Genomic DNA, 57,474 nt, shown 5'->3' with positions numbered 1-57,474 from the left:
CCGGTGGGCCTCCTGATCCGCGACCAGCCGACCTTGCGCGACTCGCTGAACGTGCTGCTGCGCTATTACCAGCCGCTGTTCAGCGGCGCGATGTCGCTGGGCATCGAGGAAAGCGCCGGCGTCGTCGTCATCCATGTGGACCTGGTCGTCGGCAAGGTGCAGCCGCTGCGCCAGGCGATCGAGCTGACCGTCGGCGTGATGCTGAGCGTGCTGCGCCAGTTCCTCGGCGCGCGCTGGCAGCCGCGCAGGATCTGTTTCACCCATGTGGCGCCGCAGGACATCGCCACCCATCTGCGCGTGTTCGGCCCCTGCGTCGAGTTCCGCCACGATTTCAACGGCATCGTCTGCGCGCGCCAGGACCTGGACACGCCCAACCCCTCGGCCGACCCGGCGATGGCCCGCTATGCGCAGCAGCTGCTGGAGCTGACCCTGCGCGAGCAGCACGATGCCTCGATGCTCGACGATGTGCGCCGCACCGCCCTGCTGCTGCTGCCCAGCGGCCGTTGCTCGATCGAGCAGGTGGCCCAGCATCTGGGCATCGTCTGCCGCACCGTGCAGCGCCGCCTGTCCGAGCAGGGCACCAGTTTTTCCGACGTGGTCAACGAGTTGCGCGTCGAGCTGGCCGAACGCCATGTGCTGGGCAGCGACCGGCCGCTGACCGAGGTGGCGGCCCTGCTCGGCTTCTCCGCGCCCAGCGGCTTCTCGCGCTGGTACACCGGCCAGTTCGGTCGCAGCCCCTCGCAGGCGCGCGCCGCGGGCCGCAGCGCGAAGGCCTGAGCGAGGCCTAGGCGAAAGCCACCGGCGCCGCGCCGGCCTGCATCAGCAGATCCAGCAGCTGCTCGGCCGGCTGCGCGCCGCTCAGCGCCAGGCGCTGGTCGACGACGAAGAAGGGCACGCCCCGCACCTGGTGCCGCGGCGCGGGCCGAGCCGCGCTGCGCACCACGCCGTGGCTGCGCGCGAGCTGGTCCAGCAGCGACTCGTCGCCCAGGTCCAGGCTGCGCTGGAAATGGGCCTCGAACAGCGCCTCGATCAGGGCGTCGACGGCGAGCGCCTCGCATTGCTCCTGCGCATCGGCGATCAGCGCATGGGCCGCCAGCGTGTTGGGCATGCGCGGGATGCGGCCGAAGTCGAAGCTGAGGCCGGCCGCGCGACCGGCCTGGCGCACCTGCTCCTGGCGTGCGGCAACCGCCGCGGCGCTGCCCAGGCGATGCAGATAGAAGGCCTCGAAAGGCAGGCCGCCGGTCGGGATGTCGGGCAGCAGCGCCTGCGAGCGCCATTGCAGCTCGACGCGCGTGCGCGGCTGCAGGCGCGCGAAGTCGGCCAGTGCCCGCTCGAGCTGGCGCTTGCCGATCAGGCACCAGGGGCAGATCAGGTCGAACCAGACCTCGACGCGGATGGCGGTGGCCGCCGTCATCGTCAAGGCTTCAGCACCGTCGCGCCGACGGTCTGGCGCGACTCGAGCGCGCGATGCGCGTCGGCCGCATCGGCCAGCGAGAACACCTGCTGCGGCTTGCTGACGATCTTGCCGGCCAGCACCAGGTCGAACAGCTCGTCGGCCATCTTCAGCATGTTCGGGCGCGGCAGCGCGTAGTCGACCATGGCCGGGCGCGTGACCCAGATCGAACCCTTGATGGCCAGCTGCATGGTGTCGATCACGACCGGGCCCGAGCTGGTGCCGTTGGAGACCAGGGTGCCGCGCTTTTGCAGGCAGTCCAGCGAGCCGGCCAGGGTGTCCTTGCCGACCGAGTCGTAGACGACCGGCACGCCCTTGCCGCCGGTGATCTCCTTGACGCGCTCGACGAAGTTCTCGGTCTTGTAATTGATCACATGGGTGCAGCCATGGGCCTTGGCGATCTCGGCCTTCTCATCCGAGCCGACCGTGCCGATCATGGTCACGCCCAGCGCGCGCGCCCATTGGCAGGCGATCAGGCCGACGCCACCGGCCGCCGCGTGGTAAAGGATGGTCTCGCCGCCCTTCAGCGGGAAGACCTGGCGGAACAGGTACTGCGCCGTCAGGCCCTTCATGATGATGGTCGAGGCCGTCTCGTCGTCGATGCCGTCGGGGATCTTGATCAGCACCTCGGCCGGCATCACGCGGCGCTCGGAATAGGCGCCCAGCGGGCCGAACATATAGCCGACGCGGTCGCCGACGGCCAGGAAGGACACGTCCGGGCCGACCGCCTCGACGACGCCGACGGCGTCGGATCCCAAACCGTTCGGCAGGGGCGCCGGATAGCGTCCGGTGCGGAAGTAGATGTCGATGAAGTTGACGGCGATGCCGGTGTGGCGCACGCGCACCTGGCCCGGACCGGGCTCGCCGACCTCGACCGTCTCGAACTTCAGGACCTCCGGACCGCCGGTTTCGTAGAAGCGGATTGCCTTGCTGCTCATGGAGTGATGCCTCGTGGTGATGTCAGGATTACGATCAGGCGCTGACGGCCTGCACGCGGATATTGGCGACGGCGCGCAGATCGGACTCGTAGCTGCGCATCGCATAGAGGAAGAAGCCGGCCGCCGCCAGGCCGAACAGCGGCACGACGGCCAGCGCCTGCGACAGGCCCCATTGGTCGGACAGCCAGCCGGTCAGCACCGGGCCGACGGCCAGGCCCAAGAGGTTCTGCGCCAGCGAGAGCACGGCGGCACCGGTCGAGCGCACGGCCGGGTGGATCACGTCGACGACGACGGCCGAGATCGGGCCGACCGTGCAGGTCATCGCGAAGCCGCCCAGCACGATCAGCGCGAACTGCGCGGAGCCCGCCAGCGAACCGGCAAAGGCGAACAGGAAGATCGTCATGCTGACCAGGCACAGCGCGGCCACCGTCAGCAGACGGAAGCGGGCGCGGTTCTTGGACATGCGGTCGACGACCAGGCCCCAGACGAAGCCGCCGATGGCGCCGGCCAGCACGACCAGGGCCGCCTGGCGCGAGGCCTGGTCGGCCGGCACGCCATGGACGCGGTTCAGGAAGCTGGGCAGCCAGGCCCAGATCGAGGAGACGACGATCAGTTGCATCGCCGCGCCCAGGCAGGCCCAGACCAGGGTCTTGGTGCCGGCCAGCGTGGCGGCCGTGCGGCGCAGCAGGGTGCCGACCGAGACATAGGAGCCGCTGGCGCTGGGGTTGACGATCTCCACCGTCTTGTAGTCGCGCACGAACAGGTACAGCAGGGCCATCACCAGGCCGGGGATGCCGACGACGCCGAAGGCCGTCTGCCAGCCCCAGCGCGCCGCAATGGCGCCGCCCAGCAGCACGCCCAGCACCGAGCCCAGGGAGGCGGCGGCGAAGAAGGCACCCAGCAGCGCACCGCGCAGGCGGCGCGGGAACAGGCTGGCGATCAGCGCCGCGCCGACCGAGCCATAGCCGGCCTCGCCGGCGCCGACCAGGGCGCGGGCGGCGAACAGCTGGGCGTAGTTGCGGCTGAACATGCAGGAGATCGTCGCCACGCTCCAGACGGTGGCCATCACGACGATGCTCTTGACTCGGCTGAAGCGGTCGGCCAGCAGGGCCACCGGCAGGCCGCCGATCGCGACCACGACCGAGATCACCGACACCAGGCCGCCGAGCTGCTTGTCGGAGAGGCCCCAGTCGGCCTTCATATAGGGGAACAGCGAGACGATGACCTGACGATCGATGTAATCGAACAGCATCAGGCCGAAGGTCATCGCGAAGGCAAACCAGGCCTGCGAGCGGCTGACCAGATAGTCGTCGCTGCCGCCGGCATCGTCATGGGGCATGTGCATGGGAAGTCTCGGTTCGTTCTTGGTCTTCGATTCTGGATCAGGCCGCGAAGCGCATCAGCAGCAGCACCAGGCCGGCCAGGAAGATCGTCTCGCCCAGCATCAGCGCGACCGGCTTGAAGCCGACCGTCACCAGGTCCTTCAGCTGCGTCTTCATGCCGATGCCGGCGATCGCCGCCACCAGGCACCAGCGCGAGATCTCGCTGCCCAGGCTCTGCACGCTCTTGGGCACCCAGCCGGTGCTGTTGATCAGCACCAGCAGCGCGAAGCCGACCGCGAACCAGGGCAGCAGCGGCGGACGCTCGCCGCCACCGCCATCGCCGCGCGCACGGGTCAGCGCCGCGGCGAACACGATCACCGGCAAGAGCATCGCGACGCGCATCAGCTTGACCAGGGTCGCGACGTCGCCGGTCTCGCGCGACAGGCTGTAGCCGGCGCCGACAACCTGGGCCACGTCGTGGATGGTGCCGCCGAGGAAGATGCCGGCCGCATTCGGCGACAGACCCAGCGCGTTGCAGATCATCGGGTAGGCGATCATCGCAAAGGTCGACAGCGCGCTGACGCCGATCACGGTGAACAGGGTCGCGCGCTCCTTCTGCGGATGCGCCGGCAGCGCCGCCGACAAGGCCAGCGCCGCCGAGGCGCCGCAGATCGCCGTCGCGCCGCCGGTCAGCAGGCCGAAGATGGACTGGAAGCCCAGGAGCTTGGCCACCAGCATCGAGACGGTGATGGTGATGACGACCGAGGCGACGACGATGCCGACCGGCCCCCAGCCGAGCGCGGCGACCTGCGCGATCGTGATGCGCAGGCCCAGCAGCGCGACGCCGATGCGCAGCACCTCGCGGGCGGTGAAGCCGATGCCGGCGGCGCAGGCGCCCTCGCCCGACAGGAAGTTCATCGCCATGCCCAGCAGCAGGGCGAACAGCATCACCGGCGCGCCGTAATGCTCGGACAGAAAGGTCGCGGCCGCGGCGACCACGCCGCAGGCCATGACGCCCGGGAACAGCGCGCGGGTGCGCGCCGGCCAGCGGCCGATCGCCAATGCCGTGCTCATCGCGGGCCTCAGGCCGTCGGCAGTTGGTGGTCGCGGAACTGCTCGCGCAGGCGGTGCTTGAGCATCTTGCCGGTGGCGCCCAGCGGGATCGCCTCGACGAAGACGACGTCGTCCGGCGTCCACCACTTGGCGATCTTGCCTTCGTAGAAGGTCAGCAGCGATTCGCGCGTCAGTTCGGCGCCGGGCTTCTTGACCACGACCAGCAGCGGGCGCTCGTCCCATTTCGGATGCTTGGCGGCGATGCAGGCAGCCATCGCCACGCCGGGATGGGCCATCGCGATGTTCTCGAGGTCGATCGAACCGATCCATTCGCCGCCGCTCTTGATCACGTCCTTGGCGCGGTCGGTGATGTGCATGAAGCCCTCGGCGTCGATGGTGCAGACGTCGCCGGTCGGGAACCAGCCGTCGACCAGCACCTCGCCGCCATCGCCGCGCAGGTACTGGGACACGATCCAGGGGCCGCGCACCAGCAGCTCGCCGCTCGTCTTGCCGTCCCAGGGCAGTTCCTCGCCCTGCTCGCCGACGATCTTCATGTCGACGCCGAACACCGCGCGGCCTTGCTTGGCCTGGATCGCATAGCGCTCGGCCTCGGGCAGCTCGAGCTGGTGGCGCTTGAGCACGCAGGAGGTGCCCAGCGGGCTGATCTCGGTCATGCCCCAGGCATGCAGCACCTCGACCGCGTACTTCTCCTGGAAGGCGCGCATCATCGCGGGCGGGCAGGCCGAGCCGCCGATGATGGTGCGGCGCATCGTCGAGAACTTCAGATTGTTGGCGTCCACATGGCTCAGCAAGCCCTGCCAGACGGTGGGCACGCCGGCCGAGACGGTGACGCCCTCGGTCTCGAACAGCTCGTGCAGGCTCTTGCCGTCAAGACCCGGCCCCGGCAGCACCAGCTTGGCGCCGACCATGCAGGCCGCGTAAGGCAGGCCCCAGGCGTTGACGTGGAACATCGGCACGACCGGCAGGATGGTGTCGCGGCCCGAGCAGTTGAGCGAATCGGGCAGCGCCACCGCATAGGTGTGCAGCAGGGTCGAGCGATGGCTGTAGAGCACGCCCTTCGGATTGCCGGTGGTGCCGCTGGTGTAGCACAGCGAGCTGGCACGGTTCTCGTCGAATTCGGGCCAGTCGTACTGGTCGCTGGCGGCCTCCAGCAGTTCCTCGTAGCAGAGCAGACCGTCGATCTTGCTCGCGGCCGGCATATGGGCGCGGTCGGTCAGCGCGACGAAGCGCTTGATCGTCTTGACCTTGGGCGCGATCGCCTCGATCAGCGGCAGGAAGCTGAGGTCGAAGAACAACACCTCGTCCTCGGCATGGTCGGCGATCCAGGCCATCTGGTCCGGATGCAGGCGCGGGTTCAAGGTGTGCAGCACATGGCCGGCGCCGGAGACACCGTAGTAGAGCTCCAGATGGCGGTAGCCGTTCCAGGCCAGGGTGCCGACGCGGGCGCCCTCGGAGAGGCCCATCGCGCCCAGCATATTGGCGACGCGGCGTGCCCGCGCAGCCATCGCGCGGAAGCTGTAGCGATGGATGTCGCCCTCGACGCGGCGCGACACGATCTGCTGCTCGCCATGGTGGCGCTCGGCGTGCACAAGCAGGGAGGAAACCAGCAGCGATCGCTGCATCATCAGGCCATTCATCGTCGTCGTCTCCGGGAGGCTCGTTGGATGGCACGCATTCTTCGAGCAGCGGCAAAAGTCTGATTGCCTGGGCACGACAGCGGCTTACCAATTGGCGCCAGCTTCCCTAGGGATATCGAGAGCCCGTCGACAAATGGGCTGGGGCGCCGCTGGCCAAGCGCATCGGGCGAGCCGAAATGGAGACGGCAATGAAAAACGGGTTGGCAGCTTTCGCTACCAACCCGTTGCCTCTCTTCTTGTTGTTTGGTCGGGACGGCGGGTTTCGAACTCGCGCCCCCCTTCACCCCGTCTATGTACAGTGCCAAGTGCATGGACTTGGCAGGTCAATGGATGATAAGTAAGTTCAATAAAATCAATCACTTATAGTCACATTGAACCAACGGTCCGGCCGGGACTCTGCCTCGCTTCAGGCATCGTCGGGAAGGCGAGTGCGGTGCCGGTGGAGCTGGCCGTGGAGAAGGTGCCGATGCGGCTGAATTTAGCAACGCGCAGCAAGGGGTTGGACCGCTCGCCGGTACACGAAGCATAAGCACTCCGACGCATGGTGCCGAGTTAACCGGGCCGAAGTTCGTATGGTACATTGCGCGGGCCGGGTGGAAGCCGCTCCAGGCGTCGGTAGCACTACTTGCCCTTGACTTCCGGCGCTCGCAGCCCCTCGACAGAACCTCCGTTGGAACGGCTTCAGCTGCGGCGGCGCCGCAGCAGGAAGCCGATCACAACAAGCCCGGCGATCATCAGCGCGTAGCTCGTCGGTTCAGGCACGACCGGAACTTGCGCGCTGATTGCGCCGTTGTAGATGCCGCCCGTCGTACCGTTGGCGATGCCGGTCACATTCAAATAGTAGTTCCCGGCCGGGTCGGGCGGGCCCGGACGAAGGATTACGGCATGCCAAGCTCCGGCTCTTTCTACGGCCGGTACTGCTGCGCCTGGCGATCCGCGAACGCTTCGACCTGTCGTCCATGACGCGCGCCTTTTTGCCATCGAAGGCCAGCTGACCTGTTCCACGCGGTGGACGGCGTTGCAGCGCCTGTTGAGCACGTCGGCACCAGCCTACAGGCATCCGCTTGCCGGTGCCAAACTTTGGATGGCGATCTTCTGAGTCACCGGCGGCGCAGCATGATGGGTTGAGCTGCCCGGAAGCTGCCGTTCGCCTACTACTGGTGATGGCCGAAAGGGCCGCGCCCGCTCAACGGAGGTCGTCAACACATCGACGACATCCTGTTCGACGGCGACGACAACGTCGACGGCTTCCAGCGCGCGATCGTTTTCGACCGCGGCTGAGGTCCCCTGCGCTCGGTTCTTGCCGCACCCACTGAATCGGCCTAACCTCACCGAATCACCGCTCGAGGCGAGGAGGGGCAGATGCGAAACATGCGTCCACTGAACCAGCCCTATGCCGCCGTGCGCCGCTGGCCGGTGCGGCTGGGTGCTGCTGTCGCGGCCATCCTGCTCTCCGGCACCAGCCAACAGGCGGCGGCGGATCTTCCGGACACACTCGGGCCGGCGCACATCTACGGCGAACTGGCCTTCAACTTCCCGCCCAAACTCGAAGCGACGATCGGCGAATGGGTGCTCATCTCGCCGGAAGGCCACAGCAAGCTGCGTCTCGACTCCGCGATTCTTCCGAGCCCGTACCTGGAGGCTTCGGCCGTGATCGCCCACGAGCCCTATACCGGGCGCGTCGTGGCAACAGCCGACTACGAGTTCATGGTCGTCGGTCCCGAGGCTAGCCCTCCGGTGCGGGTCGATATGACCGTAGCCGGTAGGGTCGTCGCGGACGCGGACATCCGGGGGGCCTTCTCGTTGAAGTCGACCTGGGCGCTGGATAGCTCGCTTGGCGGGCGGCTCCTTTCCGGCGGCATCGAGACCCCGACCTTGCAATCCCACTACAACGATGAGTATCACGAGACCGCCCACCTCGCCATAACCCCCAACAGTCGGATCAAGGTGAGCATGTTCGTCGACGTCTTCATTGCGGCCGGCGGTGGCCCCGGTGGCTCGGCCTATGCTCTCGTCGACCCCGTGTTCGCTTTCGGTCCCGGGGTCGGGCCCGAGTACTCGTTCGCCTTCAGCCCGGGGGTCGGAAACCTGCCGCTGGTTCCGGAGCCGCATTCCTTCATCCTCATGAGCGCCGGCCTGCTCGTGCTGGGATGGCGCATACGGCGCGCCTCGTTCGCGCCTCAGCGCGCAGTGGCCACGGCAAGCGATGCCGGGCCTTGCCAGTCGCCTCAAGCCTATGCTCAGTGGGCTGGCGCCAAGCTGCCGTTGTGAAGACCCGCTGATGGCCGATTCCAGCCGGCGCATCCGACCCGCTGCGGTCCATCACCTCGCCGATATTGCCATCGACAAGCGGTCGGTCAAAGCTCGGTTTTGCGGACACGGCGCATAGGTGGGCGCAGGGCCGCTTGAATGCAAGGTTCGACATCGACACGACTAGACACCCGCGACGGCTTCGGCGAGCTTCCGAGCGCTGCAGCATGGGTCGACGCCGTTCTGCCGCACCTCGCTGGCGCAACGCTAGCCCGCCGCCACGCGCACCGCATTGCGCCCCGCGTGCTTGGCGGCATAACACGCTTGATCGGCCGCATCCAAGACTTCCGCCAGCGAGCGGTGCTGCGCCGCAATCGCGACGACCCCGATGCTGGCCGTGACGCGCAGTGCCGGCTGGCTGGCACAGACGCCATCGCGCTCGATCTGGCCGCGCATCCTTTCGGCGATCTGCAGCGCATGATCCACCGGGCAGCCCACCAGCAGCACGGCAAACTCGTCGCCGCCCAGGCGTGCGACCGTATCTCCGGTCCGCACATGGGCTTGCAAGGCCTTGGCGACAGATTTGAGAATCGCGTCGCCAGCGGCATGACCGGCGCCATCGTTGACCTGCTTGAAGTGATCCAGGTCGATGAACAATGCGCAGTCGGCGTCGCGACGGCGGCGGTCGCCGACCACTTCGGCCAGTCGGGTCTCGAATTCACGGCGGTTGACCAGTTCCGTCAGCGGGTCGCGGGTGGCACTCCATGTCAAGGCCTCGCGCTGCCGGCGGGAGGCGGTCGCATCGGAGACGATCCATATTCTTCGACTTGGATTGCCCTGGACCGCTGCGCCGTGCACATGTGCCCACAGGCTCGAGCCATCCCGGCGGAGCAGCGGAACCTCCGCTTCGAAGCTGCGGCCCTCGCGGAAGGCTGTCTCGCCCCTTTCGTGCAATTCTTCCCGAGGTGCTTCTTCGGTCAACAAAGTGGCCCAGGGGCGGTCCAGTTCGCCAGGGCCGTAGCCCAGCAGATGTTCCAACTGCTTGCTGGCGAGTTCGATGCGGCCCTCGCTCGTGAAGGCAATGCCCACGGGCGCATGTGCCAGCATGGCCTCCATCTGCTGCAGCGTCTGCTGCATCGCCGCCCGGCTGCCCGCCAGCTGTTCGCCGACATGCTTCAGCACACGAGAGAGTTCACCGACCTCGCCGCCCGCTTCCGGCCAGCCCAGTTGAGGCGGATAAGCGGGCTCAAGGGCAAGCAAGGCGCGCCGCCTGAGCACACCCATCGGCCTCAGCAGCCAGGCCGTCAGGCCGAAGATGGCCAGTGCGCCTGCAGCAGCGACGCCGGCGGCGAGCATGATGGTCCGGTTCATCGCGCGACGGGCAGCGCCGAACACCGCCTCGCCATCCGCGACGCGGAAGACCATCCAATCCGTGCCCGGCACGGCGGCCATGGCCGCAAACTGCTTGCCGAATCGACCGGCCCAGGGTGCAGCTTCGAGCGGGCTTCCCATTGCACGCCACCGGAGCGCAAGCGGGCGCAGATCCGGATCCTCCTCGATCAGGGACAGCAGGCGGGTCTCATCCGCATGCGCGAGCACGTAGCCCCGCTGGTCCGCGACGATGGTCTGAAGGTGGGCGTCGTCGAGCAGCGCCGCATGCGGCAGCTTGGAGAGGAAATTGATCGTGTCCAGGCGCAGCACTCCGGCCAGCAACAGGCCCGCTTCATCGGACGCCAGCGGCATGACGATGGCCAGATCGAGCTTGTCAACGCCGGTCAGGCCGCGCAGCGGCGGCGACACATGGTTGCCCAGGGAGCGTCCGGGCGGCGCGAGCTCGGCTTGGCGGCCAACCGTCAGGCGATTGAACAGTGCAGCCAGGGCCGACTGCTGCGCAAGAAAAGTCTCGATCGCCGTGCGGCTCGCGTGCTGCCCGCGCGGCCACTGTCCGGCGGCCGCGGCCAGGGCGCGCTGACGCTCCGTCACGCTGGCCGACAGGACGGCGGCCAACTGGGCGACACCCAGATTGGTATCGGTGATCGCTTCCTCGGTGCGCCGCTCCACCTCGTGGACAGCGATCAGCACGGTGCCTGCGACGCTTGCGGCGATCAGAAGCGCGCTGGCCAGCGCAAGTCTCAGTTTTAAGGATCCCAGCAATCTCGACATCTCTAGGCCGCGGCCGATGAATCGGCCAAATCGACGGGGCATTCTGCCCCGACTCAATGCGGCTGCAAGCCCTAGTCACGCGCTTGCGCGTGTGGAACCCGCACGGATCGCGGCAATGATGGGACTGGGATCGTCCCGGTAAAGCTCCAGCAACTGCCTCTGTCGCTGTGCATCTGCCCCATCGAACCCACCGGCTTGCGCGACCGCCAGCGCCTGCAGCTCGAACAGCGTGGCGCCCTGCGCTTTTGCCGTGATGAGCGCCTGCCGCAAGGAGGCACCGGCTTGCTCCGTTGCTCCGCGCGCCAGCTCCATCTCGGCGCGCATCAGCAGCATCGGCGCGACCAGCATCGTCTCGCCCAGTTCGGCCGCCAGCGCCAGCCCGGCCTCGATGGACGCGGCGGCATCGGCCTCCCGGCCGGCCAGGCGGCAGGCCATCGCAAAGTGGTAGTGGAAGCCGCACAGACCGGTGCGCAGGCCCAGCTGCTGCGCGGCCTCGGCGGCAGCGCGCATCTCGGCCAGGCCCTCGTCCGCATGCTCGTAGGCCACCAGCGCATGGCCATGCAGCCAGCCAAAGCCGCTGCGCTTCTCCGGCAGCGCGTGATCGTCGACGAGGCCGTAGATGCGCTCGGTGAAGCGGTGCACGACATCGAATTCGCCGGCCAGCGCATGCAGGATGGCCGCGGCGTAGAGCGCCGTCACCTCGCTGAGCGGATTGCGGCTGGCCGCCGCCAGGGTCACCGCCCGCTCGGCCAGTTGGCGTGCGCGCCGCGGCTCACCGGCGATCCAGCAGACCAGGGCCAGGCCTTCCGCCGCCTCGACCCCCGGGTCCAGCACGAAGCTGGTCGGCGGCGGCTCGTCGTCGGACAGCCTGTCATGGACGTCCACCGCCTCACCTAGGCTGAGCCGGGCGGCCGCGAACTCGCCGCTCAGCATCTGGACCATGCCGCTCGCGTTCAGGCCGGCCAGGCGCAGGGCCGGACCGCCACGCCGCGCGGCCAGCTCCTGCATCTGCGCAGCCAGCGCACGCGCGCGCTCGATCTCGGCGCGCGAGTAGGCGACCCACCAGGCCCCCTGCAGCGCGCGCTGCCAGGCCGGGCTGTCCACTGCGTCGAGCGCGAGCGCCCGCTCGAAGGCGGACACCACCTGCGGGGCCGTGATGACCTCGAGCCGGGTCAGCGCCACCGCCTCGGCGACCCGCAGCTCGAGCTCCAAGCTCGGGGCCAGGCGGCCCTGCGCCAGCGCCAGCGCGTGGCGCGCCGCCTGCAGCGCGTCGCTGGGCGCACCACAGGCCAAGGCGCGCGCGGCGACGATGGCCAGCTGCGCGGCCGCTTCCAGCGGCATATCGCCGCGCTCGAAATGCAGGGCCAGTTCGGCGGCCACCTCGGGCAGCGTGGCGGCATGCGTGTCGGCGACCACCGCCGCCCATTGGCGATGCCATTGCAGGCGCTGCAGCGCCACCAGGCGCTCGTAGAGGACCTCGCGGTAGATCGCGTGGGTGAAGCGGTAACGCGCCGCCAGGCGGCCATCGTCCAATGAGGCCGTGCCATGTGCCTGCAACCAGGGCAGGCGGGTGGCGGCATCCTCCAGCCGTGCATGCAGCGCCTCGGCGTCAAGGCCGAGCAGGGTGGCGAGCGCCAGATGCGTGAACTCAAGACCGCCGACGCTGGCGGCTCCCAGCGCGCGCTGCTGCTCGGGCGCCAGGCGGTTGAGCTGGGTTTCGATGACGGCGGCGATGCTGCGCGGCACCGCCTGCTGCGCATCGGCGATCTGCCACCGGCCGGCTCCTCCGAGGGCCCCAGCGGCGATCAACTCGTCCACGACCGCGGCGACGAACAGTGGCAGCCCCGAGGTCTGGGCATGCAGCTGGCGGATGAACTCCTCCGGCGCCGGCTGGCCGACGCGTGCCGCGACGTAATCGCCGAGCTCCGCTTCGGACAGGTACTCGAGCTCGATGTCCTGGCACAAGCGGCGCAGGCGCAGTTCCTGGCGCAGCGCGGCCAGCGGGTGGTCCTTGAAGATCAGCTCGGTTGGCCGGATGGTGCCCAGCACCATCAGCGCGCCGGCGCCGCGCCGGCGCGCCAGATAGTCGAGCAGTTGGACCGTCGCGTGGTCGCTCCAGTGCAGGTCCTCGAGCACCAGCAGCAGCGGCCGCGCGGCGCTCAGCCGGTCGACCAGCTCGCCGAACTCGCGCAGCATCCGGTCCTGCGTGGCACCGGCGCTCTCGCGCTGCAGTTCGCGGCGGTCGGCGTCGCTGACGAACCAGGGCAGTTGCAGCAGCCAGCTTGGCGCGACGCTGCGCATCAAGGCAAGCGCACTGCCGCCCCCCTCATCCTCCCGGCAGAGGTTGTTGAGCGCCTCCAGCACCGGCATATAGGGCTCGGCCTCGCCGTAATGCTCGATGCAATGGCCGTAGGCCACGGCCAGCTCGGCGCGCTGGACCAGCCGTTCGACCAGGGTGCTCTTGCCGATGCCGGCCTCGCCAACCAGGAAGACGATCTGCCGCCGGCCGCTGCAAGCCGCAGCGGCGGCCTGGTGCAGGCGCAGCAGCACGCCGTCGCGCCCCACGATCGGGTGTCCCGTGGTGTCGCTTGCCAAGTCCGGTGGTGGCAGCGGCGACGCCGACGCCGGCGCGGCGCTGACCGGTGCAATGAAGCGATAGCCCCGGCGCGACACGGTCTCGATATAAACCGACTCGCGCGCGTCGTCACCCAGCGCATGGCGCAGTTGGCTGACGATGTTCTTGAGGGCGGCCTCGTTGATATGCCGATGCCCCCAGACCGCGTCGAGCAGCGCGTCCTTGGAAACCAGCTGGCCGGCGCGCCGCAGCAGCTCGCAAAGCACCTGAAAGGCCCGGGGCGCCAATTCGACCGGATGGCCCCGTTTTTGCAGCCGCGCCTCGGCCTCGTCGACCACGAATTCGCCGAAGCTGGCATGGACCTGCTGCTGGTTTTCCATTGCCCTCAAGTCTAGCCGGCGTGGCAGCAAGGTACGGATCCGAGACCGATCCGAGACGACTTGCCGGCGGCCCGCTTCGACACTGCCGGGCATGACACTGAACCCGCATCCGACCTATCCCGCGGCCGGCCACTACGTGTTGCGGCTGCACCAGGACGCGCTCCATGGAGCTCAGCGACTGGCCGGCCGCATCCAGCATGTCTCCAGTGGCGACAGCGCGGACTTCGCCAGCGGCGCAGACCTGCTGGCCTGGCTCGCCGGCCACGCGGCAGGGCGCCGGCCCGGCCCGGATGCGCAAGACCCGGGAGCGCCATGAAGACCTTCGTCACGGCCGTCTGCGCCGTTGCCGCCTCCTTTGTGCTGTCCTGGTTCGGCGAGATCTACAGCCATCCGGTCCCCCATCTGGCCCTGCCGTCGGGGGCGGACTGCGCGGCGCTGAGCCGCAGCGGACCACGGTCTCAGCCGCCCTGCAGGCGCCAGACCCCGAACGACACCACTTCCTCAAGTCATCCAGGAGAACATCAATGAAGATCCCCCGGGCTCTTGCCCCCTTGGCGGCCGCCCTGCTGCTGGGCGCCTGCCAACGCCATGAACCCAAAGCGTTCGAGGAGGTGCGCCCGGTGCGCACCGTCGTCGCCGGGCGCAGCGAAGGCTCGGTCGGCGTCGGCTACTCGGGCGAGATCGTCGCCCGCCATGAAAGCCAGCTGGGCTTTCGCACACCCGGCAAGGTCGCGGTGCGCCTGGTCGACGTGGGCAGCGTCGTCAGGCGCGGCCAGCCGCTGATGCGACTGAGCCCCGAGCAGGAGGCGCTGCAATTGAGCGCCGCCGGCGCCGATGTCGACGCCGCGAAGAGCCGGGCCGCCCAGGCCCGTGTCGATCTGCAGCGCACCGAAGCGCTGCTGAGCCGCCAGTTCGCCTCGCGTGCCGAACTCGACCAGCACCGCCTGGCGCTGGAGCAGGCCGAGGCGCAGCTGCGCGCGGCTGCCGCCCGGCGCGATGCGACGGCCAACCAGCAGGGCTATACCGTGCTGAGCGCCGACCGTGACGGGGTCGTGACCGCCATCATGGCGGAAGCCGGCCAGGTCGTCGCGGCCGGCCAGCCGGTCGTGACGGTCGCCGCCGAGGGCGAGCGCGAGGTGGCGATCAGCATTCCGGAATCGAGGGTCGACGAGCTGCGGCAGGCACGCTCCGTGCGCGTGTCGGTGTGGGCGCATCCGGGCCGCAGCTGGGACGGCGCGCTGCGCGAGCTGGCGCCCGCCAGCGACAACCTCACCCGCACCTACTCGGCACGCATCGCGATCCGCAATCCAGATCCGTCCGTGCTGCGCCTGGGCATGACGGCCTCGGTCCAGGTGCCGGATGCCGAGGGGCGCAGCGTGATCCGTCTGCCGCTGACGGCCATCGTCGACAAGCCCGGGCTGCGCCAGGTCTGGGTCGTCGACCCCAAGACCTCGCGCGTCGCGCTGCGCAGGGTCACGCTGGGCACCGCCCAGGACGACCGGGTCCAGGTGCTCGGCGGCCTGGCGGACGGTGAGACCGTGGTCAGCGCCGGCGTGCACATGCTGCAGGCCGGCCAGCGCGTGAAGCTGCCGCCCGCCACCACGGCGGATACCGCCGCGCCGCGCAGCGCGGCGGGCAGTGCGGGGGCCGCGACATGAAGGGCATCAATCTCTCCGAATGGGCGCTCAAGCATCAGCAGATGATCGCCTTCCTGCTGATGCTGCTGACCGTGGCCGGCCTGCTGGCCTATGGCAGCCTGGGTCAGAAGGAAGACCCGGAGTTCACGATCAAGACCATGGTCGTGCAGGCCTTCTGGCCCGGCAGCTCCTCGCAGCAGATGGCCGAGCAGGTCACCGACAAGCTCGAGAAGAAGCTGCAGGAAATCGCCGAGATCGACTACACGGCCACCTATGTGCGCCCAGGCGAAACGCTGATCAAGGTGAACCTGCGCGATGCGGTCTCGCCCAGGGAGGTGCCCGATGTCTGGTACCAGGTGCGCAAGAAGATCGGCGACATGCGCCACACGCTGCCGCGCGAGGTGCAGGGCCCCTTCTTCAACGACGAGTTCGGCGACACCTTCGGCAATCTCTACGCGCTCACCGGCGACGGCTTCAGCAACGCGGAGCTGCGCGAGTTCGCCGACGCGGCCCGCAATGAATTCCTGCGCGTGGGCGACGTCAACAAGGTCGACCTGGTCGGCAAGCAGGACGAGAAGATCTATGTGGAGATCTCCAACGCCAAGCTCGCCTCGCTGGGCATCGACCCCGCGCTGATCGCCGCGACGCTGGCCCAGACCAACGCGGTCGCGCCCGCCGGCACCGTGCAGACCGCGGGCGAGCAGGTGCGGCTGACGGTCAGCGGCGAATTCGACTCGGTCGATGGCATCCGCAACATCGGCATCCGCGCCGGCCAGCGCACGTTCCGGCTCGGTGACATCGCCAACGTCCGGCGTGGCTTCATCGACCCGGCCCAGATCAAGATGCGCTTCAACGGCGCCGAGTCCGTGGGCTTGGCCGTCAGCATGCGCAAGGGCGGCGACGTCATCCACCTGGGTGAGCAGCTCAACGCCACGGTCAAGCGCGTGCAGGCCAGCCTGCCGGTGGGCGTGCAGATCCATGCGGTCAGCGATCAGCCGCGCGTGGTCGAGGAATCGGTGCACGAGTTCAAGAAGAGCCTGGCCGAGGCCGTTGTCATCGTGCTGGCGGTCAGCTTTCTATCGCTGGGCATGCGCGCCGGCCTGGTGGTCGCGCTGTCGATCCCGCTGGTGCTGGCGCTGACCTTTCTCTCGATGTATCTGCTGGGCATCGATCTGCAGCGCATCTCGCTGGGGGCGCTGATCATCGCACTGGGCCTGCTGGTGGACGACGCAATCATCGCGGTCGAGATGATGCAGCTCAAGCTCGAGCAGGGCTGGGACAAGTTCCGCGCCGCGACCTTCGCCTACACCGCCACCGCCTTTCCGATGCTGACGGGTACGCTGATCACGGCGGCCGGCTTCCTGCCGGTCGGCTTTGCCAAGTCGGGAACTGGCGAGTATGTCTATTCGCTGTTCCAGGTGGTCGGCATCTCGCTGGTGCTGTCCTGGCTGGTCGCCGTCATCTTCACGCCCTACCTCGGCTTCAAGCTGTTGAAGGAGCACAAGGATGCGCACCACGACGAGGACGCGGTCTACCAGAAGGGCTTCTACCTCCGCTTCCGCCGCTTCGTCGACTTCTGCCTACAGCGTCGCGGCTGGGTCATCGCCATCACGCTGGCCGCCTTCGTCGGCTCGATCGCGCTGTTCAAGCTGGTGCCACAGCAGTTCTTCCCGGCGTCCGACCGGCCCGAGCTGATGGTCAATCTGTGGATGCCGCAGGCCTCCACCTTCGAGGCCAGCGAGCGCGAGGTGCAGCGCCTGGAGGCCGCCCTCAAGGACGACAAGGATGTGGAGGCCGTGACCAGCTACGTCGGCAACGGCAGCCCGCGCTTCTATCTGCCGCTGGACGCGCAGACGCCCAATCTGAACCTGGGCGAGATCATGGTCATGACCAAGGGCGGCGAGGCGCGCGAACGCGTGCTGGCCAAGATCCAGGGCCTGTTCGATCACGACCTGCCGAATGTGCGCGGCCGCGTCAACCGGCTGGAGAACGGTCCGCCGGTCGGCTATCCGGTGCAGTTCCGCGTCTACGGCAAGGACCTCGACCAGGTCGCCGAGATCGGCGCCCGCGTCGGGACCCTCATGCGCAGCAACCCCCATGTGCGCCAGGTCAACCAGGACTGGGGCGAGCGCATCAAGCGCGTGCGCATCGATGTCGACCAGGACAAGGCCCGGGCGCTGGGCGTCAGTTCGCACCAGATCAAGGCCGCCCTGGAAGCGTCGATCTCCGGCTCGCCCATTACCCAGTATCGCGAGGGTGACCAAACCGTCGACGTGGTCGCGCGCCTGGTGCAGACCGAGCGCAGCAACCTGGACAACCTGAAGGACGCCAAGATCTACCTGCGCGAGGGCAAGTTCGTGCCGGTGTCGCAGCTGGCACGACTGACCCTGGACAGCGAGGACAGCCAGCTGTGGCGTCGCAACCGCATACCCACGCTGACCGTGCGCGCCGACATCACCGGCGCGGAGGCGCCCGATGTGACCATGGCGCTGATGCCCAAGATCGAGGCGCTGGCCAAGGAATTGCCGCTGGGCTATGGCGTGGACGTCGGCGGGGCTCTCGAGTCGAGCCTGAAGGCACAGAAGTCGATCAACGCGGTGATGCCGGCGACCCTCATCGCGGTGCTCGTGCTGCTGATGATCCAGCTGCAGGACATGAAGAAGATGCTGCTGGTGCTGCTGACCGCGCCGCTGGGGCTGATCGGCGTCAGCGCCATCCTGGCGGCCTTCCGGATCCCGTTCGGCTTCGTCGCCATGCTGGGGGTGATCGCGCTGGCCGGCATGATCATCCGCAACTCGGTGATCCTGGTCGTGCAGATCGACCAGGACCTGGCCGCGGGGGCGCCGATGTGGACCGCCATCGTCGAATCGGCCGTGCGGCGCCTGCGCCCCATCGTGCTGACCGCGCTGGCCGCCATCCTGGCGATGGTGCCGCTGACGCGCTCGGTGTTCTGGGGCCCGATGGCCTGGGCCATCATGGGCGGGCTTGCCATTGCCACGCTGCTGACCCTGATCTTCCTGCCGGCCCTTTACGCCACCTTCTACCGGGCCAAGCGGCCTTCCATCCCCGACGCCGCCTAGGCGACGAAAGCACTGGCAACCATGAAACGGATTTACAAGACCGCCCGCTGGGCGGTGCTCACCACGCTGGTCCTGCAGACCTGCGCCGCCCAGGCCCTCGACCTCGTCGGTGCCTACGAGCAGGCCCTGCGCCACGACCCCGCCAAGCTGGCCGCCAATGAGGCGCTGGCGGCCGGCCGCGAAAAGGCGGTGCAGGGCGACTCGCTCCTCAAGCCGCGCGTCGGCCTGCAGGCCGGCTACGGCCGGCTCGACAACCACAGTTCCGGCGCTGTGCCGCCGGCCCTGTCGGCCGTGTTGCCGGAGCACAGCTCGGGCACGGTGAGACAGGCCGTCATCCAGTTGTCGCAGCCGATCTACGACGCCACGGCCCGGGCCGAGAAGCGGCAGCTGCAGCAGCAGGCCCGGCTCGCCGAGACCGAGTTCGACCAGGCCCAGCAGACGCTGGCCCAGCGCGTGGCCGAAGCCTATTTCGGCGTGCTGCAGGCGCAGGAGAACCTGCGCGTCACGCTGGCCGAGAAAGCGGCCATCGCGATGCAGCGTGAGCGCGCGCAGGCGCGCTTCGATGTCGGCCGCGGCAAGGCCACCGATCTGCAGGAGGCCCGCGCCCGCTACGATCAGATTCTCAGCAAGGAGATCAATGCGCGCAGCCTGCTGGAGCTGCGGCGCGCGCAGTTCGAGGAGACCACCGGCGCCGCGGCCGATGGCGTGGCCGCCCTCGCGCCTGGCCAGGCGCCGACCCCGCCCGAGCCCGACAACCTGCTGGCCTGGCAGCTGAAGGGCGAGGACCAGAGCACGGCGGTGCGGGTCCGGCGCTCGCAGCTGGAGATCGCCATCGCGGAGATCGAGAAGCACAAGATGTCCGGGCGCCCGAGCCTGAGCCTGGTCGCCAGCTATGCGGCCCGGGGCCAGAACGGCGGCCTGTCGCCGCTGGTGGCCGCCAGCAACGACCGCAATGCCTACGCCGGACTGCAGTTCAACCTGCCCCTGTACGCCGGCGGTGCGCTGGACTCGCGCGAGCGCGAAGCGCAGTCGCGCCGGCGCGAGGCCGAGCAGGAGCTGGCCGCCGCCAAGCGCGATGTGCGCCTGCAGGTGCAGGACGCCTATCTGAGCGTGCGCACGGGGGTGCCGCGGATTGCGGCCGCCGAGCAGTCGCTGCTCTCGGCGCGCACCGCGCTGGAGGCGACGACGCTGGGCCGCGATGTCGGCACCCGCACCGAGCTCGATGTGCTGGACGTGCAGCAGCGCGCCTTCGCGGCCGAGTTCGAACTGGTGCAGGCGCGGCTGGACTATCTGCTGGGGCGGGTGCGCCTGGCGGCGGCGGCCGGTGAACTCGGCGAACAGCAGCTGCGCGAACTGAACAGTTGGCTGGCCAAGCCTTGACATCATGAAGAGAAGCCTGCTGCACCGGTGGCTGCCCCTCGCCACCGCCATCGTGCTGACCGCCTGCTCGACGGCGCGCCCCTGGATCAACAAGCCAATCACGGCGGCGGCCGCCGCTGCGGCACTGCCCATCTCGCCGGCGGCGACTGCAGCCTCGCCGTCTATCGTTGCGGCGATCACCTTGTCCGGCGGCGGCGCGCGTGCCGCGGCCTTCGGCCTGGGCGTGCTGGAGGAACTGAAGGCGACCCGCTTCGAATGGGAGGGCCGCAAGACCAGTCTGCTCGACGAGGTCGGGCTGATCAGCGGCGTCTCCGGCGGCAGCGTGCTGGCGACTTATTACGCGGCCTTCGGCGACGAGGTGTTCTCGCGCTTTCACGAGGACTTTCTGCAGGCCGACTTCCAGACCGGCCTGATCCTGGACGCGCTGTCGCCACCGACGCTGTACCGGCTCGGCTCGCCCTGGTGGGGTCGCAGCAATGCCTTCAACCGGCGCCTGGACCCGGTGTTCCGCGGCATGACCTTCGGTGAATTGCGCGCCCAACGCGCGCGGCCCCAGTTGCTGGTCACCGCCACCGACCTCACCACCGGCGGCCCCTTCGAATTCACGCCGGAGCAGTTCGGCCTGATCTGCTCGGAGCTGGACAGCGTGCCCCTGTCCTTCGCGGTGGCGGCATCGTCTTCGGTGCCGCTGCTGCTGAGCCCGATGACGCTGCGCAACTACGCCGACCGTTGCGCCGAAGCAGCGCCCTCCGCCGCGGCCGATCCAGCCGGGCGCAATCTATCGGCACGCCTGCTCGACCTCGTCGCCGACAGTTACCGGAATTCGCAGGAGCGGCCCTATATCCATCTCGTCGATGGCGGCGTTGTGGACAACCTCGGCGTCCGCGGCCTGCTGGAGCGCACGCTCGCGGGCGGCACTTTCGAGGCCAGCTTCAAGGGCCTGCAGCCGGGGTCAGTTCACCAGATCGTGCTGATCAGCGTCAACTCCGAGCGCGACACCGCCGAGCGGATCGACGGCAGCGATCGCGTGCCCGGCCATCTGCAGGTGCTGGATGCGCTGGTCTTCGGCGCGGGCTCGCGCCTGAGCAAGGAAACGACGATGATGATCGACGACGTGGCCCAGCGCATGAACGAGGCGCTGCGGTTCGAGCGGGGACGTCCCGGCAGCCCCTTCGCGGCCGACGCCGAGATCCATGTGATCAATGTCGGCCTGCGCCAGCTGAAGGACCCCGAGATGCGCCGCAACCTGATGCAGGTGCCGACCGCGCTGACGATCCTGCCCATCCAGGTCGAGCAGTTGCAGCGGGCCGGCCGCGAGGTGCTGCGCGAGTCGCCGGCCTTCCAGCGCTTGCGGCGCAGCCTGGGCGCCGATCCGCAGTCGTTGACCGCCGCCGCGGCGGACCCGACCCGCTGAGGCGGCTTCAACCCGGCCGCTGATCCGATGCTTGGTCAACTGCAACACTACTGGAGCGGCAGCTTCCTGGCCGCCAACGCCTTCATCGGCCTGAACCTGCTCGGGGCCCTGCTGCTCGGGGCGCTGGTGGGCTACGAGCGCTCGTTCAACGGCCGGGCCGCCGGCATGCGCATCTACGGCCTGGTCTGCATGGCATCGACGGCGCTGACCGTCTTCATCGGCCATGCGCCGCTTTGGTTTGGCGGCACGGCCCCGCATCTGCTGGCCGATCCGACGCGGGTGGTGCAGGGCATCGTCACCGGCATCGGCTTTCTGTGCGCCGGCGTGATCACCAAGGACGGCCTGAACATCAGCGGGCTGACCACGGCCGCTTCGATCTGGACCTCGGCGGCGATCGGCGTGCTGCTGGGCGTGGGCTTCTATGCGGCGGCGCTGCTGCTGGCCCTGCTGTGCATGTTGTCGATGTCGCTGCTGCAGCGGGTGGAGGCGATGCTGCCGGGCCGCACCACGCTGGATGTCACGCTGAGCTTCCGGCCGCCCCATCCACCGTCCTACGACACCGTGGCCGGCATCGCGGCCGCGCGCGGCTACCGGCTGCTGCGCGACAGCCTGAGCATCGGCCTTGCCGAGGGCCGCCCGGTCTGGCGCTTCAGCGTGGTCGCGCTCGATCGCAGCAGCGCGATGGCGCCGGCCCTGCTGGCCGACGAGATTGCCGCCCATCAAGGTATTGCCAGCTTCAGCATCACGCCGGTGCGCAACTGATCACGGTAGACAGAGCATGTTGGAACCAGCCATCGCGCAGCGGTCGGAGATCGTTGATGAGCTCGACGCGCTGCTGCAACGGGCCGCGCAGGCCATGGGCCGAGATATCGAAGAGCGCCTGCGCGAGCAGGGCTTGACCCAGGCGCAACGACGCGCCCTGGCGATCCTGAGCCGGCAGGCGCTCACGCCGACCGCCATCTCGCTGGCCCTGAATCTGGACCCAGGTGCCACGACACGGCTGCTGGATCGCCTCTTGGCCAAGCGACTGTGCCGGGGGCGCCACGACGGCGTCGATGGCCGCCCCTTGCAACTGCAGATCACGGCGCTCGGGCGGTCGGCGCTGGAGCGAACGGAGGGCACGATGGCGGCCGTCCTGCGCGACTGGTTCTCCGCTGTCGACGACAAGGAGCTGGACGTGGCGCGCAGCCTGCTGTCCGGGCTGCTGGCATCGCGGACATGAGGGACAGCGCGTCCGGATTTCGGTGCTGAACCGAGACCGATGCAAGACGACCCGCAAGCCGGCAATGCGGACACTGCAGACATGCCGAACGTTCGCGGTCCTTTGCCGCAGCGCTATGGCCCGCAAGCCCCGTCATCCCATGCTTCAGCACCTTCCCTACATCAAGCTCGCCATCGTCGCGGTCTTCGTCGCCAGCACCGTCCATGTCCATCGACGCGGCCGGGTGCGCCTGGGTTTCTGGCGCCAGCTGACCGATCACTCGACCTTCATGGCGCCGATCAACTGCCTGATGTATCTATGCTCGCGCCTGCCCAACCGGCCCTATCTGCCGGCGGACCCGTTCCCGGAGCTCAAGCTGCTGGACGAGCACTGGCGGGAGATCCGCGACGAGGCCTGCCGGCTGGCGGCCGCCGGCGAGATCAAGGCTTCGGACAAGTTCGACGACGCCGGCTTCAACAGCTTCTTCAAGACCGGCTGGACCCGCTTCTACCTGAAGTGGTACGAGCAGGTCCACCCGTCGGCCAAGGCGCTGTGCCCGCTGACGACCGGGCTGCTGCAGCGCATCCCCAGCGTGAAGGCGGCGATGTTCGCGGCCTTGCCGCCGGGCGCCCGTCTGGTGCGGCATCGCGACCCCTTTGCCGGCTCGCTGCGCTACCACCTGGGCCTGCTCACGCCCAACAGCGATGCCTGCTACATCTCGGTCGATGGCCAGGACTACAGCTGGCGCGACGGCCAGAGCGTCATCTTCGACGAAACCTATCTGCACCACGCCGAGAACCGCTCGGACCGCATGCGCATCATCCTGTTCTGCGACATCGAGCGGCCGCTGAACAACCCGCTGGCGCGCGCCTTCAACCGCTTCATCAGCCGCACGCTGATCCGCGCCGCCGCGGCACCCAATGCCGACACGGACCGCACAGGCCGGCTCAACAAGGCCTTTGCCCATGTGCAGCAGGCCCGGCTGGCCGGCAAGCGCATCAAGGCCCGCAGCCGCCTCGGCTATTACCTGCTGAAGTGGCTGCTATTTGGCGGCCCGCTGCTCTGGTGGTTCTGCGCCTGAGCGGCCGGGACCTGTCCATCACTGCAAGCAAGACACGCACCGCCACGCGGTGCTCACGCCGGCCAAGCCGGCATTCCAAGGAGGAACCCCAAGATGTTTTCCAAACGACGTTCTCTGCTGCTCGGACTGACTGCCCTGACCCTGGGCCTGGCCGCTTGTGCGTCCAAGCCCGAGCTGTCCCGCATCCAAGACCCGGATGCGGACTTCCATGCCTACCGCAGCTTTGCCGTCCTGCCGGGCCGGCCTGACGGCAGCAGCTCGCTGGTCGAGCGCCGCCTGATCGCGGCGGCGCGCCTGCAGATGGAGCGCCGCGGCTATGTGTTGGACGAGTCGGCGCCCGACCTGCTGGTGAACGTCGCCGCGGTCCTGGAAGACCGGCAGCGGCTGCGCCCGGCGGCCGCCGATGCTCCCGGCAAGGAGGCGGTGGTGACCGAGGAATACCGGCTCGGCCGTCTGGCGGTCGACCTGATCGATGCGCGCCGCCGCGACGTCGTCTGGCACAGCACGGCTGAGGGCCGGGTCAGCGCCGAGATGCTGCGCGACGCGGGCACGGCGGCCGAAAAGGCGGTTGCGGCGGTCTTCGAGAGCTTCCCCGTCAAGCCGAAGGCACGGGTCGCGGCGAGCGCGCCGGCATCCCGGTAGGTCGGAAGGCCGCCCTGACGGCGCTCAGCCCGCCTGCCTTGCCGGGTCCTGCCGGAAGGCAGCCACGGCGGCCAGTAGATGGCGCGCCTGCTGCCGCAGGCTGTCGGAAGCCGCCGCACTCTGCTCCACCAGCGCGGCATTCTGCTGCGTGGCCTGGTCCATCTGGCTCACCGCCATGCCGACCTGCGCCACACCGGCGCTCTGCTCGGCACTGGCACTGCTGATTTCTCCCATGACCGCCGTGACGCCGCGGATCGACCTGAGCGTCTCGCTCATCGTCGCGCCGGCCTGATTGACCAGGGCCGTTCCCTGCTCGACGCGCACGACGCTGTCCTCGATCAGCCGCTTGATGTCCTTCGCGGCTTCCGCCGCCCGGCCCGCGAGGCTGCGCACCTCGGCGGCCACGACGGCGAAGCCGCGCCCCTGCTCACCGGCGCGCGCCGCTTCAACCGCCGCGTTCAGCGCGAGGATGTTGGTCCTGAACGCGATGCCGTCGATCACGCCGATGATCTCGGCGATCTTGCTGGAGCTGTCGTGGATACCCTTCATCGTGTCGACAACCTGGCCGACCAGCTCGCCGCCCTTGGCGGCGATGCCTGAGGCTTCCAGGGCCAGCTGGTTGGCCTGCCGGGCGCTTTCGGCGTTCTGCCGGACTGTCGCCCCAAGCTGTTCCATCGAGGCCGCGGTCTGCTGCAGGCTGCTGGCGGTCTGCTCGGTCCTCGCGCTCAGCTCGTTGTTGCCGAAGGCCATATCCGCGATGCCCGCATGAACGCCGCTGGCCTGGCTGCTCACATCGTCGAGCAGAGAGCGCAGGTTCAGCGCGGATTGATTGACCGCGCGCAGCAGCATGCCGATTTCGTCCACGCGGTCGAGGCTGGCGCTGCGCTCCGGATTGCCCGCGGCCGCACTTTGCGCCACCCGCAGCACCGTCGCCAGTGGCCCGGCGATCTGCGCTTCCAGCCAGAGGTTGACGGCGCAGCCCGCCAGCGTCGCCGATGCAAGCACGATCCCGAGCGCACCGATGCCCAGCCCCGCCGCGGCGCAGCTGCCGAGCACAAAGGCGAAGCCGGCCAGCGAACCGCAGCGGATGCGCCACCGGACCGGCATCGTCTGGAGCGCCGACATCCACCCCAGCATGCCGGTGCGAACGAGCAGGCCCTTGTACAGCGCTCGGCCGCGCAGCCTGCCCTCGCGGAGGTCTCGATAAAGCGCATCGGCGGCAGCGACTTCGGCGCGGGTCGGCTTGGTCCGTACCGACATATAGCCCAGCAGCCGGCCGTCCCGGCGCACCGGCGTGGCGTTGGCGCGGACCCAGTAGTGATCGCCGTTCTTGCGCAGGTTCTTCACCAGCGCGGACCAGGCCTCGCCCTCCTTCAAGGTGGCCCACATATCGGCGAAGGCCTGCTTGGGCATGTCGGGATGGCGCACGATGTTGTGCGGCTGCCCGAGGATCTCGTCCTGCTCGAAACCGGAGACGGCAACAAACGCCGCGTTGGCGTAGCCGATGTGGCTTCGCGTGTCGGTGACCGACATCAGGGTCGCGTCGTCGGGATAGTCGAACTCTTTCTGCGTGACGGCTTGCGTGGTGCGCATGGTTTCCTTTCCTGCTATTTGCTTTCCTTGGCAGGGCGCGTCGCCCTGCCGCGGTTTGAACCGCCCCGGACCTCGCCGGTGGCCCTCATGGAACTTCATGCGGAGAAAGGCGTGCCAGCAGCGCGCTGCGGACCAACTCGCAGCGCCTGCGGTCGAGGCGCTTGATGCCCCCTTCGCTCTCCAGCGTGCGCAGGGCTCGCGCGATCGATTCGCGCCGGGTTCCCAACAGCTCCGCCAGGGCCGCGTGGCTCGGCAGCGCCACCACCGCTGACTTGTCCGCGTCGCCCAGCAACACCAGGACATAGGCCAGCTGGTTGGCCATGCCCGGCAGCCGCAGGGCTTCTGCCCAGGCGGCCACCGAGGCAAAGTTCTCCACCACCGCCCGGGTCATATGGACCATGAACTGCGGGACGCTCGCGCTCATTTCCCGCATGGCGAGGACGGGAAGCTCGCAGACGCGAACCGTCGTGTGGGCGAAGCAGGAGACCTGATTCGGGCTGCCGAACATACCGAGGAACCCGAATGCCTGGCCGCGGCCCATGACGCCGATCGGACGCGAACGACCGTCCAGCCCGCGGCGATGAACAAAGGCGGTGCCCAGCTTGATGACGCGCACGAAGGCCGTGTCCTTGCCCTCCTCGAGCAGGGCGTCGCCGCGATGGAAGATGCGCTCGCGTAGATGGGGTGCCACCAGGGCGCGCTCCGCCTCTTCAAGTCGTCCGAGCACGCAGCGCGGGCCGATTGCGCAATCGCCGCAGCTATTCGCAGACATAGGTGGCTTGGAGGCAATGTGGTGTCAGAGACTGTCGACAAGGGATGCCTTTCTGTGTCAGCCAGGCCTCGCATTGCGCGGCCGAGATCGGCGCACTGAACAGATAGCCCTGCAATTCGTCGCACCGCTGCTCACGCAGGAAGTCGCGCTGATCTGCGGTTTCGACGCCTTCGGCCGTGACCTCCAGGCCTAGGGCGTGCGCCAGCGCGATGATCGATGCGGCGATCACGCGATCGCTGCCCTCGACCTGCAGGCCCTGTACAAAGCTGCGGTCCACCTTCAGCCGATGCAGCGGAAAGGTCTTCAGGTAGGCCAGCGAGGAATAGCCGGTACCGAAATCGTCGATCGCGAAGCGCACGCCTAAAGCGTTGATGCGATGCAGCAGTACGGCCACCTCGCGTGGATCTTCCATCAGCGCGGTTTCCGTGATCTCGAGCTCGAGCTGCCGCGCCGGCCAGCCGGTCTCGAGCAGCACCTGTTGCACGCAGGCGGCGAAGCCGGCGTGGCGCAGCTGGTGGGGCGACACGTTGACGGCCATCGTCAGGTCCGCAGCGCCGGCCGCGCGCCAGCGGGCGGCCTGCGCGCAGGCCTCGCGCAGCACCCACTCGCCGATGGAGACGATCAGTCCGCTCTCCTCTGCCAGACTGATGAAGACATCCGGAGGCACGTTGCCGTGCAGCGGATGCCGCCAGCGCAACAGGGCCTCGTAGCCGCTCAGCGCCCCGTCGCTGGCGTGCACACGGGGCTGGAAGGCGAGCTCGAACTGGCCCCTCTTGGTCGCATGCGCGAGCTCGCGCTGCAGCGACGAGCGCTCGCGCAGGCGTTCCGTCATCCGCTGCTCGAAAAAGCACCAGGTGTTGCGCCCCCGATGCTTGGCCCGGTACATCGCCAGGTCGGCATTGCTCAGCAGCTCCTCGACGCTTCGTCCGTCGGTCGGGTACATCGTGATGCCGATGCTGGCTCCGACCTTGAAGGCCTGCCCGCCATGCGCGAAGTCGGGCTCCAGCACACGCAGGACCTTGCCTGCCACGGCCGCGGCGTCAGCCTGCTGGGCGCCGACCAGCAGCACGGCGAACTCGTCGCCCCCCATGCGGGCCAGCAGATCGCCGCCACGCAGAGTCTGGGCGAGCCGGCGCGCGACCTGGCACAGCAGGGCATCGCCTTCGCTATGGCCGAAGCTGTCGTTGACCTGCTTGAAGTTGTCGAGATCAATGAACACCAGGGCCAGCGTGCCGCCGTGACGCTCGGCGTGGGCCAACGCCTTGGTGACGCTGTCGCGAAAGTGGCGCCGGTTCGGCAGCTCGGTCAGCGCATCATGCAGGGCCTGCCGCATCAATGTTTCTTCAAGCTGGCGGCGCTCGGTCACGTCGCGCACGATGCACAGCGTGCTGTGCCCGTCACCGAACTCCTGCGGCACCAGCGCGATCTCGACGGGAAAGCTGCCGCCATCGCGCCGCGCCGCCGTGAGCGATCCGCCGCGCCCCATCTGGCGGGCCTGCGGACTGACATCAAAGCGCGTCCGTGCCCGCTCGTGTTCGTGCCGCAGCGCTGCAGGCAGCAGCACCTCGACCCGCTGTCCCGTCAGTTCGCCGCTCGCCCAGCCGAACATGGCCGCCGCCGCCGGGTTGGCGTGCAGAATGCGCCCGCTCCCATCGACCAGCAGGAGCCCATCCGGCGCACTCTCGAAAAGCTGTTTGTAGCGTCGGCGGTCCACCTCCACCGCGCGACCCGATTCGACCAGCTGGTGCCATGGCAGCAGCACGCCTTTGCGAAACAGCGCCAGGTACACAAGCAGGCCGGCGAGCACCTTGTAGCCATCGCTGAAGATCCCGCCCGCGTGCTGCAGCGGCGGCATGCCGGAGCCACCGGCCACGCCGATGGCAAGCAGCAGCGCCGCCATGGCCAGCAAGGCGAAGGCGGCCGCGCCGCGCAGATGGCGAAGGAACAGCAGGCCCGCGGCCACCAGGGCGGTCGCTGCGAGCGCCAGCTCCGCGTAGGCCGCGGCCTGCTCCGTCCCGGGGCCCCACTGCAGCGCAGCCCGGGCCAGGGCGATGCTGGCCGCGATCCAGATCCCCGTGACGGCGATGCCGGCGCGAAGCGCGCGCGGCGAGCCCGGGTGGGCAGGTCCCAGCGCGGCCGCCAGCAAGGCAGCGATGGCCGCGCCATCGGTGCTCAGCAGCATCACCGTTGCCGCGTTGGCATCATGTGCGGCCGCCAAGCCGGGCATGCCAGGCGCCATCACCAGCTGCATCGCCGCAAGCACCGCCACTGCGAAGAAGCCGAAGCCTGCGATCACGAAGTTGAGCGGCTGGGCCCTGCGGGTGTTCCAGGTCAGCAGCGAGATCGCCAGCGCGATGGCCGCGCCAACCATCTTGACCAGCACATGCAGGCTGGCCAGCAGCGGTGGTCGCAGCTCGGACAGCGGCAAGGACTGAGCAAAGGCCAGCAGCGCCGCCGTCGCGACGGTGAGCAGGGCCAGCCCGCTCGTGCGCGCTTCGCTGGACGGCTCGCTATACACCGCCGGCCGCGGCCCATTCGACCGCTCGGTTCGGCGGGCGGAAGTCGGCTCTTGCACGGGAAGATTCAGCATGGACCGATCCTGTCGCATGGCCGCTGAAGGATGTGTGCACCGGGCTCCAATTGAGCGATATCGCGCACGCCCTTGCAGTCCCCGCGCCACATCGGACGATCGGCGGGCAAGGCGTGCGCGGGCTGCGGCCCACATCAATCTGCCAAGGCCATGCGCAGCGGCTGCCGCGCGCGGAAGGCCCATTTGCCGCCGAGGCGGAACGAGTCGAGTGCCCCCGACGAGGCGACCGCGAAGAACATCGCTTCCTCCAGTCCCAGCGCGGCGAACAGGCGCCGCTGGTTCAGCGAACGGCGGCGCAGGTCGCCTTCCTGGCGGGCCGCCTCGGCACCCGCACGCGAGAAGCGCTCGGCCACCGCCCGCAGATGCTGCAGCGCCTGCGGCCGGAGTGCCGGTATCGCGCGCGGCGCCGACAAGCGGATCTTCGCGATGAAGGGGTTCTTCCCGACCACCAGGCCCCAGGGCCGCCGGCCCGATGAGGGATCGAAGCACAGGGCCTCGAGTTTGGTGAGGCCGAACTCACGCGCGATGCGCAGACGCGCGGCCAGCCATTGATCGTGATTCGCCACCGCGGCAATCGCCGCCTCGGCCGCGTCCTCATCGCCCTCCAGCGGCAACACCAGCGAGCGCAGCAGCAGGCGCGCATGCTCGTCGCCTTGTGCAGCGGCGCTATGCAGCCAGCCCAACGCCTGCTCCGACTCCGGCAGCGTGGAAGCGCCGCGCAGCAGCAGCGCGCCCAGGCGCCGCTGCGCCTCGGCCACGCCGCAGGCCGCCGCCTTCTCCAGAAAGAAGCGCGCCATCTGCGGATTGGCCACCGAGTGGTGGTGGTCGGCATGGAGCCGGTACAGCTGCAGCCATGCCGCCTCGCAGCCGGCATCCGCGGCACGCAGCAGCAAGGCAGCGCCCTTGCGCAGGTTCCGACCCTCGGCGATGGCCCAGGCCGGCAGGCGGCCGAGATCGATGCCGCACAGCGCGCGGCCCAGTGCGTGGGCCGCGACACGGTCGCCGGCGCAGGCGCGGGCTTCCAGCAGCGGCTCGATGACGCCGGCCGGCAGCGCTGCAAGCACCTCGCCCGCGCTTTCCGCGGCCTCGACCATGCGCACCAGCAGCGCCGGCAGTTCCTCAGACCCATGGCCGGCAAGTGCGATCGCAGCCGCGAGCGCCCCGGCCGCAGCCTGCAGTTCGCGGGCCGCGAGCGCCTGCTGCGCGGCCGCATGGGCCACGGCATGGGCATCGAGCAATCCATGCTGCGCGAGCGTCTGCAGCCGCGGCTTCAGCGCGCCGGCCAGGCCGGGATCGAGGGCCGCCTGTGCGGCAATGCAGCCCTGGCGGGCGGCCGCCTGCAGCAGCGTGGTCCCCGTCACCGCGGCCGGGTGGCGGGCCAGCCACCAGGCAGCCAGCTTGGCCTGCGCGATGCTGCAGCCGGCGTCGGCCGCACGCTCCAGCGCAAGCAGCATGCGCGCTTGCACGATCTCGTCCAGCCTCATGTGCTCGGCCACGATCCGGTCCGCCGCCGCCGACGCGGCCACCGCCGGATGGGCGAGGTACTCAAGGCCGCTGGCCAGGTGCCGGGTGAAGCCGTCGCTGCCTGCGAGAAAACGGCGGCCGACCTCGCAACGCGCCTGGGCGTCGCCGCTGCGTGCCAGCGCGAGCAATCTGATGTTCTGTCTTTGCATGTCCTCGAAAACCTGCTGTTCAAGCCGGTCGCCACCTTAAGGCTTGCTCAAGGGTTTTCCCTTGCCCAAACGGTGAACGGGGCATTGCGGAAATCGGAACCATCGCCGGCCGCGCGGGCCTGGCGGACCAAGGGTCGCACCGATCACGGGGGGGCGTGCGAGCACAAGGGAGGGCCTTGTGCTCATGCGCCTTCCGCTGCGGGTTCGGGCTTTCTAAGCTGACTCCGTCGTCGCAGCCTGTATCCACATGGCATGCGGCGCATTCGACATCCGAAACAACAAGAGGAAACCTATGAAGAAGATTGCTGCGCTGGCCCTGCTCGCCGGTGTGTCCGCATTGGCGCAGGCGCAGACCCAGATCACCCTGTTCGGCGTGGTCGACGTGGCCGCGCGCCATACCAAGAACGGCGACGAGAGCCAGACTTCGCTGGCCTCCGGTGGTGCGGAGAAGAGTCGCCTGGGCATCCGGGGCACCGAGCAACTGAGCGGCGGACTGAAGGCCAGCTTCTGGCTGGAGGGCGGCCTGAACGCCGACACGGGCAGCTCGTCGGACAGCTCGCGCTTCTGGAACCGCCGCTCGACCGTGAGCCTGCATGGCGGCTTCGGCGAAGTGCGGCTGGGACGAGACGCCACACCCACCTACAGCGGCTATGCCAGCTACGACGTCTTTGGCGCCAGCGGCGTCGGCGATGCCAGCAAGTTCGTCAGCAAGCTGGGCACCGATGTCGACACGCTCGAGCGTGCCGACAACCTGGTCAGCTACCTGCTGCCGGCCGATAGCGCTGGCTTCTACGGTCAGGTCTCGGCCGCTGCAGGGGAAGGCGCGGCCGGCAAGAAGTACTACGGCGGGCGCCTCGGATTTGCCCGCGGAGCGCTCGACGTATCGGCCTCCTATGGCGAGACCACGGTCAGCCCGCTTGCCGGCAGCAAGGACGACAAGTACAAGCTCGGCAGCCTCGCCGCCTCGTACGACCTGCGCGTGGCCAAGCTCAGCGGCTATGTCAGTCAGGCCAAGTACGCCGACACCAAGCTCAGCATCGCCAACCTCGGCGCCTCGGTGCCGGTCGGCCCGGGTTCGGCGCGCCTGTCCTATACCTACGTGGACGCTTCGGGCCGCACGGCCGCCGGCCTCAACACCGAAGACAACGACTCTGGCCAGTTGGCTGTGGGCTATGTCTACGACCTGTCCAAGCGCACCTCGCTGTACAGCACCGTGGCCTATATCGACAACAGGCACGGGGCGAGCTATGTGGTGGACAGCAAGCCCGCGCTGCTGAGCTCGAATACCGGCAAGAACTCCACCGGCTATGAGTTCGGCATCCGCCACAGCTTCTGATCGGTCGTGCCGAGCCGCCGACCCTCGCGTCGGCGGCTTCAAGCCGCCTGCAGCCGTTCGGCGTGCTCGATCAGGTGGTCGAGAAAGGCCCGGGTGCGCAGCGGCAGGTGGCGCCGGCTGGCAAAGGCCGCGACCAGGGTGAAGCGCTCGGAGATCCAGGGGGCGAGCACGCGACGCAGCTGGCCGCTGCGCAGCATCGGCGCCGCCACCTGCAAGGCCTGGCTGCTGATGCCCGCGCCGTCCAGCGTGCTTCGCAACACCGCCTCATGGTCATTGCAGCTGAGCACGGGCGGCGCGCAGACGAGCTCTTCGTGATCCGGGTCGGTCTCGTCGACCAGCCACAGCTCGTTGGCCGCAAGGTCGGGCAGGCCCAGGCGCAGCAGTGCGTGCTGCTGCAGATCCTGCGGTGATTGGGGCATGCCGTGGCGGTCGAGGTAGCCGGGCGAGGCACACAGGATCGAGCTGCCCTCGATTACGCGCCGCACGACCGTCTCGGCAGGCAGGGTGATCTGCGCGGTCAGCAGCGTGATGTCGTTGGCCTCGATGCCGTGCGAGGCCAGCATGTCCGAACGCAGTTCGATCGTAAGCTTGGGATGACGGCGCCGAAAGTCGGCCACCGCCGGCGCGACCAGATGGGTGGCCAGGCCGGGCAGCGACGCCACGCGGATGCAGCCGGACATCTCCCGCGCATGACTGCGCGCCAGTTCCTCCGCCTCGTCGACGTCGGCAAGAATGCTGCGCACACGATCGAGATAGACCTCGCCTGCCGGCGTCAGGGCCAGCCGGCGCGCGCTGCGCTGCAGCAGCCGCACGCCCAGATGGGCTTCCAGCTCGCCGATCAGGCGGGTGATGGCCGAGGGAGAGACCTTGAGCTTGCGGGCGCAGGCGGCGAAGCCGTTCTCGGCCACCACCTGATCGAACACCGCCATCGACCTCAGCCTGTCCACGACAGCTCGAAGCGGAAAGGGAAACGGCCCAGCACCGCGCGCGCAGCTTCGGCCTCGGTTTCGCTCACCAAGGTGACCTCGACCCGGATGCCCAGGCGCGGATCGTTGATCACCTCGATGGCTGCGGCCGGCGCGCCGGCTTCCTGCAGGGCCGTGCCCAGCGCATCGGCGATTTCGCGCTGCCGCAGCGCGGGCTTGAAGATCTTGCCGATGCCGGTCAGCGGCATGGCCGGCAGCAGCCGGATCGCCTTCGGCCACGCGGCGCGTTCGGCGATGTGTTGCCGGGCGAAGGCCAGCAGTTCGTCCTCGGTGGCACTGGCGCCGGGCCGCAGCTGCACATAGACCACCGGCAGTTCGCCGGCATGCGGTTCGGGCCGGCCGACCGCGGCGGCCAGCTGCACGGCCGGATGACGGTGCAGCGGCTCCTCGATGCTGGCCGGGTCGATGTTGTGCCCGCCGCGGATGATCAGCTCCTTCTTGCGGCCGGTCAGGTAGAAATAGCCCTCGGCATCCTGCCGGCCGAGGTCGCCGGTATTCAGCCAGCGCCGGCCGTCCCGCAGATCGAGCCACAGGCCCTGGTTGTGGCCCGCGTCGCGATAGCCGGCGAACACATTGGGGCCGCTGATCACCAGCAGGCCGACCTCGCCGACATCGCAGTCGCGCAGATAGCCGCCGGCCTCGTCGAGCACGACGGCCTTCATCGGCTGCAGCGGCAGGCGCAGGCCGATCGAGCCCTTGCGCCGTTCGCCGCGCGGCGGGTTGCAGCTGCTGACGCAAGTGCCTTCGGTGAGGCCATAGCCTTCGAGAATCTTCAGCCCGGTCTGCTGCTGGAACGATCGCATCAGCTCTACCGGCAGCGGCGCCGCGCCGCAGAGCCCGTACTCCAGCGAGCCGATGTCGCGACCATCGATCGGCTGCTGCAGCAGCGCCGCATAGACGGTCGGCACGCCGCTGAAGAAGTTGATCCGGTGCCGCTCGACCAGCTCCCAGAAGCGCGCGATCACGCCCTCGCCGCGGTAGCCCTGGGGCGTGCCGATGACCACATGGGCACCGCGCGAGAAGGGCAGCAGGCCGGTGACCAGCACGCCGTTGACGTGGAACAGCGGCAGTCCGCAGAACAGGGTCTTGCCGGGCGCAATGCCATCGCCGAGCATCTGGCCAGTGCTCCAGGCATTCGCCACCTCGTTGCCGTGCGTGCGCATCGCGATCTTCGGCGTGCCGGTCGTGCCGCCGGTGCAGAAATAGGAAGAGGGCTCCTCCGGCCCGATCACGCGGCCGCCGACGAGGTGGTTGGTCGGCTGGCGCTGCAGGCCCTGCGCGAAGTCGTGCACGGCGCAGCGGCCTGGCGCGCTGTGCGTCCGGCCGGACGGATCGATCAGCAGCACATGCTCGAGGCTGTTGATGCCGTCCAGCAGCGGCGCCAGCTTCGTCCACAGATCGATGCCCGGCAGCGGCGCCAGCGTGATCAGCACCTTAGCTCGCCCGGCCCCGAGCAGCTCGGCGATCGCCCCGGGCTCCAGCAGCGGGTTGATCGCGAAGGCGATGCCGGCCGCCTGGCCGCCCCAGATCGCCAGATGGGTCTGCGGCAGATTGGGCAGCACAAAGGCGACCACGTCGCCGCTGCCCACGCCCAGCTCGTGCAGCAGGTTGGCGGTGGCGGTGATGCGGGCGAACAGCGTCGCGTAGGTCCAGACCTCGGGCCGCGCATGATCCTCCACGCGGGCAAAGAAGGACAGCGCCGGTGCGTCGGGATGGGCGCGCGCCGTCGCGCCGATCATCTCGTAAGTGCTGGCGGGCAGCGGGCCGTCGAAGCCGGCTTCGAGCGCCAGCACATCGGCAAGGGAGGCAATTCCGTTCATGGCAGGGTCGGGATGAGAGAGCGTCATGGCAGCAGCACCGCGCGCCCGGAAAGGCCGGCGGCCACATGGGCGAAGGCGGCGTGGGCCTCGGTCAAGGGCACGGCGAGGCCGACCGGCAGCCGGAAGCGGCCGAGGTTGACGCCGAGGGCCAGCGCGTCCAGGGCCGCGCGATCGGGCTTGAACAGGGTCCAGCTGTAGCGGGCCCGTGGCGCGCGGGCCACCACGGCGGCCTGGACGCAGCGGCGGTCGCGGCGGGTAGCCAGCATCCCGCCCAGCCATCCCAGCCGGTCGAAGTTCGCCAGCAGCGGATGGACCGTGGTGGCCTGACCCAGCGCTTGCGGGCCGAGGCGGGAAGCGAGCACGTCGTCGTCGTCCCAGTTCGCGAAGTTCAGCACCACGTCGAAGTCGCTGGGCAGCGAGGCAATGGCCAGCGGGCCGCGCTCGACCGTCAGCTGCGCCCCGAGCGCCCGGGCCTCTTCCCGCCGGCCCTTCGCGCAGATCGCCGTCACCTGGCTGCCCCACAGGCGCAGCTGCTGCAGCGCCAGGCTGCCCAGGCCGCCGCTGGCGCCATGGACCAGCACCCGGGCGCCGCGCGCGTTGGCGGCCTTCAGGCCGGCCGAGCGCAGCGCCAGCCACATCGTCGTGAACGAATAGGGCAGCACCGCCAGCGCGGCCGGATCGGCTTCTTCCGGGGCGACCCGCAGCAGCTGCTCTGAAACCAGCACATGAGTGGCATGGGCGCCGCCCGCGCGGCCGGTGGGCAGCAGGCCGAACACGCGCTGCCCGGCAGCGATGCCGGTCACGTCGGCGCCAACCGCCACGACAAGGCCGGCGACATCGTTGCCCAGCGCCAGGGGGAAGCGCGCGGCGCCCTTCAGCCCCAGCAGGCGGCGGCCGTAGCCGGCCGCGCGCTTGACGTCGATCGGGTTGACCGAGCTCGCCTGCACGCGCACCAGCACCTCGCCGCTGCCGGGCTGCGGCAGCGGCGCGCTGCGCAGAGTCAGCCGCGCCGGTGTGGCGGGCTCGCTGCAAATCAGTTCATGCCGCATGGTGGGATTCCTGCAAATTCTGATTGACCGCTGGCGGTGTCGCCGCGGGCGGCGCGACGAGCGCCAGCGCCTTTCTCAACAGCGCCTCGACCTCGGCCACCGGCCCCTCGGCCAGCACGCAGCGGTCGGGCCTGACGATGGCCACCCAGCCCAGCGGCACCTTGCGCGGCAGCAGCGCCTCGTCGAGCGCCTCCAGGCGCCGCGCCGCCGGTGCTAGGTGCTGGCCCTGCGACCGCTGGCACCACTGCCATATCCAGCCGCCGGCCGCCTGCCAGCGCCGAATCAGCGCAGCCGGCAACGCGGTCGTCGGGTCGACGCCGAAGCCGATCAGCGCCCATTGCAGGCCCAGTGCATCGTCGCTGAGGACCGCCTGGTCTCCGTTGGCCGGGCGGACCCAGCCCTGCGGCAGCATGGCTCCGGCGCGCAGCCGCTCGTGGCCGCGATCGCGCCAGAACAGGCCCTCGTCGAAGGTGTTCTGCGGCTTGATCTTCAGGTCCTCGAGCTGTGCGCGTCCGGCCGGCAGCAGGCGCAGCAGGCTCATCAGCCCGTGCACGGCAAAGGCGGTGGCGCGGTTCTGCGGCATCACCAGGGCGCCGAGCAGCAGCGCCAGATTGATGATCTTCTTTGCATGGGGCCGCCGCTCGGTGTCGTAGCTGTCGAGCACCCGCTCGCTGGCCTGGCCGCGCAGGACCCAGGCCAGCTTCCAGGCCAGATTGGCCGCATCGCGCAGGCCGGCCACCAGGCCCTGGCCGGCAAACGGTGGCGTGATGTGCGCCGCATCGCCGGCGAGGAAGCAGCGACCCTTGGAGAACTGCTTCACCTCGCGCGCATGGAAGCGGTAGACCGCCGTGCGCTCGATGCGGATGCGCTCGCTGTCGCACCAGGGCGCGAGCAGCTTGCGCACCGATTCCGGCTTCTCCATCTCCTCGGGCTTTTCGCCCGGGCGCAGCATGAACTCCCAGCGTTGCCGTCCCCCCGGGGCCACCATGCGCGGCGTCGGGCGGCGCGGGTCGCAGACGAACTCGACATGGTCGATCGGCGCCGGCACATCGACGGCATCGACGATCAGCCAGTCCTGCTGGAAGGTCCGGCCCTCGAAGTCCAGCCCCAGCGAGCGTCGCACCAGCGAACTGGCGCCGTCGACGCCCACCATATAGCGGGCGCGCACCTGGCTTGTCTGGCCGGCGGCGTCCTTCAGCTTGGCCTTGACGACGTGGCCATCGTCGACGAAGTCCTCCAGCTCCATGCCAAGCCGCACCTCTACCTCGGGGTATTGCGCGAGCCTGTCGCGCAGCACGCGCTCGAGCTCCGGCTGGTAGAAGCTGACCAGCGTCGGGTGGCCGTCGATGATGCCGCCGCTGTTGATGCGGGCAAAATGGCCGAACAGCGGCGAGCGGTACTGCACCTGCGGAATCGCGATGGTCGCGAACTCGCCGTCGCGCAGGCCGGCCAGCTGAAGAATGCGCAGCGCCTCGTTGTCGAGCACGATGGCGCGCGGCTTCGGGAAGATGGCGGTCGCCTTGTCGATGGCCAGCACGCGCACGCCGTAGCGGCCGAGCAGGTTCGCCAGCGCCGCGCCGACCGGCCCCAGCCCGACCAGCAGCACATCGGTGTCAAGTTGCGCGGCGTTCATGGTGCGGTGATGCGGGTGGTTTGCTCTCCGAGGTCGATCAGGCCGTCGTCGGTCCGGATCGAGGCCTGGATGCGGTCACCGGGCCGCAGATAGGCGGGGTTGCTGGCTCCCTTGCCGATGAAGGCGCGCCACTTGCCCGCTTCGCTGAGCAGATGCTTGAGGACGAACATCACCAGCTTGCCCGGCGCGCGGGCGGCGCAGCCGGCCGGGGTGCCGGTCGCGATCAGGTCGCCGGCATGCAGGTCGTGCATCGCGGCGAGCTCGCTCAACGTGGCGGCCGGCCCGTGGATCATGTCGGCGCAATAGGCGTCCTGCCGCGGCTGGCCGTTGACCGACAGGCGCATGTGCAGCTCGGGCCAGCGCGCCCATTCCTGTGGCGTCAGCAGCACCAGGCCCGGACCCACCGGGCCGAAGCCGCGGTAGCTCTTGCCCTTGTAGAACTGGCCCTGCGGCAGCTGCACATCGCGGGCCGACAGGTCGTTGACGATGGTCACGCCGGCCAGCCATTGCGGCAGGTCGTCGGGGCCGACCCGGGTGCCGGCAGGCAGCGAGCGGCGCAGCACCAGGCCGAGCTCGATCTCGTAGTCCAGCAGCTGAACATGGGCGGGGCGCACCACCGGCGCGTCGGCCGCCGTGATGCAGGACGGGGCCTTGGTGAAGATCGTATTGAAGGGGAAGTGCTCGACGCGCAGCCCCGACTCGGCGATATGGCTGCGGTAGTTGACGCCCTGGCAGATGAACTGCTGCCGGTCGGTGACCGGGGCCAGCAGCTCGACCTCGTCAATCGGCAGCGTGGCGCTGGCGGCCTCGGCCGCCCAGATCGGCGCCCAGCAGCTTTGCAACAACTCGCCGGTGCTGAGAGCCCCGCTGGCAAGCGGGGCGATGCGGCGGCCGAACAGGACGCCCCAGTGGGGCCTGGCGTGGTGGGTGTAACGGACAACGGTGCGTGGCATGGTGATTCGGGAGTTAGAGCCAGGGGCGTGCGGGCGCATCGAGCGCTGCGCTGAGGAGCTTCAGGCGCTGCGGCGTGATGGCCTTGCGGCGGATCAGGCCGAGCAGGCGCAGCAGCGTGCGCAGGTTCTTCTGCGGCTTCATCGAGGCCGGCGCGTCGGCGCCCCAGGCCCAGATGCCGCCGAAGTCCAGCGGCGAGTACGCGGTCTCGGCGTCGGCGGTGAAGACGTCGCCATCGGTGTAGTGCTCGTACTCGAAGCCTTCCGGGTCGTACCAGTAGTCGAACAGCTGGCTGCCCAGCAGATGGCGACCGATGCCCCACATATGGCGGTGGCCCTGCGCGCGCAGCACCTGCTGGCCCTGGCCCAGCGCGTCGAGATCGAGCACTTCGTAGGCGCTGTGCTCGTACTTCTCCTCGATGCCGCCGACGATCACCAAGGTGTGGTGGTCGGCCGGCTGCGCGCCGAGGTCGAGCCGGCAGAAGGCCAGGTTCGGGCTGCCGTCCGGCAGGTATTGCACATCGGTCGGGATCAGGCCCAGCACCCGCAGGTACCAGCCGGCCATGCCGGCGAAGTCCAGCGTCTGCAGCACCACATGGCCGAGCCGGACAACGCGCGCCGCCTCGATCGGCGTGCGCACGGTGCGGTTGACGCGTGGCGTGTGGTCGGCCGTGTTGGTCGTCGCCGTCACCGAGGGCCGCAGCGGCAGCGGCTCGACGCGCGCCTGCCGCTGCAGCAGCCAGACGCTGCGGCCGCTGGGGTCGCTCAGCTCGATGCCGCGGCCGCCGGCGGGCAGCTCGGCCGGCAACAGCCAGCGCGCGCCCAGCTCCTGGACATAACGCTGCAGATCGGTGTCCTCGGACATCAGGAAGGCCGGGCCGACGAAGCGGTCCGCAGGACCCGCGCTCGCGATGGCGATGCAGGGGACGGTGCCGGTGCCGCGGGCCACCAGACGCTGCGGTGTGGCGGCGGCGATATGGAAGCCGAAGTCGCGCCAGAAGCGCTCGGTCGCGACCAGATCGCGCTTCTCCCAGCGCAGGAAGGCCAGCTCGGTGGCACGCCCCAGGGCCGCAGGCCGCATCAGCGGCTGAATGCCGGCCGGCAGCCGGCTCTCGGGGTAGGACTCGGGCTGCCGCAGTACGGCTTGTTGAGCGCTCACGTCAAACTCTCTTCAGAAGCGGTGGTGATAGCCGAGCAGGAGCATCTGCACCTTGCTCGTCAGCGAAGTGCCGGTGCTGGGGCCGGTGCCGTTCAGCGTCGAGCGGGGATTGAGCTCGTAGCCGAGATTGATCTCGCCCTGGGGATTGAGTTGCCAGCTGCTGCCCAGGGTGAAGGCGCGCTCATTGATCGAGGGCACCAGCAGGTTCTGCAGGGTCCGGGCGCTGTCGATCTGCCCCTTGTTGAGGCTGAGGCCCGTGCGCAAGCTCCAGCGCTCGTCCAGCTGCCAGGCCGCGCCGAGGCGCAGAACCGGCTGGTTGCGCCAGGCAAATCCGTTCGGATCCTGCATCGCCTTGATCTCGCCCCAGAGGATGCGCAAGTAATCGGCCGCCAGGCTCAGCCGCTCGCTGGGCCGCCAGGCGACGCCGATGCCGTACTGCGCCGGCACGTCCACGCGGCCGTCGCTGTAGGCCAGCAGGTCCTGCTCATAGCCCTCTAGCCTGCCCATGCGGGTGCGCGACTTGAGGCTGATGCCGAACGTCCAGTCCTCGGCCGCCTGCCACAGCAGGCCCGCGCGCAGGCCGACGCCGGTGGCCGATTGCCGGCCATGGCCGGGCACCGGATAGAGGCCGCCGGGCACCGGCGCCGGAACGATCACGCCCGCGGCCTCGAACTGCTGCGCCGCCATATTGAGGCCCAAGCCCAGCGAGAGCTGCGGGCTGGGCGTCCAGGCGACGGTCGGAATCAGCTCCAGCACGCGCAGCGTCGTCATGGCCGCGGCGGCACCGGTTACCGGCAGGGCCGGCTGGCCGTAGTCCGAGCCGGCGCCGCTGCCGGCGATGCTGAGCCCCATGGCCCAGCGCGGGTCCGGACGCCAGTTGATGCCGCCCTCCGGGGCGGCCTGCGTCTGCTCGTTGTGCAGCTGATTGCCCGGCAGCACGTAGTTCGCCGACGAACGCCCGTTGAACAGCTGGATGCCCAGCGTCGATGAGGAGGGCAGCACGCCCATACCCGCGGGATTGTTGGCGGCGGCCTCGGCGTCGAGTGGCAAGGCGATGGAGGCGCCGCCCATTGCTGCGTTCTTGACGCCGTAGCCACCGGGTTGTGCCCCGTTGATGGCCAGCACGGCGCCGTGAGAGGCCAGCGTGGCGGCCGCGACGGCAAGTAGCTTGAGCCTGCGGGTTGCTTGCATGTCGTCTCCTGGTGAGTGTCGCGAAACCGTTCTTCTTTTCGTGATCATAATGACAAATATGTCATCATGACAATAGTGTCGTTTTAACCAGACCTTGCTGGCACAATCGATCCATGCAGACCGAGGACCACCGACAACGGGTCGCCGCCGAGCGGCGTGAGCGCATGCGCGCCAGGCTGATGGCCAGCGCGATGAAACTCGTCGCGACCAAGGGCCCGGGGGCCCTGTCGATCGACGATGTGATCTCCGCCGCCCAGGTTTCCCGCGGCAGCTTCTACAAGTACTTCCCCTCAGCCGAGGCGCTGGTGCGCGAGCTGGCCGTGGACATCGCCAACGAGCTGATCAAGATGGCCGAGCCGGCCGTCCAGCGCTATGACGATCCGGCGGAGCGGGTGTCCTGCGGCATGCGCCTCGTGGCCCGACTGGCGCTCGAGCATCCGCTGGCGGCGAGTTTCCTGGTCCAGCTCGGATGGCCGGACGTACGCGGGCCCGCGGTCCTGCTGAACTTCGTCGAGCGTGACCTTTCGGAGGGGCTGCGGCGTGGACGGTTCACGACTATGCCCATTGCCCTGGCCTTGAACATCGTTGCCGGCACCGTCATCGGTGCGGCCAACTGCATGCTCAAGCCGGACTGCCAAAACGACTTTGCCGAGCAAAGCGCAGCCGCTGCATTGCGGGCGCTGGGCCTGGATGCCGCGGAAGCCAGGCGGATTTCGCGGCTACGTTTAAAGCCTGTAGAGATCGGGGCTCAGGGCTTGCTCTCGGACGTATTGACTGCCCAGCTTGATCCTTGACGATGCCGAGAAATCGCCGCTAGCGATCGCAGAACAGTGGCCCTGCTTTAGGGCCGCAAGGCAGCTGCCGTAAGCAGGGCCAAAGACCGGGCATGTCTGCATAGGTGTCGCGCCGCATGGCGAAGCACACAGATTAGCTAGCTGGCGTGCGGAACCCTCGTGCCGGTTGACGGCGTACGGCTGCAGGTCACCATACGGGGCCAATCAGGCAGCCCGCCGCTGTTGAAGCTGCATGGCAATGGCGGATCGGCGGACGAGATGATTTGAACGGTCTGATGAATACCGCAGCTGAGCGCTACAGCGTCTATCTGCGCGGGATCAATGCAGCGAAGGGGACGACTGGCTGCGCAACGGCACAGCGCATCCGTGCTGCGTCATCGGCTCGACGCGGACCGGCTAGCCTGCCCGTCAAGCTCCACCGCCAATGCGCCGCGCGTCACTCTAGGGTTAAGAGGACGCGGTCGGTCGGATTACCCGCGCAATGCTTTCGTGAACGCATGCCGAAACAGCATGAGTCCCAAGCAATTGCTGGTCGGATCTTCCGTAGAGGACCGTGGAACTCCGCATTCTGCTGCGAAAGAATGAAATTCATCGCAAGAATGAAAAATGGGTTAGATGCTTTCGCATCTAACCCATTGATTTCTTTTGCTTTTCTTGGTCGGGACGGCGGGATTCGAACTCGCGACCCCTTGCACCCCATGCAAGTGCGCTACCAGGCTGCGCTACGCCCCGACTGAGCCTGTGATTATAGGCTATTTTTTCGCTCAAACCGATAAGGCTTCGCGAATCGACAGCAATTCGGCCTTGACCTGTTCGATCGACAGTTTTTCGGCGCCGGCCAGCGCATGCAGGGCGATGGCCGCGCGCGCCTCCTCGCCGGCCGCATCGAGCGCCGCCTCGGCATAGGCGGCCTCATCGGCCTCCTGGCGGAAGGCTACCGCCAGCGCCTCGCCGCGCGCGGCCTGGCCGTCCAGCAGTTGGTTGCGGGCACCGCTGATCGTGAAGCCCTGGTCGTAGAGCAGATCGCGGATGCGGCGGATCAGCAGCACCTCATGGTGCTGGTAATAGCGCCGGTTGCCGCGCCGCTTCATCGGCTTCAGCTGGGTGAATTCCTGCTCCCAATAGCGCAGCACGTAGGGCTTGACGCCGCACAGATCGCTGACCTCGCCGATCGTGAAGTAGCGTTTGGCCGGAATTGATGGGAGAGCCGCTTTATCCATTCAAATCAAGGGCTTCAGGTGGGGAGGTCAGACTCTACTCGAAGTCTTCCCCGGCCGGTGTATCACCTTGCACCTGGCCCTTGAGTTTGTGGCTGGCGTGGAAGGTCACGACATTGCGTGCGGCGATCGGGATCGCCTCGCCGGTGCGCGGATTGCGGCCCGGCCGCGGCGCCTTGCGGCGGATATTGAAGTTGCCGAAGCCGCTGAGCTTGACGTCGTCGCCGCGCACCAGGGTGTCGTGGATGATGTCGAAGAAGGCCTCGACCATGTCCTTCGATTCGCGCTTGTTCAGGCCCAGCTTGTCGAACAGCAGTTCGGCCAGTTCGGCCTTGGTCAAGGTCGGCGTCTCCAGGCTGGGCAACAGCACCCGCGCCGCCGCTCCACCGCCGTTGTTGTTGTTGTCGTCCATCATCGCAGCGCCCTCATCCATCGTTTTGTTCTTCGCCCACCCTCAGGCGCGCAGTCGGGCGCCGAGCCGCTCGGCCAGCGCCTGCAGCACCGCCGCCACCGTCTGCTCGATCCTATCGTCGGTCAGCGTGACCTCGTCGTCCAGCAGTTCCAGCCGCACGGCCATGCTGCGCTCGCCCGCCTGCAGATCCCCGCTGGGCTGGGCCGGCTTGAAGACATCGAACAGCCGCGCCGAGCGGATCAGGCCATCGTGCGCACCGGCGATCGCCGCCATCAGCGCCTCGTGCGTGACCTGCTCGCCGACGATGACGGCGATATCGCGCTGCACCGATTGCTGACGCGGAACGCCCTGCCCCTGCGGCAGCGTGCGGGCCAGCACGGCGTCGAGGGCCAGTTCGAACACGACCGGCGCCGACGGCAACTCATAGCCCTGGCGCCACTTCGGATGCAGCTCGCCGATCACGCCGATGTCGGCGCCGTCCAGCTCGACGCGGGCGCTGCGGCCCGGGTGCAGGGCCGGATGCTCGGCGGCTTTGAGCCGCAGCTGGCGCGGCGCGAACAGCGCCTCCAGATCGCCCTTGACATCGAAGAAGTCGACCTGGCGATCGCGCTGGCTCCATTGCTGCTGCTCCGCCGGGCCCCAGGCAAGACCTGCCACCCGCATCGGCTGCGCAACGCCGGCGATCGTCGAATCGCTTTCCACCACGGAGGCGTCGCGCAGGAAGACGCGGCCGATCTCGAACAGGCGCACGCGCGGGGCCTTGCGCGTCAGGTTGTAGCGCAGGGCGTTGATCAGGCTGCCGATCAGGCTGCTGCGCATCACGGCCAGCGGCGCGGCGATCGGGTTCAGCAACTGGATCGGATTGCTGTTGCCAGCCAGCTCCTGCTCCCAACGCGCCTCGACGAAGCTGAAGTTGATCGTCTCGTAGTAGTCGCGGCCAGCCAGCGCATGGCGCAGCGCATGGATCGCGCGACGCGATTCGCTGCGCACCTTGCCAACGACCGGCGCCAGCGGCGGCGTGTCGGGCAGGCTCGGGTAGCCGATCACGCGGATCACTTCCTCGATCAGGTCTTCCTCGATCTGGATGTCGAAGCGCCAGCTCGGCGGCGTGACCGTCAGCATGCCCTCGCCTTGCGTGAACTCCAGGCCCAGGCGCTTGAACACCTCGGCGCATTGCGCTTGCGTGACCGGCATGCCGATCACCTTGGCGGCGCGGGCAACGCGCAGCGTCACCGGCTTGCGCTCGGGCAGTTGCGTCGTCTGATCGTCCATGGGCCCCGCCTCGCCGCCGCAGATCTCCAGGATCAGCTGGGTGATGCGCTCGATATGGTCGACCGTGCCGGCGGGATCGACGCCGCGCTCAAAGCGGTGGCCCGCGTCGGTGGAGAAGTTGTAGCGCCGCGAGCGGCCCATCACCGCCTTGGGCCACCAGAACGCGGCCTCGACGTAGATGTTCTTGGTCTCGTCGGAGACCGCCGTGTGATCGCCGCCCATGATGCCGGCCAGCGACTCGACCGCCGACTTGTCGGCGATCACGCCGACCTGCTCGTCGACCTCGATCGTGTTGCCGTTCAAGAGCTTCAGCTGTTCGCCCTTCTTGCCCCAACGCACGACCAGTTCGCCATCGATCTTGTCGAGGTCGAAGATATGGCTGGGCCGGCCCAGCTCGAACATCACATAGTTCGATATGTCGACCAGCGGCGAGACCGGACGCTGGCCGCAGCGAGCCAGGCGATCGACCATCCACTGCGGGGTCTTGGCCTTGGTGTCGACGCCGCGCACGATGCGGCCCGAGAAGCGGCCGCACAGGTCCGGCGCCTCGATGCGCACCGGCAGCTTGTCGAGGTGCTTCACCGCGACCGGCTGGAAGCTCGGTGCCTGCAGCGGCGCGCCGGTCAGCGCCGAGACCTCACGGGCGATGCCGTAGACGCTCAGCGCATGGGCCAGGTTCGGCGTCAGCTTCAAGGTGAAGAGCATGTCGTCGAGCTGCAGATGCTCGCGGATGTTCTGGCCGATCACAGCCTCGGCGCTCAGTTCCAGCAGGCCGCCATGGTCCTCGCTGAGCTTCAGCTCGCGGGCCGAGCACAGCATGCCGAAGCTCTCGACGCCGCGCAGCTTGCCCTTGCCGATCTTGAACGGTTTGCCATCCTCGCCCGGCGGCAGCTCGGCGCCAATGGTGGCCAGTGGCACCTTGATGCCGGCGCGCGCATTCGGGGCGCCGCAGACGATCTGCAGCAGCTCCGGGCCACCGGCATTGACCGTGCAGACGCGCAGCTTGTCGGCGTTCGGATGCTGCTCGGCCGTCAGGATCTCAGCGACGACGATGCCATGGAAAGGCGGTGCCACCGGGCGCAGCTCCTCGACCTCGAGGCCGCTCATCGTCAGCAGCTCGGCCAGTTCTTGCGTGTTCAGCGGCGGATTGCAGAAGGCCCGCAGCCAGGATTCAGGAAATTGCATGGTGTTCGATCTCTTGCTTCGGTGGTGCTTGGCTTACTTGAATTGCGACAGGAAACGCAAGTCGCCATCGAAGAACAGGCGCAGGTCGTTGACGCCGTAGCGCAGCATCGCCAGCCGGTCGATGCCGGAGCCGAAGGCGAAGCCGATGTACTTCTCGGGGTCCAGGCCCATATTGCGGATCACCTGCGGATGGACCTGGCCGGAGCCGGAGACCTCCAGCCAGCGGCCCTTCAGCGGGCCGGAGCCGAACATCATGTCGATCTCGGCGCTCGGCTCGGTGAATGGGAAGTAGCTGGGACGGAAACGGATCTGCATATCCGTCGTCTCGAAGAACTGCTGCATGAAGTTCACGTAGACGGACTTCAGGTCCTTGAACGAGATGTTCTCGCCGACCCACAGGCCCTCGACCTGGTGGAACATCGGCGAATGCGTGGCATCGCTGTCCACCCGGTAGGTGCGGCCCGGCGCGATCACGCGGATCTCGGGCATCGGCAGCCCGGCGTCGATGGCGGCCTGGTGCTTCTTCACATGCTGGACCGCGTAGCGGATCTGCATCGGGCTGGTGTGCGTGCGCAAGACATGGCCCCCTTCGATATAGAAGGTGTCGTGCATCGAGCGGGCCGGATGGTCCTCGGGCGTGTTCAGCGCGGTGAAGTTGAACCAGTCATTCTCGATCTCGGGGCCGTCGGCGACATCGAAGCCCATTGAGCCGAAGATCGCCTCGATGCGCTCCATCGCGCGCGTGATCGGGTGCAGGCCGCCGGTGCCGCGCTGGCGGCCGGGCAGAGTCACATCAAGCGCCTCGGCTTTCAATTGCTGCTCGAGCTCGGCATCGGCCAAGGCCTGGCGGCGGGCATTGAGGGCGGCCTCGATGCCGCCCTTGAGCACATTGATCTCGGCCCCGCGCGTCTTCTTCTCCTCGATCGTCAATGCGGCCAGCCCCTTCATCAGCTCGGTCACGCGGCCGGACTTGCCGAGGAAGCGCGCCTTGGCGTTCTCCAGGTCGGCGGGCGTGGCCGCGGCCGCGAAATCGGCCTGGGCGCTCTGTAGCAATTGATCGAGATCGTTCATCGCGGGGCGGATGCGTATCTTTGAGTGGACAGAATAAAAAAGGCCGAACACCAGGTGTCGGCCTTGAAAGGTCGCACCCCGGCTTGCGCCGGGGCCAGCAGGCCGCATCGCTGCGGCTTTGCGAATTAAGCGAGAGCGGCCTTCACCTTGGCGAAGATGCTGGCAAAACCAGCCGGGTCGTTGACGGCGAGGTCGGCCAGGACCTTGCGGTCGATGTCGATCTCGGCCTTCTTCAGACCTGCCACGAACTTGCTGTAGGTCAGTCCCAGGCCGCGGCTTGCGGCGTTGATACGCGCAATCCACAGCTGACGGAACACGCGCTTCTTGGCACGGCGGTCACGATAGGCGTACTGGCCCGCCTTCATCACCGCCTGCTTGGCGATGCGGAAGACGTTCTTGCGACGGCCGCGGAAACCCTTGGCCAGGGCCAGAACCTTCTTGTGACGGGCACGGGCGGTAACACCACGTTTAACGCGAGGCATGTTTAACTCCTTTTGTTAGATGGTGGGATTACAGGCCAGCCAAGGGCAGCATCTGTGCGATGTGGCCCATGTTGGTCTCGTGCACGGACAGCGTGCCACGCAGGTGGCGCTTGTTCTTCGTGGTCTTCTTGGTCAGGATGTGGCGCTTGAACGCCTGACCGCGCTTGACGGTACCACCCGGACGCACGCGAAAACGCTTCTTCGCGCTGCTCTTGGTCTTCATTTTGGGCATGTGATGCTCCTTTTAAGATGTCCCAGGGGCGTCAACGATTCCTCGTTGCACTTGTTCAGCCTCTGGAGACTAATAAGCCCGCCGACGACCAGATCGACGGGCTAGAACCGAATTCGAAACTCAGCGCTTCTTGGGTGCCAGAACCATGATCATCTGGCGGCCCTCGAGCTTGGGCATGTTTTCCACCACCGCCACATCGGCCAGCTCGTCGCGGATCCGCTCCAAGAGCCGCATGCCGATCTCCTGGTGGGTGATCTCGCGGCCGCGGTAACGCAAGGTCACCTTGCCCTTGTCACCATCCTCGGCGATGAAGCGGCGCAGATTGCGCATCTTGATCTGGTAGTCGCCCTCGTCCGTGCCGGGACGGAACTTGACTTCCTTGATCTCGATGACCTTCTGCTTCGACTTCGCTTCGGCTGCGCGCTTCTGCTCCTGGTACTTGAACTTGCCGTAATCCATCAACCGGCACACGGGCGGGTTGGCGGTGGCGGAAATCTCGACCAGATCGACATCCAGATCGCCGGCCATGCGCAGCGCTTCCTGGATGCTCACGATCCCGATCGGCTCGTTTTCCGGGCCGTTCAAACGGACTTCGGGAGCCATGATTTCGCGGTTCAGCCTGTGCTTGCGCTCAGGAATCGCCCGACGATCAGCAAAAGTAGCGATGGTGCTTACCTTTCAACGAGCCCCAAGGCGGCGGGACCCAAACAAACGAAAACGCGCCCGAGTGGCCTTTTTAGACCTTCTCGGCAACGGCGGTGGAGATCTTCGACAGGAAGTCTTCCAGCGCCATCACACCCAGATCCTGGTTGCCACGGGCGCGCACTGCAACGGCTCCGTTCGCCTTTTCCTTGTCACCAACGACGAGGATGTACGGAACCTTTTGCAAAGAATGCTCGCGGATTTTATACGTGATTTTCTCGTTCCGCAAATCGGCCTGAACTCTAAGCCCTTGTTTTTGCAGAGTTTTCACAATTTCTGCGACGTAATCGGCCTGCGCGTCGGTGATGTTGGCGATGACCACCTGGGTCGGCGCCAGCCAGGCCGGCAGCGCGCCGGAATGCTGTTCGATCAGGATGCCGATGAAGCGCTCGAGGCTGCCGACGATGGCCCGGTGTAGCATCACCGGGGCCTGGCGCTCACCGGCCTCGTTGACGTATTCGGCGCCCAGGCGACCCGGCATCGAGAAGTCCACCTGCATCGTGCCGCACTGCCACTGGCGGCCCAGCGCATCCTTCAGCGTGTACTCGATCTTGGGGCCGTAGAAGGCGCCGTCGCCGGGGGCGATGATGAAATCGACGCCGGAGGCCCGCAGCGATTCCATCAGCGCGAACTCGGCCTTGTCCCAGATCTCGTCCGAGCCGATGCGGGCCTCGGGCCGGGTCGCGACCTTGTAGATGATGTCGCTGAAGCCGAAGTCCTTGTAGACCTTCTGCAGGAGCGCCGTGTAGTTCACGCATTCCTGCAGGATCTGGTCCTCGGTGCAGAAAATGTGGCCGTCGTCCTGGGTGAAGCCACGCACGCGCATGATGCCGTGCAGGCCGCCGGTCGGCTCGTTGCGGTGGCACTGGCCGAACTCGCCGAAGCGCAGCGGCAGGTCGCGGTAGCTCTTGATGCCGTGCTTGAAGATCAGGATGTGACCGGGGCAGTTCATCGGCTTCAGCGCATAGTCGCGCTTCTCCGACTCGGTCGTGAACATATTGTCCTTGTACTTGTCCCAGTGGCCCGAGGCCTCCCACAGCGACTTGTCCAGCAGCTGCGGGCCCTTGACCTCCTGGTAGCCGTTGTCGCGGTAGACGCGGCGCATGTACTGCTCGACCTCCTGCCAGACGGCCCAGCCCTTCGGGTGCCAGAACACGACGCCGGGCGCATGTTCGTCGATGTGGAACAGGTCCAGCTCCTTGCCGAGCTTGCGGTGGTCGCGCTTCTCGGCCTCCTCCAGCATCGTCAGGTACTTCTGCAGATCGTCCTTCGTCGCCCAGGCGGTGCCGTAGACGCGCTGCAGCATCTCGTTGCGGTGGTCGCCGCGCCAATAGGCGCCGGCCACCTTCATCAGCTTGAAATGCTTGAGCTTGCCGGTCGAGGGCACGTGCGGGCCGCGGCACAGGTCCTCGAACTTGCCCTCGCGGTACAGCGAGACGTCCTCGCCGGCCGGGATGCTGGAGATGATCTCGGCCTTGTAGTCCTCGCCGATGCCCTTGAAATAGGCGACCGCCTCGTCGCGCGGCAGCACGCGGCGCTCGACCTTCTCGTCCTTCCTGGCCAGCTCGCCCATCTTGTTCTCGATCGCGACCAGATCCTCCGGCGTGAACGGGCGCTTGTAGGAGAAGTCGTAGTAGAAGCCGTTCTCGATCACCGGGCCGATGGTCACCTGCGCCTCGGGGAACAGCTCCTTGACCGCATAGGCCAGCAGGTGGGCCGTCGAATGGCGGATCAGCTCCAGGCCGTCGGCGTCCTTGTCGGTGACGATGGCCAGCTGCGCGTCAGACTCGATCAGATGGCTGGTGTCGACCAGCTTGCCGCCATCGCCGTAGTTGACCTTGCCGCCCAGCGCCGCCTTGGCCAAGCCGGCGCCGATAGCGGCGGCCACCTCGGCCACGGTGACGGCCTGCGGGAATTCGCGCTTGGAACCGTCGGGGAGTTGAATCGAGATCATGGGAAAAAGCTCCGGCAAAAAACAAAAAGCGCGGTCCTTGCCGCGCTTTGTTGAGTGTGAAAAGACGAAAGCAGGCCGCGGCGACTAAACCCGAGTGGGGGTGGTGGTCGTAGTTCGCGGTGTCATAACCATCGTGCCTTTCTCGTCCTTGTTGGTCCGTGGATGGCCGATTGTAATCAAAGCGGCTCGGCAGCAATCGAACTGCGCTCGCAAGCCGTGGCGAATTCATCGCGCAGCCGCTCGCTCTCCGCGATCGCCCGCTGCCAGGCCGCGGCGCGGGCCTGCGTGTCCTCGCCGTAATGCTTGAAGTCCTCGCGGTCGGGCAGCTTGCCGCGCGGCAGCGTGCGCACCCAGTCGGGGTTCGGCGCCAACAGCACGACGTTGTCGAGGAAGGCGGTCGAACCATGCCGGCCCTTCAGCGCCTTGTCCAGCCAGCCGGGAATGACCTGGCGCTGGAAATGCGGGTACAGCACGAGGCCGTCGCCGATCATCGAGGCGTAATCCAGATGCAGGTGATAGTCGGTGATGCCGCCGTCCCAGTAGGCGCCGGCCGGTGCGCCGGGAATGTCGTGCACCGCCTGCAGCCAGAAGGGGATCGAGCAACTGGCCAGCACGGCCGGCAGGAAGTTGCGCTCGTTGAGCTCGACCTGGCGGCTGCGGTAGTCGTTCAGCGGCATCGGCAGCGGCGCGCGCGGGTCGGAGAAGACGACGCGCTCCAGCCAGGCCCCCATCGCGCGCCGCGCTAGTAGATTGGTCGCGAAGGCGCCACCATAGCCCAGCGGCGTGCGCAACCGCCCCTCGCGCGCCAGCAGATGCCGGCCGCGCGAGGTGAACACATGCAGGCGATAGCGCGGGTGCGCGAGCAGTTGCGCCTCGCGGCCGCCGAAGACCTCGGCCAGCTTGGCCGAGAAGCCGCGCGTGACGTCTGCAGCCGTCGGCGCCTTGCCGGGCCGGTGCTCGTAGCGCTGGTGCACGTATTCGTCGGCCAGGCGCGCGAACTCGCGCTCCGGATCGTTGAGGCAGGCCGTCGCCATGCGCCAGGCGCCGATCGAGGCACCGAGCAGATGCACCTCATGCGTGCTGGCGCCCAGCCAGGGGCCGAAGATCTGCCGGTCCAGCCCGTTCAGGATCAGGCCCTTGGGGCCGCCGGCAGCGCCGGGCACGATGCGCACGTCCTCGGGCCGCAGGCCGCGCTCGGCCAGACGGGCCCGCGCGCGCGGGCCGGCAAACAACTGCAAGGCTTTCATGGCCGGCAGTTTATGCGGTGGCCCCGCGGCGCCTCGCTCAGAGCTTGATCTCCAGCGCCGCGCCGAACTGCGTGCGGCCGCTGCGCTCGGTCAGCGTGTTGTCGCCGCTGCTCAAGAGCACCTGCGAGCGCGTATCCAGCGGCGCGAGATTGTTGGCCGACAGGCGCAGCGAGAGGCTGCGGCTGAACACCCATTGCGCGAACATGTCCAGCGAGCGGGTCGCCGACAGGTTCAGCGACTGGCTCAGCGTCTGCTGGGTCAGATAGCCGGGCGTGTAGGCCAGGCTGAGGCCGGTCGTCAGCGGCAGGCCGGCGAACCGGTAGTCGAAGCCGGCATTGGCGGACCAGGGCTGCTGGCCGTCCAGCCGGTTGTCGGGGCCCGGCACCGCCTCGACGCGCGATTTGTAGAGGCTCAGGGCGCTGCGCAGATTCAGCGCCGTCTTCGGATCGAAGAGGCTGGGCATCAGCTCGCCGGCGCGGCCCTTCAGCTCGAACTCAAGGCCGGCCGTCTTCGCCTTCGAGAAGTTCAAGGGTTGCACGACATAACGCGGCACCGGCGCGTAGTCGACCGTGCGCATGCTCGTCACATTACGGATCAGGTTGTCGACGCTGCGGTAAAAGCCGCCGATGCTGAGCATGCCGCCGCCGCTCAGGTATTTCTCGAAGGCGATGTCCAGGCCGGTGGCCAGTTCGGGCTTCAGATTGGCGTTGCCGATGCGGTCCGGCGAGAGCTCGGTATTGCCCTGAGGCTGGCCGTTGGCATCGGTCAGCGGAAACATGCCGCTGATGGCCGGCCGGGCGATCAGCTGGTTCAGATCGGGCGCCTTGTAGCTGCGCGTCAGGCTGGCGCGAATCAGATCACGCCCCTTGGGGTCGAGCTTGTAGTTCAGGTGCAGGAGCGGCGTGACCACGGTGCTGATATTGCGCACCGAGGCGCTGCCGCCGCTGCTGTCATTGCCCTCGCTGGTGGTCTCGATCCGTTCGCCGCGCAGGCCCAGATAGGCGGACCATTGCGGCGAGATCTCCCACTCGTCCTGCACGAACAGGGCCTGGCGGCCGATGCGGGCGGCGAACGGTTGACCGTCGAACTCGGGCAACTGCGGCACGCCCAGCTCGGTCGTCGTGCGCGTCTCCTCGCGCTGGCGCCATTCGAGGTCCCAGCCCAGGGTCAGGCTGTGCTCCTCGCCCAGCGCCTGTGCGTACTTGCCGGCCTGGGTGACGCTCTGGTCGTGGTTGTCGCCGATCGACTGGCGGCGCGTCGCGCCGTCGCGATAGGTCTGGTTGTCGAAGGTCCCCTTGGCGTCCTGCAGGCCGCCCTTCAGCTCGATGCGCTGGCTCTCGCTGAAGCGGTTCACCCACTGCACATTGCCGCGCAGCATCTGCCAGGTCCCGTGGTTGTAGGCGTCGTCGTCGAGGCTGGGGTTGCCGCTGATCACCTCGTTGACGTAGGTGCTGCGGTTGTTCCAGTAGCCCTTCTGTAGAAAGCCCTGCAGGGCCAGCGACTGCTCGTCGCTGATCTTCCAGTTCAGCCGCGGCGCCGAATTCAGGCCATGGCCCCAGAAGGCCTGCTTCGCATGCTGGACCGACTCGGACGGCTGCTGGTCGCTGCCGGGCATCTCGCGCGCGATGCCGAACTCGTTCAGGCCGCGCCACTCGAAAGCCGACAGCGGGATCGACATCGACAAGCCGCCGACGCGCTCGCCGAAGGTGAAGGTCGCGTTCGGCGTGGGCCGCACGGCACTGTAGTTGATGCCCAGCCGCAGATCGCGCTGCGAGACGCGCGGCGCATCCTTCAGGATGATGTTGATCGTGCCGGCCACCGCTTGCGCGCTCTGATCGGCCGTCGGACCCTTGGTGACCTCGATCCGCTCGACCTGGGCCGGGTCCAGCTGGGTCAGGTCGAAGCCCGGCGGCGCCGGATCGCCGTTGATCAGGATCTGCGTGTAGCCGGCGCCCAGGCCGCGCATCCGCGGCGCGCCGCCGGCCACCGTCACGCCGGGCAGGCGCTTCAAGACATCGGCCACATTGGTGTCGCCGAACTTGTCCATCTCCTCGCGGCCATAGACCTGCTTGGCGACCGGCGACTTGCGGCGCAGATCGGTATCGCTCTGCGGGCGTGAGCTGATCTCGACCCGCTCGAGCCGCTGGCCGGGGCGCGAGCCGCCCTCGCCCGGCGGGCCTTCCTGCGCGAAGGCGGCGGGGCTCAGGGCCAGCAGGGCGCAGGCGGCGGCGACGGGATGCAATTTCAAGAAAGACTCCAGGCAGATTCGAAAAAACCGGCGGCACCATAGCCCGGTGCCGCCGGTTTGTCTGGCCGCATGCGACCAACTGCGATTTTGAGGCGCCGGCCGGCGCCCCAAGACACTCAGCGCCGCAGCTTGGCGAAGGCCTCGGCCATGGCATTGCCAACCGGGGCGGCCGGCGCACGACCGGCCGGCCGCTCGTTGCGCGCCGCCGGACGGTAGCTATTGTCGGCCTTGCCGCCCTGCCCCTTCTGCGCCGGCGCATCGAGCTTCATCGTCAGCGAGATGCGCTTGCGGGCCAGGTCGACCTCGATCACGCGCACCTTGACGATGTCGCCGGTCTTGACCACCTCGCGCGCATCGTTCACAAACTTGTTCGACAGCTGGCTGACATGGACCAGGCCATCCTGGTGCACGCCAAGGTCGACAAAGGCGCCGAACTGCGCGACGTTGGAGACCGTGCCCTCGAGCACCATGCCTTCCTGCAGATCCTTGATGTCGTCGACGCCCTCGTTGAAGCGCGCGACCTTGAAGTCCGGGCGCGGATCGCGGCCCGGCTTCTCCAGCTCGGCCAGCACATCCTTGATGGTGATCGCGCCGAACTTCTCGTCGGCAAAGGCCTCGGGCTTCAAGGCGCGGATCACATCGCTCTTGCCGATCACGTCGGCGATCGGCCGCGCGAGCTTGTCGAGGATGCGCTGCACCAGCGGATAGGTCTCCGGGTGCACGCCGCTCAGGTCCAGCGGGTTCTCGCCGTCGCGGATGCGCAGGAAGCCGGCCGCCTGCTCGAAGGTCTTGGGGCCCAGGCCGGTGACCTGCAGCAGTTGCTGGCGGTTCCTGAACGCGCCATTGGCGTCGCGCCAGCGCACGATGCTGGCGGCAACGGTGCCGGACAGGCCCGAGACGCGCGCCAGCAGCGGCGCCGAGGCCGTGTTGAGATCGACACCGACCGAGTTCACGCAGTCCTCGACGACGGCGTCCAGGGTCTTGGCCATCGCTGCCTGATTGACGTCGTGCTGGTACTGGCCGACGCCGATGCTCTTGGGGTCGATCTTGACCAGCTCGGCCAGCGGATCCTGCAGGCGCCGCGCGATCGAGACGGCGCCGCGCAGCGACACGTCCAGATCGGGCAGCTCCTTGGAGGCGAATTCGGAGGCCGAGTAGACCGAGGCGCCGGCCTCGCTGACGACGACCTTCTCGATCTGCGTGCCCGGGGCCAGCTGCTGGATGCGCTTGATCAGGTCGGCGGCCAGCTTGTCGGTCTCGCGCGAGGCGGTGCCGTTGCCGATGGCGATCAGGTTCACGCCATGCGTGGCGACCAGCCGGGCCAAGGTGTGCAGCGAGCCCTCCCAGTCCTTGCGCGGCTCGTGAGGATAGACGGTCGCGGTGTCCAGCACGCGGCCGGTGTCGCTGACGACGGCCACCTTGACGCCGGTGCGAATGCCCGGGTCCAGGCCCATCACGACGCGCTTGCCGGCCGGTGCGGCCAGCAGCAGGTCGCGCAGGTTCTCGGCAAAGACCTTGATCGCGACGGCTTCCGCCTCGTCGCGCAGGCGCGCAAACAGGTCGCGCTCCAGGCTCATCGACAGCTTGACCTTCCAGGTCCAGGCCACCGTCTTGCGGATCAGCGCGTCGCCGGCGCGGTTGGCATGGCTCCAGCCCAGGTGACGGGCGATGCGGCCCTCGGCCAGGCCGGGTTGGCCGGCGACGACCTCCTCGTCCAAGACCAGCTTGGCGTCGAGGAACTCCTGCGTGCGGCCGCGGAACACGGCCAGCGCGCGGTGCGAGGGCACGGTCTTGATCGGCTCCTCGTAATCGAAATAGTCGCGGAACTTGGCGATATCGGGGTTGTTCTCGTCCTTGCCCTCCATCAGCCGGGACTTGAACAGACCCTCGGCCCACAGCCATTCGCGCAGCTTGCCGATCAGGGCCGCGTCCTCGGCCCAGCGCTCGCTGAGCAGATCGCGCACGCCGTCGAGCACGGCAAAGGCGTCGGCGAAACCCGCCTCGGCATTGAGGAAGCCGGCCGCTTCGCTCATCGGATCCAGCGTCGGATCGGCGAAGAGCTTGTCGGCCAGCGGCTCCAGGCCGGCCTCGCGGGCAATCATGCCCTTGGTCCGGCGCTTGGGCTTGTAGGGCAGGTAGAGGTCTTCCAGCTCCTGCTTGGTCGGCGCGGCGTTGACCGCGGCAGCCAACTCCGGCGTCAGCTTGCCCTGCTCCGCTATGCTCTTCAGCACGGCGGCGCGGCGCTCTTCCAGCTCGCGCAGATAGCCCAGGCGCGATTCGAGTTCGCGCAGCTGCACGTCATCGAGGCCGTCGGTGACCTCCTTGCGGTAGCGGGCGATGAAGGGCACGGTGGCGCCGCCGTCGAGCAGCTCGACGGCTGCATTGACCTGGGCCGGCCGAACCTTCAGCTCGGCGGCAATTTGAAGCAGGATCTTGTCCAAAACGTCGGGAAGCAGGAGAACAACAGGCGCGGGAGTTTGCCACAGTGCCCCTGTGGCGCCGGCCCATCGGCCGGCGCGGCCGTGATGGCCTGCACGGCGCGGCACATGGCACACTGGCCCGGCGTCTGGAAATAAACCAAAGGCCCGCCGGTCCCCGCACCGCAGCGGGCGCCGCCGGAGGATCCGACCGATGAAGCAGCCGCAGCGCCCCGCCCGCCCTCGCTCCCGCCTTCGCCTTGCCCTTGCCGCGGCCGCCGCGCTGACCGGCCTCGCCGCCGCGCCGGCCGGGGCGCAGAGCGCGACGCCGACCGAAGGCCCCTGGCGCTTCGCCGCCACGCTCTATGTCTATCTGCCCAGCGTCGACGCTTCGACCACGGTGCCGGCGGACGGCGGTGGCGGCACGATCAACTTCGACATCACCGACAAGCTGAAGTTCATGCTGATGGGCTCGCTGGACGCCCACAACGGCCGCTGGGGCGGCTTCAGCGATCTGGTCTACCTGAACCTCGGCAAGTCCGACGCCGTCAACCGCGACTTCACGATCGGCAATATCGGCCTGCCGGTCGATACCGCCGCCCAGACCGACTGGGATCTGAAGGGCTTCAGCTGGACGCTGGCCGGCCAGTACCGGCTGCTCGGCGACCCGGCGGGGCTCACGCTGGACGCGCTGGGCGGCAGCCGGCTGCTGGACATCAAGTCCAAGATCACGTGGGCGCTGTCGGGCAGCATCGGCAATCTCCAGCCCGCGGGCCGCAACGGCAGCCACGACTCCAAGATCTCGCTATGGGACGGCATCGTCGGCGTCAAAGGCCGCTATGCCTTCGGGCCCGACAGCCGCTGGTCGGTGCCGCTGTACGCGGACGTCGGCGCCGGCCAGTCCAAGCTCACCTACCAGCTGGCCGGCGGCCTTGCCTACCACTTCTCCTGGGGCGAGGCCTCGCTGCTGTGGCGCTACCTCAAGTACGAGATGAAGGCCGGCGACGGCGTGTTCAAGGACCTCGAGTTCAACGGTCCGATGATGGGCGCGACCTGGCGCTGGTAGGCGCCGCGCTTACTTCTTGCCGACGCTCTTGGCGCGGTCCAGCGACTTGCGCAACTTGCTGGCCCAGCCGGCGGCGATCGCGTCCAGCTCGCCCTTGTTCAAGGTGCCGTTGGTCCAGGTGATCTGGCCGCCGTTCAGGTCCGACACCTGGCGATCGACGACGCGGGCCAGCACCTGCCGGGTCTCGGAATCGAAG

46 protein-coding genes and 1 tRNA gene (2 of these 47 running past the window's edge) are annotated in these 57,474 nt (G+C 68.3%); 15 read left to right on the top strand and 32 right to left on the bottom strand.

Going from position 1 to position 57,474, the window contains the following annotated elements:
* Window positions 1-777 carry the 3' portion of an AraC family transcriptional regulator gene (locus tag QWJ38_RS21840; protein ID WP_290361250.1) on the top strand. It extends 252 nt beyond the left edge of the window, so only the last 777 of its 1,029 coding nucleotides appear in the window; its start codon lies beyond the left edge, outside the window; its stop codon occupies window positions 775-777.
* 7 nt (window positions 778-784) lie between these two features.
* On the opposite strand, the gene QWJ38_RS21835 is transcribed toward QWJ38_RS21840, so the two are convergent.
* The 6 genes from QWJ38_RS21835 to QWJ38_RS21810 all read right to left on the bottom strand — a co-directional run bounded on the left by QWJ38_RS21835 (window position 785) and on the right by QWJ38_RS21810 (window position 7,405).
* Complete coding sequence (locus tag QWJ38_RS21835) at window positions 785-1,414, bottom strand: DsbA family oxidoreductase (RefSeq protein ID WP_290361249.1); 630 nt, start codon at window positions 1,412-1,414, stop codon at window positions 785-787.
* A 2-nt stretch (window positions 1,415-1,416) separates the two neighbouring features.
* Window positions 1,417-2,391, bottom strand: coding sequence for a quinone oxidoreductase family protein (locus QWJ38_RS21830; protein WP_290361248.1), 975 nt, complete (start codon window positions 2,389-2,391; stop codon window positions 1,417-1,419).
* A 34-nt stretch (window positions 2,392-2,425) separates the two neighbouring features.
* On the bottom strand, window positions 2,426-3,736 hold the full coding sequence (locus QWJ38_RS21825; protein WP_290361247.1) for an MFS transporter: 1,311 nt from the start codon (window positions 3,734-3,736) through the stop codon (window positions 2,426-2,428).
* A gap of 37 nt (window positions 3,737-3,773) precedes the next feature.
* Complete coding sequence (locus tag QWJ38_RS21820) at window positions 3,774-4,787, bottom strand: YeiH family protein (RefSeq protein ID WP_290361246.1); 1,014 nt, start codon at window positions 4,785-4,787, stop codon at window positions 3,774-3,776.
* An 8-nt stretch (window positions 4,788-4,795) separates the two neighbouring features.
* Entirely contained in the window at window positions 4,796-6,424 is a 1,629-nt protein-coding gene (locus QWJ38_RS21815; protein ID WP_290361245.1) for a 3-(methylthio)propionyl-CoA ligase, read from the bottom strand.
* A gap of 681 nt (window positions 6,425-7,105) precedes the next feature.
* Entirely contained in the window at window positions 7,106-7,405 is a 300-nt protein-coding gene (locus QWJ38_RS21810; protein WP_290361314.1) for an FxDxF family PEP-CTERM protein, read from the bottom strand.
* Between the two features lie 381 nt (window positions 7,406-7,786).
* Between QWJ38_RS21810 and QWJ38_RS21805 the strand changes: the two genes are divergently transcribed.
* Window positions 7,787-8,695 (top strand): PEP-CTERM sorting domain-containing protein, encoded by a 909-nt coding sequence (locus QWJ38_RS21805; protein WP_290361244.1) that lies wholly within the window; start codon window positions 7,787-7,789, stop codon window positions 8,693-8,695.
* A gap of 246 nt (window positions 8,696-8,941) precedes the next feature.
* Here the strand turns inward: QWJ38_RS21805 and QWJ38_RS21800 are convergent, their stop codons facing one another.
* Together QWJ38_RS21800 and QWJ38_RS21795 are read right to left on the bottom strand one after the other, a co-directional pair.
* The gene (locus QWJ38_RS21800; protein WP_290361243.1) at window positions 8,942-10,837 is read right to left on the bottom strand and encodes a sensor domain-containing diguanylate cyclase; all 1,896 of its coding nucleotides are present in this window, start codon (window positions 10,835-10,837) and stop codon (window positions 8,942-8,944) included.
* A gap of 75 nt (window positions 10,838-10,912) precedes the next feature.
* Window positions 10,913-13,792 (bottom strand): ATP-binding protein, encoded by a 2,880-nt coding sequence (locus tag QWJ38_RS21795; RefSeq protein ID WP_290361242.1) that lies wholly within the window; start codon window positions 13,790-13,792, stop codon window positions 10,913-10,915.
* A gap of 91 nt (window positions 13,793-13,883) precedes the next feature.
* Here QWJ38_RS21795 and QWJ38_RS21790 point away from each other — a divergent pair, with 91 nt between their 5' ends.
* The 10 genes from QWJ38_RS21790 to QWJ38_RS21745 all read left to right on the top strand — a co-directional run bounded on the left by QWJ38_RS21790 (window position 13,884) and on the right by QWJ38_RS21745 (window position 24,227).
* The gene (locus QWJ38_RS21790; RefSeq protein WP_290361241.1) at window positions 13,884-14,108 is read left to right on the top strand and encodes a hypothetical protein; all 225 of its coding nucleotides are present in this window, start codon (window positions 13,884-13,886) and stop codon (window positions 14,106-14,108) included.
* Complete coding sequence (locus QWJ38_RS21785; protein ID WP_290361240.1) at window positions 14,105-14,320, top strand: hypothetical protein; 216 nt, start codon at window positions 14,105-14,107, stop codon at window positions 14,318-14,320. The genes QWJ38_RS21790 and QWJ38_RS21785 overlap by 4 nt, the downstream gene beginning before the upstream one ends.
* Window positions 14,317-15,450: an efflux RND transporter periplasmic adaptor subunit gene (locus QWJ38_RS21780; RefSeq protein WP_290361239.1), complete on the top strand. Its 1,134-nt coding sequence runs from the start codon at window positions 14,317-14,319 to the stop codon at window positions 15,448-15,450. Before QWJ38_RS21785 ends, QWJ38_RS21780 begins: the two co-directional genes overlap by 4 nt.
* Window positions 15,447-18,509 carry an efflux RND transporter permease subunit gene (locus tag QWJ38_RS21775; protein ID WP_290361238.1) on the top strand — a complete coding sequence of 1,021 codons (3,063 nt, stop codon included), beginning with the start codon at window positions 15,447-15,449 and terminating at the stop codon, window positions 18,507-18,509. Before QWJ38_RS21780 ends, QWJ38_RS21775 begins: the two co-directional genes overlap by 4 nt.
* Window positions 18,510-18,530: 21 nt before the next feature.
* Window positions 18,531-19,889 carry a TolC family outer membrane protein gene (locus QWJ38_RS21770; protein WP_290361237.1) on the top strand — a complete coding sequence of 453 codons (1,359 nt, stop codon included), beginning with the start codon at window positions 18,531-18,533 and terminating at the stop codon, window positions 19,887-19,889.
* 4 nt (window positions 19,890-19,893) lie between these two features.
* The gene (locus QWJ38_RS21765) at window positions 19,894-21,303 is read left to right on the top strand and encodes a patatin-like phospholipase family protein (RefSeq protein WP_290361236.1); all 1,410 of its coding nucleotides are present in this window, start codon (window positions 19,894-19,896) and stop codon (window positions 21,301-21,303) included.
* A 27-nt stretch (window positions 21,304-21,330) separates the two neighbouring features.
* Window positions 21,331-22,065: an MgtC/SapB family protein gene (locus QWJ38_RS21760; RefSeq protein WP_290361235.1), complete on the top strand. Its 735-nt coding sequence runs from the start codon at window positions 21,331-21,333 to the stop codon at window positions 22,063-22,065.
* A gap of 16 nt (window positions 22,066-22,081) precedes the next feature.
* The gene (locus QWJ38_RS21755) at window positions 22,082-22,525 is read left to right on the top strand and encodes a MarR family winged helix-turn-helix transcriptional regulator (protein ID WP_290361234.1); all 444 of its coding nucleotides are present in this window, start codon (window positions 22,082-22,084) and stop codon (window positions 22,523-22,525) included.
* Between the two features lie 160 nt (window positions 22,526-22,685).
* Window positions 22,686-23,585, top strand: coding sequence for an aspartyl/asparaginyl beta-hydroxylase domain-containing protein (locus QWJ38_RS21750; RefSeq protein WP_290361313.1), 900 nt, complete (start codon window positions 22,686-22,688; stop codon window positions 23,583-23,585).
* Window positions 23,586-23,678: 93 nt separating this feature from the next.
* Window positions 23,679-24,227 (top strand): DUF4136 domain-containing protein, encoded by a 549-nt coding sequence (locus tag QWJ38_RS21745; RefSeq protein WP_290361233.1) that lies wholly within the window; start codon window positions 23,679-23,681, stop codon window positions 24,225-24,227.
* A gap of 24 nt (window positions 24,228-24,251) precedes the next feature.
* Here the strand turns inward: QWJ38_RS21745 and QWJ38_RS21740 are convergent, their stop codons facing one another.
* From QWJ38_RS21740 to QWJ38_RS21725, 4 genes are all read right to left on the bottom strand, one after another.
* A complete protein-coding gene (locus tag QWJ38_RS21740; RefSeq protein ID WP_290361232.1) occupies window positions 24,252-25,820 on the bottom strand; it encodes a methyl-accepting chemotaxis protein in 1,569 nt (522 codons plus the stop codon).
* Window positions 25,821-25,905: 85 nt separating this feature from the next.
* On the bottom strand, window positions 25,906-26,592 hold the full coding sequence (locus tag QWJ38_RS21735; protein ID WP_290361231.1) for a Crp/Fnr family transcriptional regulator: 687 nt from the start codon (window positions 26,590-26,592) through the stop codon (window positions 25,906-25,908).
* Entirely contained in the window at window positions 26,579-29,182 is a 2,604-nt protein-coding gene (locus tag QWJ38_RS21730; RefSeq protein WP_290361230.1) for a bifunctional diguanylate cyclase/phosphodiesterase, read from the bottom strand. The genes QWJ38_RS21735 and QWJ38_RS21730 overlap by 14 nt, the downstream gene beginning before the upstream one ends.
* A 134-nt stretch (window positions 29,183-29,316) precedes the next feature.
* Window positions 29,317-30,855, bottom strand: coding sequence for an SEL1-like repeat protein (locus QWJ38_RS21725; RefSeq protein WP_290361229.1), 1,539 nt, complete (start codon window positions 30,853-30,855; stop codon window positions 29,317-29,319).
* 292 nt (window positions 30,856-31,147) lie between these two features.
* On the opposite strand from QWJ38_RS21725, the gene QWJ38_RS21720 reads away from it, so the two are divergent.
* A complete protein-coding gene (locus tag QWJ38_RS21720; RefSeq protein ID WP_290361228.1) occupies window positions 31,148-32,191 on the top strand; it encodes a porin in 1,044 nt (347 codons plus the stop codon).
* A 38-nt stretch (window positions 32,192-32,229) separates the two neighbouring features.
* On the opposite strand, the gene QWJ38_RS21715 is transcribed toward QWJ38_RS21720, so the two are convergent.
* Genes QWJ38_RS21715 through QWJ38_RS21685 form a run of 7 tightly spaced genes read right to left on the bottom strand, consistent with a single transcriptional unit; the run spans window position 32,230 to window position 40,979 of the window.
* Window positions 32,230-33,120: a LysR family transcriptional regulator gene (locus tag QWJ38_RS21715; protein WP_290361227.1), complete on the bottom strand. Its 891-nt coding sequence runs from the start codon at window positions 33,118-33,120 to the stop codon at window positions 32,230-32,232.
* A 5-nt stretch (window positions 33,121-33,125) separates the two neighbouring features.
* A complete protein-coding gene (locus QWJ38_RS21710) occupies window positions 33,126-34,997 on the bottom strand; it encodes an acyl-CoA synthetase (RefSeq protein WP_290361226.1) in 1,872 nt (623 codons plus the stop codon).
* Between the two features lie 23 nt (window positions 34,998-35,020).
* Window positions 35,021-36,046 carry an alcohol dehydrogenase catalytic domain-containing protein gene (locus tag QWJ38_RS21705; RefSeq protein WP_290361225.1) on the bottom strand — a complete coding sequence of 342 codons (1,026 nt, stop codon included), beginning with the start codon at window positions 36,044-36,046 and terminating at the stop codon, window positions 35,021-35,023.
* Entirely contained in the window at window positions 36,036-37,679 is a 1,644-nt protein-coding gene (locus tag QWJ38_RS21700; RefSeq protein ID WP_290361224.1) for a bifunctional 3-(3-hydroxy-phenyl)propionate/3-hydroxycinnamic acid hydroxylase, read from the bottom strand. The genes QWJ38_RS21705 and QWJ38_RS21700 overlap by 11 nt, the downstream gene beginning before the upstream one ends.
* A complete protein-coding gene (locus tag QWJ38_RS21695) occupies window positions 37,676-38,632 on the bottom strand; it encodes a fumarylacetoacetate hydrolase family protein (RefSeq protein ID WP_290361223.1) in 957 nt (318 codons plus the stop codon). The genes QWJ38_RS21700 and QWJ38_RS21695 overlap by 4 nt, the downstream gene beginning before the upstream one ends.
* A gap of 13 nt (window positions 38,633-38,645) precedes the next feature.
* On the bottom strand, window positions 38,646-39,788 hold the full coding sequence (locus tag QWJ38_RS21690; protein WP_290361222.1) for a VOC family protein: 1,143 nt from the start codon (window positions 39,786-39,788) through the stop codon (window positions 38,646-38,648).
* Window positions 39,789-39,800: 12 nt separating this feature from the next.
* Window positions 39,801-40,979, bottom strand: a complete 1,179-nt coding sequence (locus QWJ38_RS21685; RefSeq protein ID WP_290361221.1) for an OmpP1/FadL family transporter — start codon at window positions 40,977-40,979, stop codon at window positions 39,801-39,803.
* Between the two features lie 113 nt (window positions 40,980-41,092).
* Between QWJ38_RS21685 and QWJ38_RS21680 the strand changes: the two genes are divergently transcribed.
* Window positions 41,093-41,773, top strand: coding sequence for a TetR/AcrR family transcriptional regulator (locus QWJ38_RS21680; RefSeq protein ID WP_290361220.1), 681 nt, complete (start codon window positions 41,093-41,095; stop codon window positions 41,771-41,773).
* A 655-nt stretch (window positions 41,774-42,428) separates the two neighbouring features.
* On the opposite strand, the gene QWJ38_RS21675 is transcribed toward QWJ38_RS21680, so the two are convergent.
* From QWJ38_RS21675 to QWJ38_RS21620, 12 genes are all read right to left on the bottom strand, one after another.
* Window positions 42,429-42,505: transfer RNA gene (locus QWJ38_RS21675), tRNA-Pro, on the bottom strand.
* A gap of 32 nt (window positions 42,506-42,537) precedes the next feature.
* Window positions 42,538-42,993, bottom strand: a complete 456-nt coding sequence (locus tag QWJ38_RS21670) for a MerR family transcriptional regulator (protein ID WP_290361219.1) — start codon at window positions 42,991-42,993, stop codon at window positions 42,538-42,540.
* Window positions 42,994-43,027: 34 nt separating this feature from the next.
* The gene (locus tag QWJ38_RS21665; RefSeq protein WP_290361312.1) at window positions 43,028-43,402 is read right to left on the bottom strand and encodes an integration host factor subunit alpha; all 375 of its coding nucleotides are present in this window, start codon (window positions 43,400-43,402) and stop codon (window positions 43,028-43,030) included.
* Window positions 43,403-43,444: 42 nt separating this feature from the next.
* Complete coding sequence (gene pheT / locus QWJ38_RS21660; protein WP_290361218.1) at window positions 43,445-45,859, bottom strand: phenylalanine--tRNA ligase subunit beta; 2,415 nt, start codon at window positions 45,857-45,859, stop codon at window positions 43,445-43,447.
* Between the two features lie 33 nt (window positions 45,860-45,892).
* Window positions 45,893-46,930 (bottom strand): phenylalanine--tRNA ligase subunit alpha, encoded by a 1,038-nt coding sequence (gene pheS / locus QWJ38_RS21655; RefSeq protein WP_290361217.1) that lies wholly within the window; start codon window positions 46,928-46,930, stop codon window positions 45,893-45,895.
* A 125-nt stretch (window positions 46,931-47,055) separates the two neighbouring features.
* Window positions 47,056-47,412, bottom strand: a complete 357-nt coding sequence (rplT, locus tag QWJ38_RS21650) for a 50S ribosomal protein L20 (protein ID WP_290361216.1) — start codon at window positions 47,410-47,412, stop codon at window positions 47,056-47,058.
* Window positions 47,413-47,440: 28 nt separating this feature from the next.
* Window positions 47,441-47,644: a 50S ribosomal protein L35 gene (rpmI, locus tag QWJ38_RS21645; protein WP_290361215.1), complete on the bottom strand. Its 204-nt coding sequence runs from the start codon at window positions 47,642-47,644 to the stop codon at window positions 47,441-47,443.
* A 120-nt stretch (window positions 47,645-47,764) separates the two neighbouring features.
* Complete coding sequence (infC, locus tag QWJ38_RS21640) at window positions 47,765-48,310, bottom strand: translation initiation factor IF-3 (protein WP_290361311.1); 546 nt, start codon at window positions 48,308-48,310, stop codon at window positions 47,765-47,767.
* Window positions 48,311-48,380: 70 nt separating this feature from the next.
* On the bottom strand, window positions 48,381-50,300 hold the full coding sequence (gene thrS / locus QWJ38_RS21635; protein WP_290361214.1) for a threonine--tRNA ligase: 1,920 nt from the start codon (window positions 50,298-50,300) through the stop codon (window positions 48,381-48,383).
* 176 nt (window positions 50,301-50,476) lie between these two features.
* Window positions 50,477-51,547: a patatin-like phospholipase family protein gene (locus QWJ38_RS21630; protein ID WP_290361213.1), complete on the bottom strand. Its 1,071-nt coding sequence runs from the start codon at window positions 51,545-51,547 to the stop codon at window positions 50,477-50,479.
* A 37-nt stretch (window positions 51,548-51,584) separates the two neighbouring features.
* A complete protein-coding gene (locus tag QWJ38_RS21625) occupies window positions 51,585-53,795 on the bottom strand; it encodes a TonB-dependent receptor plug domain-containing protein (RefSeq protein ID WP_290361212.1) in 2,211 nt (736 codons plus the stop codon).
* Between the two features lie 116 nt (window positions 53,796-53,911).
* On the bottom strand, window positions 53,912-56,236 hold the full coding sequence (locus QWJ38_RS21620) for a Tex family protein (RefSeq protein ID WP_290361211.1): 2,325 nt from the start codon (window positions 56,234-56,236) through the stop codon (window positions 53,912-53,914).
* A gap of 190 nt (window positions 56,237-56,426) precedes the next feature.
* Here QWJ38_RS21620 and QWJ38_RS21615 point away from each other — a divergent pair, with 190 nt between their 5' ends.
* Window positions 56,427-57,278, top strand: a complete 852-nt coding sequence (locus QWJ38_RS21615) for a hypothetical protein (protein ID WP_290361210.1) — start codon at window positions 56,427-56,429, stop codon at window positions 57,276-57,278.
* 9 nt (window positions 57,279-57,287) lie between these two features.
* On the opposite strand, the gene QWJ38_RS21610 is transcribed toward QWJ38_RS21615, so the two are convergent.
* A protein-coding gene (locus QWJ38_RS21610) for a DUF3313 family protein (RefSeq protein ID WP_290361209.1) crosses the window boundary here: on the bottom strand, window positions 57,288-57,474 show its final stretch. 518 nt of this gene lie beyond the right edge of the window; the window shows 187 of its 705 coding nt (coding positions 519-705); its start codon lies beyond the right edge, outside the window; the stop codon is at window positions 57,288-57,290.

This window comes from Roseateles violae, from assembly GCF_030410485.1.
Taxonomy (GTDB): Bacteria; Pseudomonadota; Gammaproteobacteria; order Burkholderiales; family Burkholderiaceae_C; genus Roseateles_D; species Roseateles_D violae.
Note: the sequence above shows the minus strand (reverse complement) of the source record. Positions and strands in the feature narration are given on the sequence as shown.

Coding starts and splice junctions, on each gene's coding strand:
- QWJ38_RS21835 (WP_290361249.1), bottom strand. CDS start 1,414: ATGACGGCGGCCACCGCCATCCGCGTCGAGGTCTGGTTCGACCTGATC.
- QWJ38_RS21830 (WP_290361248.1), bottom strand. CDS start 2,391: ATGAGCAGCAAGGCAATCCGCTTCTACGAAACCGGCGGTCCGGAGGTC.
- QWJ38_RS21825 (WP_290361247.1), bottom strand. CDS start 3,736: ATGCACATGCCCCATGACGATGCCGGCGGCAGCGACGACTATCTGGTC.
- QWJ38_RS21820 (WP_290361246.1), bottom strand. CDS start 4,787: ATGAGCACGGCATTGGCGATCGGCCGCTGGCCGGCGCGCACCCGCGCG.
- QWJ38_RS21815 (WP_290361245.1), bottom strand. CDS start 6,424: ATGAATGGCCTGATGATGCAGCGATCGCTGCTGGTTTCCTCCCTGCTT.
- QWJ38_RS21810 (WP_290361314.1), bottom strand. CDS start 7,405: ATGGCAAAAAGGCGCGCGTCATGGACGACAGGTCGAAGCGTTCGCGGA.
- QWJ38_RS21805 (WP_290361244.1), top strand. CDS start 7,787: ATGCGAAACATGCGTCCACTGAACCAGCCCTATGCCGCCGTGCGCCGC.
- QWJ38_RS21800 (WP_290361243.1), bottom strand. CDS start 10,837: ATGTCGAGATTGCTGGGATCCTTAAAACTGAGACTTGCGCTGGCCAGC.
- QWJ38_RS21795 (WP_290361242.1), bottom strand. CDS start 13,792: ATGGAAAACCAGCAGCAGGTCCATGCCAGCTTCGGCGAATTCGTGGTC.
- QWJ38_RS21790 (WP_290361241.1), top strand. CDS start 13,884: ATGACACTGAACCCGCATCCGACCTATCCCGCGGCCGGCCACTACGTG.
- QWJ38_RS21785 (WP_290361240.1), top strand. CDS start 14,105: ATGAAGACCTTCGTCACGGCCGTCTGCGCCGTTGCCGCCTCCTTTGTG.
- QWJ38_RS21780 (WP_290361239.1), top strand. CDS start 14,317: ATGAAGATCCCCCGGGCTCTTGCCCCCTTGGCGGCCGCCCTGCTGCTG.
- QWJ38_RS21775 (WP_290361238.1), top strand. CDS start 15,447: ATGAAGGGCATCAATCTCTCCGAATGGGCGCTCAAGCATCAGCAGATG.
- QWJ38_RS21770 (WP_290361237.1), top strand. CDS start 18,531: ATGAAACGGATTTACAAGACCGCCCGCTGGGCGGTGCTCACCACGCTG.
- QWJ38_RS21765 (WP_290361236.1), top strand. CDS start 19,894: ATGAAGAGAAGCCTGCTGCACCGGTGGCTGCCCCTCGCCACCGCCATC.
- QWJ38_RS21760 (WP_290361235.1), top strand. CDS start 21,331: ATGCTTGGTCAACTGCAACACTACTGGAGCGGCAGCTTCCTGGCCGCC.
- QWJ38_RS21755 (WP_290361234.1), top strand. CDS start 22,082: ATGTTGGAACCAGCCATCGCGCAGCGGTCGGAGATCGTTGATGAGCTC.
- QWJ38_RS21745 (WP_290361233.1), top strand. CDS start 23,679: ATGTTTTCCAAACGACGTTCTCTGCTGCTCGGACTGACTGCCCTGACC.
- QWJ38_RS21740 (WP_290361232.1), bottom strand. CDS start 25,820: ATGCGCACCACGCAAGCCGTCACGCAGAAAGAGTTCGACTATCCCGAC.
- QWJ38_RS21735 (WP_290361231.1), bottom strand. CDS start 26,592: ATGTCTGCGAATAGCTGCGGCGATTGCGCAATCGGCCCGCGCTGCGTG.
- QWJ38_RS21730 (WP_290361230.1), bottom strand. CDS start 29,182: ATGCTGAATCTTCCCGTGCAAGAGCCGACTTCCGCCCGCCGAACCGAG.
- QWJ38_RS21725 (WP_290361229.1), bottom strand. CDS start 30,855: ATGCAAAGACAGAACATCAGATTGCTCGCGCTGGCACGCAGCGGCGAC.
- QWJ38_RS21720 (WP_290361228.1), top strand. CDS start 31,148: ATGAAGAAGATTGCTGCGCTGGCCCTGCTCGCCGGTGTGTCCGCATTG.
- QWJ38_RS21715 (WP_290361227.1), bottom strand. CDS start 33,120: ATGGCGGTGTTCGATCAGGTGGTGGCCGAGAACGGCTTCGCCGCCTGC.
- QWJ38_RS21710 (WP_290361226.1), bottom strand. CDS start 34,997: ATGAACGGAATTGCCTCCCTTGCCGATGTGCTGGCGCTCGAAGCCGGC.
- QWJ38_RS21705 (WP_290361225.1), bottom strand. CDS start 36,046: ATGCGGCATGAACTGATTTGCAGCGAGCCCGCCACACCGGCGCGGCTG.
- QWJ38_RS21700 (WP_290361224.1), bottom strand. CDS start 37,679: ATGAACGCCGCGCAACTTGACACCGATGTGCTGCTGGTCGGGCTGGGG.
- QWJ38_RS21695 (WP_290361223.1), bottom strand. CDS start 38,632: ATGCCACGCACCGTTGTCCGTTACACCCACCACGCCAGGCCCCACTGG.
- QWJ38_RS21685 (WP_290361221.1), bottom strand. CDS start 40,979: ATGCAAGCAACCCGCAGGCTCAAGCTACTTGCCGTCGCGGCCGCCACG.
- QWJ38_RS21680 (WP_290361220.1), top strand. CDS start 41,093: ATGCAGACCGAGGACCACCGACAACGGGTCGCCGCCGAGCGGCGTGAG.
- QWJ38_RS21670 (WP_290361219.1), bottom strand. CDS start 42,993: ATGGATAAAGCGGCTCTCCCATCAATTCCGGCCAAACGCTACTTCACG.
- QWJ38_RS21665 (WP_290361312.1), bottom strand. CDS start 43,402: ATGGACGACAACAACAACAACGGCGGTGGAGCGGCGGCGCGGGTGCTG.
- pheT (WP_290361218.1), bottom strand. CDS start 45,859: ATGCAATTTCCTGAATCCTGGCTGCGGGCCTTCTGCAATCCGCCGCTG.
- pheS (WP_290361217.1), bottom strand. CDS start 46,930: ATGAACGATCTCGATCAATTGCTACAGAGCGCCCAGGCCGATTTCGCG.
- rplT (WP_290361216.1), bottom strand. CDS start 47,412: ATGCCTCGCGTTAAACGTGGTGTTACCGCCCGTGCCCGTCACAAGAAG.
- rpmI (WP_290361215.1), bottom strand. CDS start 47,644: ATGCCCAAAATGAAGACCAAGAGCAGCGCGAAGAAGCGTTTTCGCGTG.
- thrS (WP_290361214.1), bottom strand. CDS start 50,300: ATGATCTCGATTCAACTCCCCGACGGTTCCAAGCGCGAATTCCCGCAG.
- QWJ38_RS21630 (WP_290361213.1), bottom strand. CDS start 51,547: ATGAAAGCCTTGCAGTTGTTTGCCGGCCCGCGCGCGCGGGCCCGTCTG.
- QWJ38_RS21615 (WP_290361210.1), top strand. CDS start 56,427: ATGAAGCAGCCGCAGCGCCCCGCCCGCCCTCGCTCCCGCCTTCGCCTT.